We start from the raw sequence: 57671 nt of genomic DNA, 5'->3' as shown, positions 1-57671 counted from the left end.
CGGGCCAGGAGCAGGCCAACTTCAAGAAGGTGCTGGCCGAGTTCGAGAAGCGCACGGGCGCGAAGGTCACCTTCGTACCGGCGCAGGACCCGATCATCAACTTCCTGGGTTCGAAGATCGCGGGCGGTGCGCCGCCGGACGTCGCGATGCTCCCGCAGGTCGGCGCGATCAAGCAGGCCGTCGACAAGAAGTGGGCCACGCCCGTCGGGCCGGACGCGCAGGCGCAGTTGGCGAAGAACTACGCGCAGGGCTGGCAGGACCTCGGCAAGGTCGACGGCAAGCAGTACGGCGTGTACTACAAGGCGGCCAACAAGTCGCTGGTCTGGTACAACGACCAGGTCTTCGAGAACGCGGGGGCCAAGGAGCCCAAGACCTGGAAGGACTTCCTGGCGACCGCGCGGACCGTCTACGACTCCGGAGTCACCCCCGTCTCCGTCGGCGGCGCCGACGGCTGGACGCTCACCGACTGGTTCGAGAACGTCTACCTCTCCCAGGCCGGACCCGAGAAGTACGACCAGCTCGCGCGGCACGAGATCAAGTGGACGGATCCGTCCGTGAAGGACGCGCTGACCACGCTCGCCCAGCTGTGGGGCGACAAGAACTACCTCGCGGGCGGCCCGGACGGCGCGCTCCAGACGGAGTTCCCGGCGTCGGTGACGCAGACGTTCACCGGCGGCGACCAGCCGAAGGCGGGCATGGTCTTCGAGGGCGACTTCGTGGCCGTCAACATCGCGGAGACCAAGGCGGAGATCGGCACGGACGCGAAGGTGTTCCCGTTCCCGGCGGTCGGCGACAAGGCGCCGGTGGTCAGCGGCGGTGACGCGGCCGTGATCCTGAAGGACTCCAAGGCGGCCCAGGCGCTGGTCACGTTCCTGGCGTCGCCCGACGCGGCGACCATCCAGGCGAAGCTCGGCGGCTATCTCTCGCCCAACAAGCGCGTCGAGCCGTCCGCGTACCCCAACGCGGTGCAGCGGAAGATGGCCGAGGCCCTGATCGCGGCCGGCGACGACTTCCGCTTCGACATGTCCGACCAGGCGCCGCAGGCCTTCGGCGGGACCCCCGGCAAGGGCGAGTGGAAGGCTCTCCAGGACTTCCTGAAGAACCCGAAGGACGTGGCGGGGACGCAGGCGAAGCTCGAAGCGGACGCCGCAGCGGCCTACAAGGGCTGATCCGGCGATGAAGTCGGCGACGGCGGGAGGCACCGCACCGGTGCCTCCGCCCCGTACGCGCAAGAGCGTGACCGGCACCCGCAAGTCCGTGGCGGCGCTGTTCCTGCTGCCCGCCCTGGTGCTGCTCGGCGCGCTCGTGGTCTACCCGATCGGGTACTCGGTCGTCCGCAGCTTCTACGACCAGTCCGGCGACGGCTTCGCCGGGATCGACAACTACAAGACCCTGTTCAGCGACGACGGCATCCGTGCCGCGCTGAAGAACAACGTCATCTGGGTGGTGTTCGCCCCGACGGTCGCGACCGCGCTGGGCCTGATCTTCGCGGTGCTCACCGAACGGGTGCGCTGGGGAACGGCGTTCAAGCTGGTCGTCTTCATGCCGATGGCGATCTCGATGCTCGCGGCGGGCATCATCTTCCGGCTGGTGTACGACCAGGACCCGGACAAGGGCGTCGCGAACGCCGTCTGGGTGGGCGTGCACGACACCTTCGCCCAGGCGTCGGCGTTCCCGAAGGCCCACCCGGGCAGGCAGTCGCCCTTGAAGGCCGAGCAGGGCGGTTTCATCACCCGGGAGGCCGTGCGCGCCGGGCAGTCCGTCACCGTCCCGCTCGTCGGCGTCGCCCCGGACAAGATGCCGGACGGGGCGGGGAAGGCGGTGCGGGCCGAGCCCGAGCCCGGCAAGGTCACCGGCACGGCCTGGCAGGACTTCACCCGCGGCAGGGGTGTCGGGAGACTCGGCCAGGTGGACCCGGGTGAGCTGGGCTACTCCGGGATGCGGATCGAGGCGGTGAAGGACGGCCGGGTCGTCGACTCGACGAGCGTCGCGGCCGACGGCACGTTCACGCTGTCGGACAAGGCGGACGGGGCCCGGCTGCGGCTCCCGGCGAGCAACTTCTCGGAGCCCTACAACGGCCTCGACTGGCTCGGCCCGTCGCTGGTCACACCCGCCATCATCGGCAGTTACGTCTGGATGTGGGCGGGGTTCGCGATGGTGCTGATCGCGGCGGGGCTGGCGGGTGTGCCGCGCGAGCTCCTCGAGGCGGCCCGGGTCGACGGGGCGAACGAGTGGCAGGTGTTCCGCCGGGTCACCGTGCCGCTGCTCGCGCCGGTCCTCGCGGTGGTCGCCGTGACCCTGATGATCAACGTGCTGAAGGTCTTCGACCTGGTCTTCATCATCGCGCCGGGCTCCTCCCAGGACGACGCGAACGTGCTGGCCCTGGAGCTGTACCGCAAGGGCTTCTCGGAGGACCAGCCGGGCGTCGCGAGCGCCATCTCGGTGTTCCTGCTCCTGCTCGTGATCCCGGTGATGGCCTTCAATGTGCGCAGACTGCGGCGGGAGGTGCGGCGATGACCACGCAGGCCGAGAGCCTGACGAAGACGGCATCCGCCCCGGTGGTGAGCAGGGTGAGGCCCTCGCTGGGTTCGCGGATCGCGAGCGGGGTCGGCGGCGGTGCCGTCCGGGTGTTCCTGCTGCTCGTCGGTCTGTTCTGGCTGGTGCCGACGATCGGGCTGCTGCTGTCCTCGCTGCGCGCCCCCGAGGACATGAGCGCGAGCGGCTGGTGGAAGGTGTTCAGCGAGCCCTCGCAGCTCACGGTGGACAGCTACCAGAAGCTCCTGGAGAACGGCGACATCACCGGCTCGCTGCTCAACACGGTGCTGATCACGGTGCCGGCGACGCTGCTGGTCGTGGGTATCGGCTCGCTCGCGGGCTACGCCTTCGCCTGGATGGAGTTCCCGGGCCGGGACTGGTGGTTCCTCGCGGTGGTCGGGCTGCTGGTCGTGCCGGTGCAGGTGGCACTGATCCCGATCGCCGAACTCTTCGGAAAGATCGGCATCTTCGGGTCGATCGTCGGCGTGGTCCTCTTCCACGTCGGGTTCGGCCTGCCGTTCGCGGTGTTCCTGCTGAGGAACTTCTTCGCCGAGATCCCGCGGGAGCTCCTGGAGGCCGCCCGGCTGGACGGCGCGAGCGAACTGCGCCTGTTCGCACGGGTCGTGATGCCGCTCGGCGCTCCGGCGATCGCCTCGCTGGCCATCTTCCAGTTCCTGTGGGTGTGGAACGACATGCTGGTCGCGCTGGTCTTCTCCGACTCGGGGAGCCAGCCCATCACGGTCGCGCTCCAGACGCAGGTGCGGCAGTTCGGCAACAACATCGACGTGCTGGCGCCGGGCGCCTTCATCTCGATGGTGATCCCGCTGGCCGTGTTCTTCGCGTTCCAGCGGCAGTTCGTCTCCGGGGTGATGGCGGGCGCGGTCAAATAACCTGATTCCCCCAGCACTTGAAGGGCCGTCCGGACACCGGGCGGCCCTTCGATGTTCACCGGATGTCCCCCGTATGCCACATCTGGCGTAACCAAGTCACCCCTTCGGCCGTTCCCGGGCAGGTATGCCCGCGCCGACTCATGGATGTCCCTTGCCCAGGTTCAGTGTCATCGTCCCCGTGTACAAGGTCCAGGCGTACCTGCACGAGTGCCTCGAATCCGTGCTCGGACAGTCCTTCCCGGATCTCGAACTCATCGCGGTCGACGACTGCTCGCCCGACGGCTGCGGTTCGATCATCGAGGAGTTCGCGGCACGGGACGCCCGCGTGGTGCCCGTGCGCCTCCCGGAGAACGTGGGCCTCGGCCGCGCCCGCAACGCCGGTCTCGAACGCGCCACCGGTGACTACCTGGTCTTCCTGGACAGCGACGACACGCTCACCCCGGACGCGCTGCGCGCGATCGCCGGCCGGCTGGCGGAGACCGGCGAACCGGACGTCCTGGTCTACGACTACGCGCGCACGTTCTGGTCGGGGCGGACCGTGCGCAACAAGGTCTCGGCACAGCTGACCGAGGAGGGCCCGGCACCGTTCCGGCTCGACGAGCGGCCCGGTCTGCTGCGGCTGCTGATGGTGGTGTGGAACAAGGCGTACCGCCGGGAGTTCGTCGAGCGCGCGGGCCTCACCTTCCCGCCCGGGTACTACGAGGACACGCCCTGGACCTTTCCGGCGCTGATGTCGGCCGGGACGATCGCCACCCTCGACCGGATCTGCGTCCACTACCGCCAGCGGCGGCACGGCAGCATCCTCGGCACGAGCAGCCGGAAGCACTTCGACGTCTTCGGGCAGTACGACCGTGTCTTCGCGCATGTCGACGCGCACCCGGAACTGGACCGGTGGCGCCCGCTGCTGTTCCGGCGCATGATCGACCACTTCGCCGCGGTGTTCGTGAAACGGGGCCGGCTGCCGCGCTCGGCGCGGGCCGAGTTCCTGCGCAAGGCCCGCGCGTACCACCGCCGTTACCGCGTCCCGGGCGGTACTCCGGCCGTCCTCGGCGCGCGGCTGCGGCACGTGCTGGTCGGACTGGGCGCGCATCGCGCGTACCGTCTGCTCTCCGCGCTGTCGCGGACCCGCAGGAGAGTCCTGCGGCTGACCGCCGGGCTGCTGCGCGCGGCGCGCGGCGGCGCGCTGCGGGTCCACTACCGCGTGCAGCTCCTGCTACCGCTGCGCGCCGACCGGGCCGTCTTCTCCAGCCACCGGGGCCGGGGGCACGGCTGCAATCCGGGGGCTCTGGAGTCCGCGTTCCGCGCCTTCGCGCCGCACATCCGCACGGCCTGGATCGCGGAACCCGAGCACCACCACACCATCCCGGCCGTCACGCAGCGGCTGCGTCCCGGCACGGCCGGGTACTGGACGGCGCTCGCCCGTTCCAAGTACCTGGTGAACAACGTCGGCTTCGACCGTCGGCTGGTCAAGCGGCCCGGCCAGGTCCTGATCCAGACACAGCGCGGGACGCCGCTCAAGCACATGGGCCTCGACCTCCAGGACCGCCCGGCCGCCGCGCGGGACACCGACTTCGCCGAGCTGCTGCGGGACGCCGACACCTGGGACTACTGCCTGTCCGCCAACCGCCATTCCACACTGGTCTGGGAGCGCGTCTTCCCCTCCTCGTACACGACGCTGGAGTACGGGATGCCGCGCAACGACGTGTTCCAGGAGGCCACTTCGGCCGATGTCGCCCGGCTGCGCGAGGCACTCGGCATCCCCGCGGACGCCATCGCCGTGCTGTACGCGCCGACGTACCGGGACTACCGGCGCACCCAGCACCGGGCCCTGGACCTGGACCGCTTGGTGGACCGGCTGGGCCCGCGCTTCGTGGTGCTGGCCCGCGCCCACCACACGTACGGCGCGCCCCTCGCGGACGCGTCGAACGACCGGGTCATCGACGTCTCCGGCCATCCGAGCGTCGAGTCGCTGTGCCTCGCCTCCGACGCGCTGGTCACCGACTACTCGTCCCTGATGTTCGACTACGCGGGCCTGGACCGGCCGATCGTGATCCACATGGACGACCGGGACGCGTACGAGGCGGCCCGCGGCACCTACTTCGACCTGGGCGCCTTCCCGCCGGGCGCGGTGGCGCGCAGTGAGGACGAGCTGATCGACATCTTCGCGACCGGGCACTGGCACGGCTCGCGTTCCTCGCAGCTGCGGGCCGCGTTCCGTGAGCGGTTCTGCCCGTACGACGACGGGCACGCCGCCGAGCGGGTCGTACGGCGTGTGGTCCTCGGCGAGAACGCCGGTCTGCCGCCGTTCGTCCCGTTCGCCGAGCGTCACCCGGCCGCGTCGGCGGCGGCCCTCCTCCGCCCCCTCGGCTCCGGCCCGCCGCAGGACGCCCCGGCCGCCGTCCCGGTCCCGGGTGGTGCCGTTCCCCTGACCGAGACCCTCTGAACCGGAGCCCGTGTGCCCTCCAGCCCCTCGCGGCCCATGCCCACCCGGCCCACCACCTGGCGGCCGACCGGGCGCCCCGGGCGATGAACCCCCCGTTCGGCGCCCCTTGAGAGAAAGAGCAGAATGCCCCGCTTCAGCGTCATCGTGCCCACCTTCGGAGTCGCCGGGCACCTGGCCCGCGCGCTGGACTCGGTCCTGGCCCAGTCCTTCGGCGACTTCGAACTGATCCCGGTCTGCGACGCGCCGGACTCCCCGGCCGCGGCGGTCGCCGCCGCGTACGCCGCGCGGGACCCCCGGGTGACCCCGGTCCATTCGCCGTCCTCGGACGGGCTCGGCGGGGCGCGCAACACCGGGATCGCGGCGGCGACCGGCGCGTACCTGCTCTTCCTCGACGGCGACGACGACCTGGCGCCGGGCGCGCTGGGTGCCCTGGACGCGGGGCTGCCGGCCGACGTGGACGTCCTCTACTTCGGGCATCAGCGGATCCACTGGTGGGAGGGCGAGCCGAGCACCCCGCCGCTCGACAAGGCCCCGGAGGTGCTCGGCGCGCATGTTCCGGCCTGGAGCGCCGCGTACCGCCGCGGGTTCCTCGCCGAACACGGACTCGCCTTTCCCGAGGGGCACTTCACGGACGTGGGCTGGGGCGGCCTGGTCACGGTGGCGGCCGAGCGGTCGGCCGTGCTGCGCACGGTCTGCGTGCGCCATCACGCGCGCCGCCAGGGCAGCCGGCTCAACGCCCCGGGCGAGCACCACTTCGAGCTCCTCGACCAGGTCGAGCGGGTCCTCACCCGGGTGTCCGAGCGGACCCTGCCCGCCGCCCGTTCGAAGGCGCTGTTCGGTCAGCTCTTCTCCCAGGTGCTGAAGACGGCGGCCCACCCCACCCGGGTGCCCGCGCGTCGCCGCCGGGCCTTCTTCCGCCGGGCGGGCAAGCTCTACCGGCGTCACCGTCCGGCCGGTTTCCGGGTGCCCGGCGGCAGTCTCGGTGTGCAGCACCGGCTGCTCGCGACCGGCGCGTACAGCGCCTTCCGCGCGCTGCGCGGCGCGAACCGGGCGACCGCCGGGCTGCTCCGGCGGGTGCCGCGGCCCAGGGCGCTGCGCACCCGCGCGCGCTACGCGGCCCAGCTGCGCCGCCCCCTCGACGAGAACCTCGCGGTGTACTGCGCCTACTGGGGCCGGGGTTACGCCTGCAACCCGGCCGCGATCCACGCCAAGGCCCGTGAACTCGCCCCGCACATCCGCTCGGTGTTCCTGGTCGAACCGGACGCGGTGGACGCGCTGCCGAAGGACGTCGAGCACGCGGTGATCGGCAGCCGGCGTGCCTGGGAGGTCCTGGCCCGTGCCAAGTACCTGGTCAACAACGCCAACTTCGCGGACTCCGTGGTCAAACGGCCCGGCAGCGTGCACGTCCAGACCCAGCACGGCACGCCGCTGAAGAAGATGGGCGTCGACCAGTCGACGTATCCGGTGGTGGCCGCCGCGAGCGGCAGTTTCACCAAGCTGCTGTCCCGGGTGGACCGCTGGGACTACAACCTCTCCTCCAACCGGCACTCCACCCAGATGTGGGAGCGGGCCTTCCCCGGCGGCTACGAGGCCCTGGAGTACGGCTATCCGCGCAACGACGTCTTCTGCACGGCCGGCGAGCGTGACGTGGCGCGGGTCCGCGAGCGGCTCGGGGTTCCCGAGGGCAGGACGGCGCTGCTGTACGCGCCGACGCACCGGGACTACAGCACCGGCTTCGAGTCCCGGCTCGACCTGGAGGCCTTCTGCGAGGAGATCGGCGGGGACTTCGTCGTCCTGCTGCGCGCGCACTACTTCTACGACGAGGGCCGCGGGCGCGGCAGCGGCCGGATCATCGACGTGACCGGGCACCGGTCCTCCGAGGACGTGTGCCTGGCCGCCGACGCGCTGATCACGGACTACTCGTCGATCATGTTCGACTACGCCAACCTCGACCGTCCGATCGTCGTGTACGCGGACGACTGGGAGGTCTACCGGGAGACGCGCGGCGTCTACTTCGACCTGCCGGCGGAGCCGCCCGGCCGGGTGGCCCGCACCCCGGGCGAACTGGCCGCCCTCTTCCAGGACGGTTCGTACGCGGACCCGGCCGCGACGGCCCTGCGGGCCCGGTTCCGGGAGCGCTTCTGCCAGTTCGACGACGGGCGGGCCGCCGAGCGGGTCGTGCGCAGGGTGCTGCTGGGCGAACCGCCCGAGGCGATCCCGCCCGTCCTGCCGCTCGCCGAACGCGTCCCGGCTCCCGCCGCGTCCACCCTCGTAAGGAGCTGACGTGCCCCGCTTCAGCATCATCGTCCCCGTGTTCAAGGTCCAGGGATTCCTCCGCGAGTGTCTCGACTCGGTCCTGGAGCAGTCGTACACGGACCTCGAGGTCATCGCCGTCGACGACTGCTCCCCGGACGGCTGCGGCGCGATCCTCGACGAGTTCGCGGGCCGTGACCCGCGGGTGCGGGTGCTGCACCTGCCGGAGAACGTGGGGCTCGGGCGGGCCCGCAACGCCGGGATGCCGCTCGCCACCGGGGACTACCTGTTCTTCCTCGACAGCGACGACACCCTCACCCCGGGCGCGCTGCGCGCGGTCGCCGACCGGCTGGACGAGACCGCCGACCCGGACGTGCTGGTCTTCGACTACGCGCGCACCTACTGGTGGGGCGGCACCCGCAGGAACGTGCTCGCGCGGGTGCTCGCGGAGGCGGGTTCCGACACCTTCTCGGTGGCCGAACACCCGGAGATCCTGGACCTGTTGATGGTGGTGTGGAACAAGGTCTACCGCCGCGCGTTCGTCGAGGCGGAGGGCTTCGCCTTCCCGCCCGGGTACTACGAGGACACGCCCTGGACGTTCCCGGTGATGCTCAGCGCGGAGCGGATCGCGACGCTGGACCGGATCTGTCTGGCCTACCGCCAGCGCCGCCAGGGCAACATCCTGTCCACCACCAGCCGCAAGCACTTCGACATCCACGACCAGTACGAGCGGGTCTTCGCGTTCGTCGACTCCCGTCCGGAGCTGTCGGGCTGGCGCCCGTACCTGCATCGCAAGATGGGCGAGCACTGTCTCGACATCCTCTCCAAGCAGGACCGGCTGCCCGAGGAGGACAAGGCCGAGTTCTTCCGGCTGACGGCGGCCCTCTTCCGCAGGCACAAGAGCGGTCCCGTGCCGCCCGAACTGCGCGTCCTGGAAGGCGGTTTCACCCGCTACCGGCTGCGGCGGCAGGCGGTCCGCGCGGGCCGGGAGCTCGCCCGGCGCGGCCGGGGGACCCGCCGGGCGGCCGCCGCGCGGGTCAGGCGCGGCTGGTCGGCGGTGCACGAGAACCGTTCGCTGGAACCGAACTTGGCGGTGTACTCGGCGTTCTCGCACCGGGGGGTCCTGGGCGACCCGGCCGCGGTGTACGCGGCGGCCCGGGAACTCGCCCCGCACATCCGTGGCGTGTGGGTGGTGCGCGACGCGGAACAGGCGGCGCTGCTGCCGCCGGAGATCGAGCACGTCCTCCTCGACTCGCCGGGCTACCGGCGCCTCACCGCGCGCGCCACGTACTTCGTGAACAACGTCAACTGGCCCGGGTCCCTGGTCAAGCGGCCCGGCAGCGTCCACATCCACACCCATCAGGGCACCCCGCTGAAGTTCATGGCCGCGGACCTGCTGCACAAGCCGGGTGCCCGGCACGGCTTCGACGTGCCGGGGATGCTGCGCCGCGCGGACCGCTGGGACTACAGCCTGGTCGCCAACCGCCATTCGGAGCTGGTCTGGGACCGCGCCTACCCGTGCCACTTCACCTCGCTGCGCACCGGCAGTCCGCGCAACGACGTCCTCGTGCGGGCCAGGCCCGAGGACGGGGCGGCGGTCCGGGACCGGCTCGGCGTCCCGGCCGGGAACCGGGTGGTGCTGTACGCGCCGACGCGCCGCGACTACGTACGCGGCGGCCATCTCGACCGTCTCGACCTGGCCCGGTTCGCGGACGACCTGGGCGCGGACCACACCCTCGTCGTCCGGCTGCATCCCTCGCTCGCGGACGGTCCGGCGCGCGGGATGGGCCTGTCCGAGCTGCACCGGCGGGGTGTCGTGGTGGACGCGACCGACGAGCCGCGCGTGGAGGACGTGCTGCTCGCGTCCGACGTCCTGGTCACCGACTACTCGGCCCTGATGTTCGACTACGCCAACCTGGACCGGCCGATCGTGCTCCTCGCGGACGACTGGGGCGCGTACACGGCGAGCCGGGGTGCCTACTTCGACGTCACGGCCGACGCTCCGGGCCATGTGGCCTGCTCCCAGAGGGAGTTGACGTGGCTGTTCGCTTCGGGGGCCTGGCGGGACGGTGAGTCGGCGCGGCTGCGGGCCGGATTCCGGGCGCGGTTCTGCGAGTTCGACGACGGCCGGGCCGCCGAGCGGGTCGTGCGGACGCTGATGCTGGGCGAGCGGACCGGGCTCCCGGCCGCAGCGGCCGCCCCGGTGCCCGCGCAGGCGGGACACGACGTCCTCGCGTCGTCATGAGCGCCCCCGCGTACGCGCGTTTCCCCCGGGTTCGGGCCCCGCGCAGGCTCCGGTCGCCCCGTGCCCGGGTGATCCTGATCGCCGTCGTCTTCGCCGTCCTCCAGCTCGCCGGCATCACCGGCCGGGACACGCCCGACACCAAGAACTACCTCTCGTACGCGCTGAGTCTGCGCGGCGAGAGCAAGCACGAGGCGGCCGCGCTGACGATCGACTACGCGTGCGCGGGACGGGCGTCCATCGCGCGCCGCAACCAGGCGGTCCACGCGGTGCACTTCCACCGCGGGAGTCCGACCCGGAAGGTCATGGCGGAGTGCCGGCGCGACGAGTGGCGCGGGGTGTCCGCCCGGCTCGCGGCCGGGGAGACGGCGGGACACACCGTGCCGTTCATGCCGTCGCGGTTCATGCGGATCTTCGAGGTGCGGCCGGGCTATCCGGTGCTGCTGGTGCCGTTCATCACGGTGTTCGGGGTGACGTGGGGGCTGTGGGCGTCGAGCGTCGTGGTCGCCGCGGCGGGGGGTGTGCTCGTCTTCCTCGTCCTGCGCACCCTGCGCGCCTCCACCGGGGCGGCCCTGACCGGACAGGCGCTGTTCTACGTCCTGCCGTGCGGGACCACGGCCATGCGCCCCATGACCGAGGGGCTGCTGCTGACGCTGACGCTGGCGGCGCTGTGGGGCTGCGCCCTGGTGCTCCAGGGGCGCGCGCGGGCCGGGACCTGGCTGGTCGGCGCCGCTCTGGCGGTCCTCTTCACCGTGAAGCACGCGCAGGCGCTCTTCCTCGGGCTGACCCTGGCCGGTGCCTGCGCGGTGCTCCTGCTGCGGCGGCGCCGGTGGGACGGGCCGCTGCGCACGCTCGGGGTGGTGGCGGGCGGCGGCGCGGTCGCCACGGTGCTGCTCGCGAGGGCGCTGCGCTACCCGTCCGAGTCGGAGAGTCTCCAGGACCTGCTCACGGGGCATTTCGCGCGCCCCGACCGCGCCCGGCCGTGGTCGGAGTTCCTCCATCTGGAGACCGCCTTCTGGGTGGAGTGGCTGCGCCGCCAGTTCTGGCAGCCGCTGTTCCCGGCGGTGCTGCTGGCGGCCGGCTGGGGGGCGCTGCGCCGGCGTCCCGCCTTCGCCGGATTCCTGCTGGCGGCGGCGGGCACCGGAGTGCTCAACCAGGCCGCCCACCCCGACATCAACATCTGGGGCGACCGGTTGATCGTGCTGCTGTGGCTGTTGCCGGTGGTGGGCCTCCCGCTGCTGCTGGACGAGGTCGTCCGGCCGGGCGCGCGGGCCCTGGACGGCCTGCTCCCGGGGCCTTCGCGCAGGGACGCCGGGGTCGCCCGATGAGGTGATCCCGGCTAGGCGGCCGACCGCGCGGGGAATGAACGGCAAATGCCGCACACCGCCGATCCCGCCTCCCCGACCGCCCGATGAGCGCCGACGTCCTCGCCCGGCGGGGAGCCGTCCGGGGTTCGACCGCGCTGCGCGGCGGGGGTGCCTGGCGGCCGACGCCGTACCAGCTCCTCGGCGCCCTGTTCTGGCTGGTGGTGACGCTCGCGTACTGGCGGGTCCCGCTGTGCTGCGACGCGGGACAGCACGCGGCGGTCGTCGAACGCCTGCGGGTGGACCTGCTCCACCCGCGGCACCCGATGGCGGACCTGCCGGGCGCGGGCAGCCCGTACTACTCGCCGTACGCGGTGGCGCAGGGCGCCTTCGCCCGGCTGACCGGTCTCGGCGGCTGGGAGGTGGTGCGGCTGTCCGGGCCCGTCAACCTGCTGGTGCTGCTGACCGGCGTCGGCCGCTTCGTCCGGGCGCTGACGCCCCGCCCCTGGGCGCCGGTGCTGTGCCTCGGCGCGATGGTGCTGCTGTGGGGCACCGAGCGGGCCTGGTGGAGCGGCTACCTCGGGCTGATGTCGATGACCGGCAACCTCGGCTATCCCTCGACGTTCGCCATCGGACTGGCGTTCTGGGCCTGGGCGTTCACGGCCGCGCGGGCGGCGAACGCCGGTGGCGTCCGGTACGTGGGTCCGAGCGGCCTGGGGAGCCTGTGGGGGTACGCGGCCCTCGGCGCGCTGTACGGCCTGATCCTGCTGGTCCATCCGATCACGTCGATCGCGGCCGTGCTCGGGGCCGTGGCGCTGGTGGCGGGCGGGCAGCGCGGATGGCGGCCGGCCGTGGCGGCCCGGTGGCTGCTGGCGGGCGCGGTGGCGCTCCTCGTCGCCTCCCGCTGGCCGTACTTCGACGTCTTCGGCCTGACCGGGGACCGCAGCGTGGACGCCATGCACGAGCGGCTGTACGACGGGATGCCCGGACACTTCTGGCTGGCGCTGACCGGGGTTCCGGCGCTGTGGCTGCGGGCCCGGCGCGCCCAGCGGAGCGAGGGGCACGGGTGGCGTGATCCCCTGGTGCTGATGTTCGCTCTGGAGTGCGCGGTGGTGGCGTACGGCTGGGTGAGCGGGCACTACACGTACGGCAGGATCCTCGGGCTCACGCTGGTGCCGCTCCAGTTCGCGCTCGGGGTGGAACTGGCCGCGCCGCGGCCGTGGGGACCTCGGCGGCGGCTGCTCGGGGCGGCCGCGGCCGGCTGCGCCCTGGCCGGTTTCCTGACCGTGCAGGCCGGGGCGGTGGTGCCGCGCTCGCTCGACCCGGTCGGTTTCGACCAGCCGCCGCGCTGGCCGACGTACGCCTGGGCGGCCCGGCACATCCGGCCCGGGGAGGCGGTCGTCACGGACGGGTACTGGTCCGTCCATCTGATCGCGGGGTACGGCCCGGACCTGGCCGCGCCCGCCTGGCCCGACCCCGCCCTCGACGAGGGCGAGCGGCTGCGCCGGCTCGCGGCGGTGCGCGCCTATCTCGCCCCGTCGTCGACCCGGGCCGAACGCACCGCGGTCGCCCGCCGCTACCACGTCCGCTGGCTGCTGCTGACGCGCTGGCGGCGGGTGCCCGAGGAGGCGACGGTGGTGGCGTGGAGCCGGGAGACGGGAGAGGTGCTGGCCCGGGTCGGCACGGGGCCCGGCACCCGCACCGGTGCGCCGGCCGGTGCGAAAACCGGCGCGAAGGTCGATGCGGATGCCGGGCGAAGGCCGGTGCGGGGGTCCGTGCCGCTCGATGACGGACCGTCCGGCACCGGCCCGCTCGATGCCGTTACTCGATGACGAGCTCGACGGGGATGTTGCCGCGGGTGGCGTTGGAGTACGGGCAGACCTGGTGGGCCTGCTCGACGAGCTTGCGGCCGGTGGCCTCGTCCACGGTGTCGGGCAGCTCGACGCGGAGCGTGACCGTCAGGCCGAAGCCCTCGCCCTGCTTGAGGATGCCGACCTCGCCGGTCACGGCGGCCTGGGTGACGTCGACCTTCGCGGCGCGGCCGACGAGGCCGAGGGCGCTCGCGAAACAGGCGGCGTAGCCGGCGGCGAACAGCTGCTCGGGGTTGGTGCCCTGGCCGCTGCCGCCCATCTCCACCGGAATGCCCAGCTCGAGGTCGAGCTTGCCGTCGGAGCTGACGGCACGGCCCTCGCGGCCGTGGGTGGCGGTGGCGACAGCGGTGTAGATCGCGTCCATGGGAACCATCCCTCACATCGAATCGGAACGTCGGAGTCCTGCCGTGGGCCTCCGGTCCGGCGGCCCACGACCTGAATTAGAGCACGCAATTAAGTTGTGCACAACTCAATTGGCCGCAAGAGCTATTCTGGGAGGCATGACCGCGACACCCGCCCCGAACCCCCACGCCCCCTCGGCCGGGGACTTCCTCCGCCTCGACGAGCAGATCTGCTTCTCGCTGAACGCCGCCTCGCGCGCCTTCGGCGGCGTCTACCGGGTACTCCTCAAGGACCTCGGGCTCACCTACCCGCAGTACCTGGTGATGCTCGTGCTCTGGGAGCACGGCGAGCTGCCCGTGAAGAAGGTGGGCGAGCATCTGCGGCTGGACTCCGGGACGCTGTCGCCGCTCCTGAAGCGGCTGGAGGCGGCGGGGCTCGTCCTGCGGGAGCGCAGCGCGCGGGACGAGCGGTCCGTGCGGGTGCGGCTCACCGGGGAGGGGACCGCGCTGCGCGAGCGCGCACTGTCCGTACCGCGCCGGATCGCGGCGGCTACCGGCGCGGACCTGGAGGAGATCCGAGAGCTCCGGGCCCGGCTCGACCGGCTGACGGCCGCCCTGGACGAGGCGGCTCTGACGGAGTCACCGGGCTGTATGTGAGCCTGCGCACGTAGAGGCGCAGCGTCACCCCTCGCCGTACGACCTTCTCCCGGGGCACGAACTCCTCTTTCACCAGGGCGAGTTTGGCGCGCTCGGTCGCGTTGTCCGGCCGCCAGGCGCGGCGCGTCGCGAAGGGTTCGGCGAGCAGCCACACGTGATCGAGCCGGTCCAGCCTGCGGCGCAGTTCACCGGGTCCCGTCTCCTGGCCGTACAGCGTGCCGGAGGCGGGGGCCGGCACGCTCAGCGCGACGTCACGGATGCCGCGGAAGCCCTGGGGGTACGCCAGCGCCGATCGCCGCGCGAGCGACGGCAGGAACAACACCGGTTCACCGGGGCGCAGTTCGCGCCCGGCGAAGACGGAGACGGCGGCCAGGTCGTCGGGCCGCCGGTCGGGGCTGCGGTCCCGGCGCAGCAGCGGGAGCTGGACCGCGAGGACGAGGCTCACGGCGAGAACGCCGGTGAGGGCGGTGTGGGGCAGCAGCCTCGGCAGCCGCACCGCCAGGCGATCGGCTCCGGCGGCGGCGAGCAGCGGGGCACCGGCCAGGGCGTACAGGACGTAACGCTCGTCGTAGAGCGGCCACCAGCGCGACACCGTCAGCAGCACCACGGGCGGCACCACGGCCAGGGGCAGGGCGACGGCGGGGAGCGAGAGCGCGCCGGGCCGGGTCCGGGCCGGCCGGACCCCGGGCGGCACGAGGGCGAGGTAGGCGAGGAGGAGGTAGGGCACGACCACGATCCGCGCCGGTCCGGTGAACGACCCGAGCAGGCGCTTCAGGCTCGGCACGCCGGTCGGCGACAGCCAGGCGACCTGCGCGGACTGCGCCCGGGAGGCCAGGACGAGGGGCAGCAGCACCAGGGCGGCCACCGTCGCGGCCGCGGCCCAGGCCCGCCACACCCGCGTGGGCACCCGGGCGAGTCCCAGCGTCACGGCGTGGGCGAGGAGCAGGAGCAGGGCCATCTCGTGCAGCAGGCAGGTGACGGCGACGGTCGCTCCGTACGCGCACCAGGGTCCCGGCCGGGCGGACCCGGCGGCCCGCACCAGCAGCAGCGTCGCCCCCGCCGCCCCGGCCGCGACGAGCGCGTAGGAGCGGCCCTCCTGGGCGAAGTGCCCGGCCATGGGCGTGACGGCGTACAGCAGCCCCGCCCACAGGCCGACGCGCGGACGGCACAGGCGGACGCCGAGGGCGGCCACCAGCCCGGCGGTCGCCGCGGCGCCGCAGACGGAGGGCAGGCGAAGGGCGACCTCGCCGGGGTGCGGGGCGAGGACGGCGTGCATCAGGAGGTAGTACAGGCCGTGCACGGCGTCCACGGAGTGCAGCAGGTGCCAGATCTGGGGCACCGAGCGCCGCGCGACCTGGAAGGTCACCGCCTCGTCGCGCCACATGCCGCCGCGGTCGAGCCCCCAGAGCCCGATCACGAGCATGACGAGCATGGGCAGGAGAACGGCCACCGTCTCCGGACGCCGACCCGCCGACCACCTCATCCGCGCATACACCATGAGCCAGATTTTTTGCTATTAAACAACCTTTGATCGGTATTGACGCGTATCGACCGCTATAGCCCATCCATGCGGCTTACGATCCAGGCTTCATGAGCGTCCTCAGGAACCACCGCCCGTTTGCCCTCGCCGCCGCCTGGGCCGCCACCCGCGCGCTGATGCTGTGGCTCCTCGCCCACGACCACCTCGCCCCGCTCGGCCGGGGCGGGGTGTCGCGCGAGGTGCGCCAGCTGTACTTCCACTGGTCCGAGACCCTGGCGCGGGGCGCTTTCCCGGTGGGCGACCGGCTGTGGCAGTACCCGCCGGGCGCCGGTCCCGTGCTGCTGGCGCCCACGTTGGTGCCGTCCCTGGCGTACTTCACGGCGTTCGTGGCCTGCGCGCTCGCCGCCGACGCGGTGATCACCGTCGCCCTCACGCACGCGGGCCGCCACCCCGGCCACAGCCTGCGCGGCGCACGGCTCTGGGTGCTCGGCCTGCCGCTCCTGCTGCACATCCCGCTGGCCCGGTACGACGTGCAGGCCACCGCCTTCGCGGTCGTCTCCCTGCTGGCGCTCTCGCGCTCCCGGCGCGCGTGCGGCGCGGTCGCCGCGCTGGGGGCCCTGGTGAAGGTCTGGCCGGCGCTGGCGCTGATCGGCACGCCCCGGGGCCACACCACCCGGCAGGTGTGGGCGTCGGCGGCGGTCACCGCGGCCGCGCTGCTCGCCGTCCTGGTGGCCGTCTTCGACGGCCCGCTCGACTTCCTGCGCCAGCAGCGCGGCAGGGGCGTGCAGATCGAGTCCCTCGGCGGCACCGTCCTGGGCTTCGCGCGCCACGCCGGTTGGCGGGGGACGGTCCGCTACCGGTACGGCGCGATGGAGTTCGTCGGGCCGCACGTCGGCCTGGTCGCGGCGGGCTCGCTCGCCCTGACGGTCGCCGCGTTCGGGCTCGTCCTGCTGTGGCGGGTGCGGGCCCGGCGCTGGACCACGGCCACCCCGTACGATGCGGCGCTCACGGCCGTGCTGCTGTTCACCGTGACCAGCCGGGTGATCAGCCCCCAGTACATGGTGTGGCTGCTGGGCCTCGCCGCCGTCTGCCTGACCTCGCGGCACACGACACAACGTCCCGTCGCCGCGCTGATCGTGGCGGCGACGGCGGTCAGCACGGTCGTGTACCCGACGCTGTACGGCCAGGTGGTGCACAGCACCTGGACGGGCTGTCTGCTGATGCTGCTGCGCAACGGCCTGCTGGCGACGGCCGCGGTGGTGGCGTTCGTACGGCTGTGGCGCTCGGGCCTGCCCGCGGCCGGGAAGGACCGGCGCGAACCGGACCGCGCCGGACGGGCAGGACGTGCCGACACGCGGCCACACCGGATTCCCACCGTTCTCCGGACAGGACATTGACCGGCTCTTGACGGAGAATTACCCGCAATATCTACGATTCCGCCCTGTGGATCCCATGCCTCCCCATTCCGCGAAGGTCAGCGTCGTCGTCATCGGGTACGACGACGCCTCCCATGTGACGGACGCCGTGCGCTCGGCGCTCGCGCAGGGCACCTCGGTGCGCGAGGTGATCGCCGTCGACGACCGCTCGACGGACGGCAGTGCGGCCCTCCTCGACGCGCTCGCCGCCGGGGAGCCGCGCCTGCGGGTGATCCACCGCGCGTCCAACAGCGGCGGCTGCGGCACCCCGCGCAACGACGGCGTCGACGCGGCCACCGCCCCGTACGTGATGTTCCTCGACAGCGACGACGTCCTGCCGCCCGGCGCGGTGGACGCGCTGCTCGGCGCGGCCGAGGAACACGACGCCCAGGTAGCGGCCGGACTGTGCGTGCGCCGCGAACTGCCCTCAGGCCGCGAAGTCCCCTGGGAACGGGCCCTCTACGCGCGAGCCGCCCTGGTCCCCCGCCCCTCGCGCCGCCCGCGCCTCGCGCACGACACCCTCTGCGTCAACAAGCTGTACCGCACCGGCTTCCTGCGCGAGCACGGCATCCGCTTCCCCGAAGGCCACTACCCCTACGAAGACTTCGTGTTCACCGCGCGCGTGCTGGCCGCCGCGCCGCGCATCGCCCTGACCCCCGACAGGGTGTACGTCTGGAACGTCCGGCGCACCGCGGAGCGGCTGTCCATCTCGCTCGACCGGGCCGGCATCGACAACTGGCGGGCCCGCACCGAGGCGAACCGGGCAGCGTACGAGATCCTGCTGGGCGCCGGGCAGAAGCGGCTCGCGCGGGCCGCGCACACCAAGTTCCTCGACCACGAACTGCGGATGTACACGCGCGAGCTGGAACTGCGCACTCCCGAGTACCGGCGCGCCTGGTGGGACCTCACGCGCGCGTACCTGTCGACGTTCGACGCGAGCGACCTCACGGTCAGCCCGACCGCCCCCGGCCGCCTCGTCGCCCGCGTGATCCTCGCCTCCCCCGACCCGCGCGACCTGCCCCGCCTGCGCGAGCTCGCGGCCCGCCCCGCACGGCTGCTCCCGCCGTACCCGCGCACCTCCGACGGCACCCCCGTGTGGGCCCCCGACCTCCCCCGGGTCACCCTCGACCACCTCCTGGACCGCCCGGCCCACCTCCTGCCCCTCGCCGTCGACGCGGAACTGCGGCCCCGCGCGCGGGGCACCGTGCTGCGCCTTCGCCTGCACGAGCTGTACGGGCGGATCGCGGCGGCCGGTCCCGTCGCGGTGGACGTGGAGTTCACCCACCGGGACGACGGCCGGGTGGGCCTGCGCGGCACCGCGCCCCTGCTGGCCGACCGCTACGGCGACCTCTGGTCGGCGAGTCCACCGGTGGAGCTGCCGGCGCTGGGCGCGGGCACCTGGGACGTACGCCTGACCGTGCGCTTTCGCGACGGCACGAGCCGGAACGCGACGGCGCACGCCCTCGGCGGCCCCGGTCTGCTGCGCCGCCGCGCCGTTCCGGCCGCCCACCACGGCGTTCTCGGTCTTCCGGGCCTCCTGCTCGTCCAGCCGTACCGGACGCACGCGGGAGCGCTGGCCCTGCGCACCGCGTCCGGTTGGCGAGGAACGACCGAGGCGGTGTCCCGCAGGCTCGGCCGCCTGCTTCACTGAGAAGCGGCCGCGGAGACGCGACGCCCGGACGCCGTACGCGCGCCCGTCCCCGGCCGCACGGACCACGGACCACCACGGGTTCACTGACGAGGGGAACGGCCGCACATGACCTGGCTGATCACCGGCGGCGCCGGCTACATCGGGGCGCACGTCGTCCGCGCCCTGCGCGAGGCGGGCGAACAGGCCGTGGTGTACGACGACCTGTCCACGGGGATCGCGGAGCGGGTGCCGCCCGGGGTCCCGCTGGTGACCGGTTCGACCCTGGACGGCGACCTGCTGGCCCGGACCCTCACCGAGCACTCCGTCACCGGTGTCGTGCACCTGGCGGCGAAGAAGCAGGTCGGCGAGTCCGTGGACCTGCCCCTGCACTACTACCGGGAGAACGTCGAGGGCCTGCGCGTCCTGCTGGAAGCCGTGACCGCGTCGTCCGTGACCGCGTTCGTCTTCTCGTCCTCGGCCGCGGTGTACGGGATGCCGGACGTGGACCTGGTGACGGAGGAGACCCCCTGCGCGCCGATGAGCCCGTACGGCGAGACGAAGCTGGCGGGCGAGTGGCTGGTGCGCGCGACCGGCCGTGCCACGGGCCTGTCCACGGCCTGCCTGCGCTACTTCAACGTGGCCGGCGCGGCGAGTCCCGAACTGGCCGACGTGGGCGTCTTCAACCTCGTCCCCATGATCTTCGAGAGGCTGACGGAGAACGCTCCGCCCCGCATCTTCGGCGACGACTACCCGACCCCCGACGGCACGTGCGTGCGCGACTACATCCACGTGGTCGACCTGGCCGAGGCCCATGTGGTCACGGCCCGCGCCCTCCGGTCCTCCCCCGGCACCGGCCTGACCCTCAACATCGGCCGCGGCGAGGGGGTCTCGGTCCGCGAGATGATCGACCGGGTCAACGCCGTCACCGGCTACGACCGCCCCCCGCTCACCACCCCGCGCCGCCCCGGCGACCCGGCCCGCGTCGTCGCCTCCGCCGACCGCATCGCCACCGAGCTGGGCTGGAAGGCCCGTTACGACGTCGAGGACATGATCACCTCAGCCTGGGCGGGCTGGGTACGCCACCACCCGGGCGCGAGCCTGACCTGACAGGGTCACGGACCCGGAAGACAGCACCCAGGCCGCGGAACCCCGCGTCACAGCGCGCGCAGCGCCGCCGCCGTGGCGCGGGCCAGGCTCGCCAGATAGCCCTTCGGCACCTTGGGACCGCGGACCACCACCGCGCGCCAGTACAGCGGACCCGACATCAGGTCGAGCGCGAGTTCGAGGTCGGCCTCCTCGCGCACCTCGCCCCGGGCGACCGCCGCCGCGACAATCCCGCTCGCGACCGACTGCTGCCCCTCCCGCAGGGCCTTCTGCATCGCCTCCGCGATCTCGGGATTGCGGGCCGCCTCGGCCTGGAGGTCGGGGATGATCTGGCCGGCGACCGGGTGCCGCAGGGCCCGCGAGGTGACCTCGTACAGCAGCCGCAGATCGCCCTCCAGCGAGCCCGTGTCGGGCGCCGGCAGCCCCTGCACCGCGACCGCCGAGACCAGGTCGAGCACGAGATGCAGCTTGGAGCGCCAGCGCCGGTACACGGCGGTCTTGCCGACCCCCGCGCGGCGCGCGATGCCCTCGATGGACATCCGGGCGTAGCCGACGGACGCCAGTTCCTCGAAGACCGCGGCACGGATCGCCTCGGTCACATCCTCACGAAGGACCGCCGCACCGGCGGGAGCCCGGCGACGCGGGGCCTTCCCGGCGGCAGGCGCGGGCGTGGCGGCACTCGCGGTATCGGCGTTCGTCGTCATACACACCAGCATAGGCCGTTACGACGAAACGGTTGCGTTCCGACGTCGACAAGGCCTACTCTCGCGTTGCGACGATACGGTCCCGTCCCGACGTGAGAAAACGGCAAGAACGACGTCGGAAGAACTCGGGACGGACCGCGCGCTCCCCACCCCCCGAGCGAAAGCAACGGATGTGAGCCAGGTCCTCCACACCCCGCCCCAGCGGGCGACGCCGGTCTCCCCCGCCGACGACGCCGCGGCCCTAGCCGCCCGGTACGGCCTCACCGTCAGCGGCGCCCGCCCGAGCCTGCCCGCCTACGTCCGCCAGTTGTGGGCGCGGCGCCACTTCATCACCGCCTTCGCCACCGCCAAACTCACCTCGCAGTACAGCCAGGCCAAGCTCGGCCAGGTGTGGCAGGTGATGACCCCGCTGCTGAACGCGGCGGTCTACTACTTCATCTTCGGCATCCTGCTCGGCACCAAGCACGGGGTCCCGGACTACGTCCCGTTCCTGGTCACCGGCGTCTTCGTCTGGACCTTCACGCAGAGTTCGATCATGGCGGGCACCCGGGCGATCTCCGGCAGCCTCGGCCTGGTCCGCGCCCTGCACTTCCCCCGCGCCGCGCTCCCGGTGTCGTACGCCCTCCAGCAGCTCCAGCAACTGCTGTTCTCGATGGCCGCGCTGGCCGTCATCCTGCTGGGCTTCGGCGTCCCGCCGAGCCTCTCGTGGCTGCTCGCGGTGCCCGTGCTGGTGCTCCAGTTCACGTTCAACGCCGGTGTCGCGATGGTCATGGCGCGGATGGGCGCGAGGACACCCGACATCGCCCAGCTCATGCCCTTCCTGCTGCGCACCTGGATGTACGTGTCCGGCGTGATGTGGAGCATCGACAAGGTGCTCAGCAACAACCACCTGCCGCACTGGGCGATGGTCCTGCTGGAGTGCAACCCGGCGGCCGTATACATCGACCTGATGCGCTTCGCGCTGATCGACAGCTTCCACGCCGGCCAACTGCCGCCCCACGTCTGGGCCCTGGCGGTCGGCTGGGCACTGGTCGCCGGAGTCGGCGGCTTCATCTACTTCTGGAAGGCTGAGGAGACCTACGGCCGTGGCTGACATCATCACGCGGGACATCCGGCCGGTGAGCGGGAAGGCGGCCCCGGCCCAGGACACCGTCGCGCCCGGCGCCGAGCGCGTCCCGACCGTGGTCGCGGACCGCGTCGACATCGTCTACCGCGTCAACGGAACCGGCGCCGGCCGGGGCAGCGCCACCGCCGCCCTCAACCGCATCCTGCGCCGCGAGCGGAGCGAGAAGGCGTCGGGCGTCCGCAAGGTGCACGCCGTCAAGGGCGTGTCCTTCACCGCCTACCGGGGCGAGGCCATCGGCCTGATCGGCACCAACGGCTCCGGCAAGTCCACGCTGCTCAAGGCAGTCGCGGGCCTGCTCCCCGTGGAGAACGGCAGGATCTACACCGACGGCCAGCCCTCGCTGCTCGGCGTGAACGCGGCCCTGATGAACGACCTGACGGGCGAGCGGAACGTCTACCTCGGCGGTCTCGCCATGGGCATGTCCCGCGAGGAGGTCAGGGAGCGCTACCAGGAGATCGTCGACTTCTCCGGCATCAACGAGAAGGGCGACTTCATCACCCTTCCCATGCGGACCTACTCCTCCGGCATGGCGGCGCGGCTGCGCTTCTCCATCGCGGCGGCCAAGGACCACGACGTCCTGATGATCGACGAGGCGCTCGCGACCGGCGACCGCTCCTTCCAGAAGCGGTCCGAGGCCCGTATCCGCGAGCTGCGCAAGACCGCGGGCACGGTGTTCCTGGTCAGCCACAACAACAAGTCGATCCGCGACACCTGCGACCGCGTCCTGTGGCTGGAACGCGGCGAGCTGCGCATGGACGGCCCGACCGGTGAAGTCCTCAAGGAGTACGAGAAGTTCACGGGCAAGTAGGGGCGGGAGCGGAGCCGGGGGACGGCTCCGCCCCCGCCGTCGGTCCGCCCCTTCCCGGGCGCCCCCGAAACGGCCCTCAGCGCTCCAGGAACGCGAAGAGTTCCTCCCACCTGCGGACGATCTCGTCCGTGGTGAACCGCTGGACGTTCGCCCTCGCCGCGTCGCCCATGGCGTCCCGCAGGGCCTTGTCGGACATCAACGTGTCCAGTCGGCGGGCCAGTTCACCGGTGTTGCCGAGGGTGGCCAGCAGGCCGTCCTCGCCGTCCCGGACGATCTCGTGGACGCCGGGCGCGCAGTCGAAGGCGGCACACGGCAGGCCGGTGGCCATGGCCTCCATGAGCGCGAGCGGGAAGCCCTCGCCCCGTGAGGAGAGCACGAACACCGAGCCGCTCCGCAGAGCGCCCGGTACGTCGCCGGTGCGCCCCATCCAGTCGACCGAGCCGTCGAGCCCGAGAGCCGTGCACTGCTTCCTCAGGATCTCCTCGTCCTCGCCGGAGCCGTAGATCCGCAGACGCCAGTCGGGGTGGCGCGGCGCGGTCTCGGACCAGGCGTCGAGGAGCATGTCGATGCCCTTCTGGTCGTGCAGCCGGCCGACGCTCACCACGACGTTCCCGGTACGCGGCGAAGGCTCCTCGGGCAGGAACGGAAGGGGGTTGGGCATGAAGGACGCGTTGTTCATGCCCTGGCCGATCCACAGGTCGGCGTCCTCCCGGGTGAGCGCCAGCATCCGGTCGACGTCCCTGTAGTGCTTCAGGACGCGCCGGAAGCGCGAGGTCCTCCGGGAGTAGGCGTAGGACTCGTGACTCATCCCGATGACCGTCAGCCCGCCGGTGTCGGCGAGCTCCACCCATTCCATGGCCCAGACCTGGGTGACGATCACGACGGCGCCGGGGCGCGCCGCACGGAACAGCGCGGTCAGTCCGGCGGCCCGCTCGACCATGCCCGCCGCCCGCTGGGCGCGCAGCCTGCGCTCGGCGACGTCGAGCCGTCCCTTGAGGCCGCGCGCCGGTCGCGGGCTCGGCGGGTGGACGTCGTACAGCGTCGTGGTGGGGTACGGGACTTCGCCCAGGTCCTGGGGGACGGCGGGCTCGGTGATGCCCACGACGTGCACCCGGTGACCGCGTTCGGTGAACAGGCGGGCCATCTGGTGCGACCAGCTGGTCACCCCGCCCAGTTCGTCGACGCTGTTGGAGACGAAGAAGACGTCCCGCCGCGGAAGGTCGGTCATGCACGCCTCCAGTGGGCGAAGAACTGGCCGACGATGTCGCGGGACGCGGTCCCCTGGTCGTACTCGCCGAACTCGGCCGTGAACTGCTCCCGTTTGGGCGCGTACTTGACGGCCTGCTCCTCCAGCGACCCGAGCGCCGCGTGCAGTTCGTCCTCGGTGCGCACGACGGGACCGGGCGCCCGCTCCAGCAGGTCGAAGTAGGTGCCGCGCCCCTCGTGGACGTACGCGTCGTAGTCGTACACGTAGAAGAACATGGGGCGGTCCAGCAGGGCGTAGTCGAACATCACGGACGAGTAGTCGGTGATCAGCCCGTCGGCGAGGGCGAGCAGCGGGGTCATGTCGTGGTGCGCGGTGACGTCGAGGACTCGGCCTCGGACGGAGGGCGGGAGCACCACGTGGTTGAGGTAGTGGGAGCGTACGAGGAGTACGTAGCGGTCGCCGAAGGTGTCGGCGAAGCGCTCCACGTCGAAGGGCAGCTCGAACCGTCGCTGCCCGCCGCGCTGCCGGAAGGTCGGGGCGTACAGGAGGATCCGCTTGTCGTCGGGGATGCCCAACTCTGCCGCCAGGGGGCCGCGTTCGCGCAGCCCGTCGGCCTCCTCCCGCCGCCTCGCCCGCACGAGGGCGTCGTTGCGCGGGTAGCCGACCCGCAGCAGGGTCCGCTCCTGGAGCCGGAACGCCCGGGCGAGGGTCCGCACATCGTGCTCGGAGCGGATCAGGAACCGGTCGAAGCGGTCCAGGGTGCGCTGCTGTTCGGCCTGCTCCTCGCGGGACCTGAGCTTCCACTCGGACTCGTCGAACCCCATCCGCTTGAGCGCGGAGCCGTGCCAGGTCTGGAGGTACGTCGTCCGCGGCCGCTTGGTCAGCTTCAGCGGGTAGCTCTGGTTGTCGACCCAGAACTCGGCCTGCGCGAGCGCCCTGAGGTAAGGCAGCGACCAGCGGCGCACGAGGGTGGCGTCGTCCGGGAAGCCGACCGGGGTGCCGGTGTACGACCAGACCGGGTGGAAGTCGAGGCCCTGGCGGCGCATCTCCTCGTAGATCGCTCTGGGGCTGTCGCTGTACTGGCGGCCCAGGTGGCTCTCGAACACGACGAGCCCCTTCCTGACCGGCAGCCTGCTGAACACCTCGTGGTAAAGGCGGATTTTGGCCGCCCCCGACGTGAGGTCCTTGCGCAGTGAACGAGCCCTGCGATAGCCGGACTTGGCGAACGTGCCCGCCCTGCCGCGCACCCCGCGCCGCACGAGGGCGTTCACCCTCCTGTCGGGTACCAGCCGGAAGGACAGATGGCCGCGCGAGGAGACGACCGGCTCGATCCGGTCGGCGACCAGCCGGGTGAGCCGGGGCCGGACGGGCAACTGTCCGACGGCCAGGCCGGGTTCGGCGGCGGTGAGCCGGGTGGTGGTGCGCACGTCGTCGACGCCGAGGTGGAGCCGTACGTCCCACATCTCGTCCACGATGCCCAGCGGGCGCACGGCGGCGAGGTCCGCCGAGCCCTCCCATCCGACAAAATCGCCCGCGTGCCACACGTTCGCCACGGGGAACCGGAAGGTCTGGAAGCGCACCCCGCGGCGGCGGGCGTAGAACTCCAGTTGTCCGGTGAGCCGGGCGCCGGGCGGGATCACTCCGAGCGGGTTGGTGATGCGCCCGGCGAGCCGGACGGTGCCCCCGGTGCTCGCGTACGAGGTCAGCACGTTGCGCAGGAACATCCGCTCGACCGGCCTGGCGTGGTGGCCGAGGCCGGTGACGTCCAGGACGTGCCGGCCGAAGGGGTCGTCGAGATGCTCGGCGCACCAGTACACGCGGCCGTCGCGCTCGACGAGCGGCGAGGAGATCTTGTCGCGGTTGGTGAGCGTGTCCACGGCGGGGAGCAGGTTGGCCCAGTCGCCCACCTGGAGGAGGTAGGCGCAGACGGCGTGGACGGGCCCGACCTCGTCGAAGGCGGCCCGGTCGATCGACTCCAGGTACCGCCGGGCGATCGCCGCGAACTCCTCGCGGTAGGCCGCGTCCCGGAAGGGCAGTTCGCGCAGGTGCAGGACGAGGTCGTGCTTGAGGAACTTGACGTCCTTGGCGAACTTCAGGTCCAGGAGCCCCTTCTCCGCTAGGAGTTGGTCGACCCGTCGGTGGATCTCCATGCGGTGGGCGAAGTTGGCGATCTCGTCACGCCGGTTGCTGATGGACTTCGCCACCGCCTTGTCCTCGACCCTCCAGTCGTACACCCGGTTGGGGATGAGGGTGATGCGGCGGGCGCCGGCGTAGGCCTGGGCGGAGAAGAGCAGGTCCTCGTAGTGGATGCCGACCGGGAAGCGCAGGCCCGTCTCCAGCAGGAACCGCCGCCGGTAGCACTTGTTGGTCGACAGGGTGTCGAAGACCAGCAGGTCGGGCAGTTCGGAGATCGACTCCAGGGTGCGGGTGCGCTCGTACAGCCAGGGGTACCACTTGACCTCCTTGGCGGTGCGCGAGTCGACGTGCACGCGCACGCACAGGCCGGAGACGAGGTCGGCGCCGGTGGCCTCGGCGGCCTCCAGCATGTTGCGGCAGGCGTTGCGCTCCAGGACGTCGTCGCTGTCGAGGAACAGGACGTACCGGCCGCGGGCCTCGGTGATGCCGCGGTTGCGGGGGGCGCCGCAGCCGCCGCTGTTCTCGCTGAGCCGGTAGGCGCGGACGCGGTCGGGGTGCGCGGCCGCCAGACCCCGGGCCACCTCGTAGGAGCCGTCGGTGCTCCGGTCGTCGACGATGACGACCTCGACGTCGCGCAGCGTCTGTTCCAGGACGGAACGCACGGCCGTGGGCAGCCGGGCGGTGTCGTTGTAGACGATGACGACCACGGAGACGGAGGGTCGCCTCGCGTCGGACGGGTTCCCGTACGCGGCGGTCCGGGGCGCCGGCCCGGCGGACTCGGCCCCGGGCTCGGACTCGGCGAACGCGCGGTGTTGATCGACATTCATCCTATTAATCGTAGACACCACGATCCGTTTTGAGGGGCTATCGACCATTCTTCGCGTGTTGGAACACCCACGTCCGGTACGCGACGAAGCGGAACGCCGAGGCCAGCACGATCGACAGCACCTTGGCGATGTTCGACCCGAGCGAACCGCTCATCCCCAGCCCGTGGTGGCCGAGATAGAACAACGCGCTCTCCATGGCGACACCGAGCCCGCTGAACGCGAAGAAGAGGACGATCTGGCGGCGGGTGCGCGAGGCCCGGTCCCGGTAGGCGAAGAAGCGGAAGCCGAGGTAGTTCGACCCCATGGCGACACAGCTGGCGATCACCGTGGCGGCCATCGGAGCCCAGGCCAGGCCGTACATCGCCAGGTTGAAGACGAGGACGTTGACGGCGACCCCGCTGCCGCCGACGACCGAGAAGCGGGCCACCTCCATGGCGAGGCGGCGGACCCTCGGGGCCCTCGGGGCGTACCGGGGGCGGATGACGGGCAGGGCCGCCACGGGGGCCCGTCGCTCGGTGAGGTGCACTGTCACGGGTCCGGGTCCTCCACGCGTCGGTCCGTCGGTCGAGCCCACCTTAAGCTAAATGTCCTATTTACCAGGTATAGGTAAATAGCGAGCCGGGGTTTCGCCGGAGAACGACAAGAGGCCGGCAAGAAAGACGAGGTGCCCCGGACCGTGACGGTCCGGGGCACCTCGCGCGTACCGCCTAGGAATGCGTGCGCAGCAGCGTCCGCATCGTCCGCATCGCCACCGACAGGTTGGCGAGGTCGAACGAGTCCGAGCCCTGGATCTCCTCCAGGGTGGTGCGGGCCCGCCCGAGGATCGCCGCGTTCCTCTCCTGCCAGGCCTCGAAGCGCTGCTCGGGGGTGGAGGCCCCGTCGCCCACCGCGAGGACATCGGCGGTGAGCGCCGCGTGGGCCGCGTACAGGTCCTCGCGGATCGACGCGCGGGCCATGGACTGCCAGCGGTCGGCGCGCGGCAGCTCGATGATGCGGTCCATGAGCTGGGTGATGCCCAGACGGTCGGCGAGGTCGTAGTAGACCTCGGCGACGGCCATCGGGTCCCTGCCCACGCGGTCGGCCACCGAGACGATGTCCAGCGCCGGGAAGGCGGAGGAGAACCCGGCCACGCGCGTGGCGAGTTCGTCCGGCACCCCGGCGTCCGACAGCTCGTCGTAGATCTGCTGGTACCACTCCAGGTCCGCGCCGCGGACCAGCTTGGGCAGCTCCGACCACACCTGCTCGACACCCTCGACGAAGAAGGTGATCGTCTCGGCGAGCTGGAGCGGCTGCGGCCGGTTGTTGAGCAGCCAGCGCGTGCCGCGCTCGACGAGGCGGCGCGAGTGCAGCCGGATCCGGGTCTGGACGTCGGCGGCGACGACATTGTCGAGCGCCTCCACCGCGTCCCACACCGCGCTGGAATTGAAGATCGCGCGGGCCGCGGTCTGCGCCCGGACGATCTCCTCCAGCGAGGCGCCCGTCTCCTCGCGCAGACGGTGCAGGAAGCTCGTACCGCCCGTGTTGACCGTGTCGTTGACCAGGACGGTCGTCACGATCTCGCGGCTCAGCGCGTGCCCGTCGATCTGTTCGCGGAACTTGTCGCGCAGGGCCGTCGGGAAGTACGCGTGCAGGAGGTTCTGCAGGTACGGGTCGTCCGGCAGCGAGGTGGCGAGCAGGTCCACGGAGACCGTGATCTTCGTGTACGCGAGCAGGACCGCCGTCTCCGGACCGGTCAGACCCTGACCGGCGTTGAGCCGCTCCCGGATCTGCCGCTCGCTGGGCAGGAACTCCAGGGCCCGGTCGAGGTGCCCCTCGTGGACCAGGTGGCGCAGGAAGCGCTGCTGGGCGTGGAGCATGCTCGGGGACTGGGCCAGTGCGTTGGCGATCGCCGTGTTCTGCGCGTAGTTGTTGCGCAGTACCAGACCGCCGACCTCGTCGGTCATCTCGGCGAGCAGCTTGTTGCGCTGCTTGACCGTCAGATCGCCGTTGGCCACCACCGCGTTGAGCAGGATCTTGATGTTCACCTCGTGGTCGGAGGTGTCCACGCCCGCGCTGTTGTCGATGGCATCGGTGTTGATCTTGCCGCCGGCCTGCGCGAACTCGATCCGGCCGAGCTGGGTGAGACCCAGGTTGCCGCCCTCGCCGACGACCTTGGCGCGCACGTCGGCGCCGTCGACGCGGATCGCGTCGTTGGCCTTGTCGCCGACGTCCGCGTGCGACTCGACGGCCGACTTCACGTAGGTGCCGATGCCGCCGTTCCACAGCAGGTCGACGGGGGCCTGGAGGATCGCCTTCATCAGTTCGGCCGGCGTCATCTTCCCGGTGCCGGGCTCGATGCCGAGGGCCTCACGGATGTGCGCGTTGACCGGGATGGCCTTGGCCGTGCGCGGGAAGACGCCGCCGCCGGCCGAGATCAGCGTGGTGTCGTAGTCCGCCCACGAGGAACGCGGCAGCTCGAAGAGGCGGCGGCGCTCGGCGTAGGAGGTCTCCGAGTCCGGGGTCGGGTCGATGAAGATGTGCCGGTGGTCGAACGCGGCGACGAGCCGGATGTGCTCGGAGAGCAGCATGCCGTTGCCGAACACGTCGCCGGACATGTCGCCGACGCCGACCACGGTGAAGTCCTGCGTCTGGGTGTTGACGCCCAGCTCCCGGAAGTGCCGCTTCACGGACTCCCAGGCACCGCGGGCGGTGATGCCCATCTTCTTGTGGTCGTACCCGGCGGAACCGCCGGAGGCGAAGGCGTCGCCGAGCCAGAAGTCGTAGCTCTGCGCGACCTCGTTGGCGATGTCCGAGAACGTCGCCGTGCCCTTGTCGGCGGCGACCACGAGGTACGTGTCGTCCTCGTCGTGCCGGACGACGTCGGCGGGCGGGACGATCTCGCCGGCCACCATGTTGTCGGTGATGTCGAGCAGGGCGGAGATGAAGGTCCGGTAGCTGCGGATGCCCTCGGCCATCCACGCGTCGCGGTCCACCGACGGGTCGGGCAGCTGCTTGGCGACGAAGCCGCCCTTGGCGCCGACCGGCACGATGACGGTGTTCTTCACCATCTGCGCCTTGACCAGACCGAGGATCTCCGTGCGGAAGTCCTCGCGCCGGTCGGACCAGCGCAGACCACCGCGCGCGACCTTGCCGAAGCGCAGGTGCACGCCCTCGACGCGCGGCGAGTACACCCAGATCTCGTACGCCGGGCGCGGCGCCGGGAGGTCCGGGATGGCCGTCGGGTCGAACTTCATGGAGACGTACTCGTGGGGCGTGCCGGCGGCCGTCTTCTGGAAGAAGTTCGTACGCAGGGTCGCCTTGATCAGGTTGAGGAAGGACCGCAGGATCCGGTCCTCGTCGAGCGAGGCGACCTGGTCGAGCGCGGCGTCCAGCTCCTCCATCAGGGCGTCGGTCAGCTCGACACCGGCGCGCTGGCGCTCCGGCGACATCCGCGCCTCGAAGAGCGAGACGAGCAGCCGGGTGGTGTGGACGTTGTTGCGGAGGGTGTCCTCCATGTAGTCCTGGCTGAAGGTGGAACCGGCCTGACGCAGGTACTTCGCGTAGGCGCGCAGCACCATCGACTGCCGCCAGCTCAGCCCGGCGCTCAGCACGAGGGCGTTGAACCCGTCGATCTCGGCCTGTCCGGTCCAGGTGGCCGCGAAGGACTCCTGGAACCGCTCGCGGCCGTCGTCGCCGAGGTAGTCGCCGTTGCCGTTCAGGGACTTGGGCAGGCGCAGCCCGAAGTCGTAGATCCACGCGGTCGTACGGTCCGAGCAGCGCAGTTCGTACGGACGCTCGTCGGTGACCTCGACGCCCATGCGGTTCAGGGCCGGCAGGACCGCCGACAGCGAGACCTGCTCGCCGGTGCGGTAGATCTTGAAGCGGCGCTCGCCGGGTGCCGCGCCCACGGGCTCGTACAGGCTGAGCGCGAAGTCCTTGCTCGGTTCCTGGCCGAGTGCCTGGAGGTGGACCAGGTCGGCGACGGCGGAGCGCGGGGAGTGGTCGGCCTTGTAGCCCTCGGGGAAGGCGTTGCCGTACCGGCGCAGCAGTGCGGCGGCGCGCTCCTCGCCGCACTCGGCGGTCAGCGCCTCCGCGAAACCGTCGGCCCAGGAGCGGGCGGCCTCGACGAGACGGGCCTCGATGCGCTCCTTGTCGGCGTCGGAGAGCTGCGGCAGCTCGGTGCCCGGCTCGACGCGGACCACGAAGTGCAGCCGGGACAGGATCGACTCGGTGTTCCAGGCCGTGAAGTCGACGCTGGTGCCGTTGAGCTCTTCCTTGAGGATGTCGATGATCCGCAGGCGCACACCGGTGGTGTAGCGGTCGCGCGGGAGGTAGACGAGGGCGGAGTAGTAGCGGCCGTACTCGTCCTGGCGCAGGTAGAGCCGCAGCCGGCGCCGCTCCTGGAGGTACAGGACGGACGTGACGATCGCCCGGAGCTCGTCGGCGGGGGTCTGGAACAGCTCGTCGCGCGGGTAGGTCTCCAGGATCTGGAGCAGGTCGCGCCCGTCGTGGCTGTTGGGCGAGAACCCGGCGCCGCGCAGGACTTCCTCGACCTTGCGGCGCACGACGGGCACCCGGCGCACGGACTCGGTGTACGCGGCGGAGGAGAACAGGCCCAGGAAGCGGCGCTCCCCGATGACCTCGCCGTTCTCGTCGAACTTCTTGACGCCGACGTAGTCCAGGTACGACGGCCGGTGCACGGTGGACCGGCTGTTCGCCTTGGTCAGGATCAGCAGCTTGTGCTCACGGGCCTTGGCGCGGGCGTCGGCCGGCAGCCGCTCGAAGGACGGGCTGACCGGGTGGCTGTCCTCGCCGTGCTGCGGGTCGGAGCGCAGGATGCCGAGCCCGGTGCCGGGGACGGCGGCCAGCGAGTCGTCGTCGCGCAGCTGGTACTCGCGGTACCCGAGGAAGGTGAAGTGGTCCCCGGCGAGCCAGCGCAGCAGCTCACGGGCCTCCTCGACCTCCTGGTCGCGCAGATCGTCGGCGGTCGGCTCCTTGGGGAGCTCCTCCGCGATCCGCAGCGCCGCGTCGCGCATCTTCTCCCAGTCCTCGACGGCCTCACGGGCGTCGGACAGGACGCGCAGCAGGTCGGCGGTGATCTGCTTCAGGTCGGCGCGGTCGGTCTCCCGGTCGATCTCGACGTGGATCCACGACTCGACGTGCGCGTCGTGCGGCAGGTCCTCGGCGGAGGGCCGCGTGGGCAGCACCTCGATGAGCTTGCCGGTGAGGTCGCGCCGTACGACGAACTGCGGGTGGATGACGACGTGGATGCCGCGCCCCTGGCGGGACAGCTCGTTCGTCACCGAGTCCACGAGGAAGGGCATGTCGTCGGTGACCACCTCGACGACGGAGTGGCTGCAGGTCCAGCCGTTCTCCTCGACGGTGGGCGTGTGCACGCGCACGTTGGCCGTGCCCTGAGGGCGGTTCTCGGCCAGTCTGTAGTGGGAGAAGGCCGCTCCGAAGACGTCGACCGGGTCTCGGTCGGTGAGGTCCTCCGGGGCCGTGTGCAGGTAGTAGCGCTGGAGGAACGCGAGCACGGTGTCCCGGTCGGGGGTGCCCTCGCCCGTCGTCCCAGTCGGTAGGTGCCCCCCGACCGGGCTGTTCTCAGCTACCCGGGCGGCCCGTTCGAGCAGCTCGGCCTTGGCTTCGTCCAGCTTGGTCTGCATTGTCCTCTGGCTCCTGTCGCGCGCCGTTGCGTGACGTTGAAGGAAGTACGGTCTCGTCGCTTCCGACGCAACGCCTCGACGCGGGGTGTCCGGTCTGCTTCGACGCTATGCCGCAAGGTGAGATGAGCGGGGGGTTATCGGCCATTCTCGACGCCCGCGGAGACTGTGACGCCGCTCGCGGCGACGTCCGTTCCCGGGGTGCCGTCGACGTACGGGGTGTGCTGCCGTCGGCGCTCGCCGCGTTTCCGCGTCCACGCACGGCGGCCGCCGTCGTCCCGTCCCGCCCGCGAAGGTCAGCGACTGCCGCCCGGTCACGGATGTGGTCCGTGCGCTCCGGGCGCGGGGCAGGGGCGACGATGCCCCCGCGAGATATCGCGCTGATCACGCCACCAGGCTATCGCCCCCGACCCGGGCCCCGTCATGAGCCGTATGTGTACAAAACCGGGGGTGGAACTTTGACACTATGCACAGGGACGAATGGGGCGAGGACATGCAGTGCGGGCCGATCGCGGGCTACCGTCGTCCTGCGGGCGGTGTTCCGCGGCGGCCCCGGGTGCGCGGAACGGCCCCGCCGAACCGGCCACCCCACCCGCCGGGGCCCCTGCCGTGTCCCGATGAGCGCGCGGCCCCTTGGCAGGCGCCTCGCGCGGAGGCAGGTTGACCGGGACGACCAACGGAACGCGCACACGGCCGACGGGAGCGCAGCACCATGGCAGCGAAGATCCTGATAGTCACCGGCGACGCGGCGGAGTCGCTGGAGGTCCTGTACCCCTACCAGCGCCTGCGCGAGGAGGGCTACGACGTCGACATCGCCGCCCCCACCCGCAAGACGCTCCGGTTCGTCGTCCACGACTTCGAACCCGGCTTCGACACCTACACCGAGAAGCCCGGCTACACCTGGCCGGCGGACCTCGCGTTCGCGGAGGTCGACCCCGGCGCGTACGTCGCCCTCGTCATCCCCGGCGGGCGTGCCCCGGAGTACCTCCGCAACGACCCCGAGCTCCGCAAGATCCTCAAGTCGTTCTTCGACGCGGACAAGCCGGTGGCGCAGATCTGCCACGGCCCCCTGCTGACCGCCGCCGTCGACAGCCTGCGGGGCCGCCGCGTCACGGCGTACCCCGCGCTGGAACTCGACATGCAGGCGGCGGGCGCGACCTTCCAGGACGCGGAGGCGGTCGTCGACGGCACCCTGGTCTCCGCCCGCGCCTGGCCGGACCACTCCGCCTGGATGCGCGAGTTCCTCACCGTGCTGCGCGCGAAGGCCCCGGTGAGCTGACGGGACCCGGCCGCCCGGGGGAGGCGCCGAGGGGCGGACACCCGCGCTCCGGGGCTCCCCTGGCCGGTCTCAGGCCGCCAGCCGCTCGGCCTCCTCGACCGCCTCCTCCAGGCTGTCCACCACGGGCACGCCGACCCGCTCCAGGCTGGCGCGGCTGTGGGAACCCCCGGTGTAGAGGACCGCCCCGGCCCCGACGTGCCGTGCGGCGACCGCGTCGTCCGCCGCGTCGCCGATCACCACGACGCGGGAGGGCTCGACACCCGCGAGCGCTCCGAGATGCCGCACCATGTGCTCGGCCTTGCTGCCGCCGGAGGGCCCCGACCGCCCGTCGACACGGACGAAGTGGGGCTCTATGCCGAAGCCCCGCACCAGCGGGACCAGCTCCTCGTGCACGTACATGCTCAGGATGGACTGGCTGCGGCCCCCCGCCTCCCACCCGGCGAGCAGCGCGGGCACGCCCGTGGTGAGCCCGCACGCCCTGCGGTGCTCGGCGTAGTACCGGTGGAAGGTGTCGTCCATGACCCGCCACTCAGCGTCCGTGGGCAGCCGTCCCATCAGCCGCTCGTAGAACTTCGGCACGGGCACGCAGTACAGCGCCCGGTACCGCTCCAGCGTGAGCGGCTCGAGCCCCAGTTCGGCGAAGGCCGCGTTCGTCGCCCCGATGATCGCGGCATTGTCGTGGAACAGCGTGCCGTTCCAGTCCCACACGATGTGAGCGTTTCCTTGCTTCCCCATACCAAGAAAATACCCGCCACCACCGACAGCGCCTCGTCACGCCGGGGAACAGGCGGTCACTCCCCGAGCCCGACCAGGTGGGGGATCTCCTGCGTCGCGAACCACAGCAGTACGTGGTCCTCGGCCCCGTCGACGACGAACTGGGCGTCGTCGTCCCCGGCGTCGGCCGCGCCCAGCGCCGCGGCGGCGGCGGTCACGTCGGCCTCCGCGTCGTCCGCGTCGACGTGCACGGCGGCCGCCTTGGCCAGCGGCACCGCCTGGGAGACCCGCACCTCGCCGAGGGACGCGGGGTCGAGCCCGCGGTCCGGATCGGCGACCGCGGCCCGGTCCGGAACGTCCACCGCCACGACGACCCGGCGCCGTACGGCCTCCGGATCGACCGCCAGGAGCCGCAGCGAGGCCAGCGCGGCGCGGCTCAGCGCCGCGTACTCCAGCTCCTCGATGTCGTCGGAGAGGTACCACTCGCGCAGGGCGGGCGTCACCGCGTACGCGACGAACGGTCCCGCCTCCAGCTCTCCCGTCTTGTACGCCTCGGCGAGACCGGAGAGGGTCAGGGGGACGTAGACGCGCATGGCTGGCCGCTTTCGTAGTCGGGGCTCCGAGGGTTCGTGGTCCGAGCGCTCCGGGGAGGGCGGTCCCGCGCCTCCGGGGAGGGCCTTCAGGATACGTGCGGGCGTCCCCTTTCGAGTCCCCGGCCGCGCCCTCCGCGGCGTCCACCCCGGGCCCCCGATTCACCCGGTACGCCCCTTCCCCCGCAAGGGCTCCGCCCCTCCCGGCAACCCTGATAGGTGAACTCTCCGGCTCCCGCGGCGCGCTCCCGGCGTCCTTGCGGGGGCCCGCCCGCGCCTCGTACAAGATCCCCGACACGAAAGTTACCGAGCGGTATCGATCGGCCCGACGAAGACGAGTGGGGACTGCGCATGAACAAGGTGATGACCAGGACGAGGCGCCACCCCGGCACCCGTCCGCCCGGCCGCCAGGACTCCCGCCGCCCCGGTGGCACGCCACCCCGCACACCGGGCCCGGGCACCCCCGTCAGGTCCCCGGGCGGCAGTCCCCCGCGGGGCGGCACGACCGCGTCGCCGCAGGCCCCCGCACCGGGCCGCCCGGCCCCCGCACCGGCATCGGGCCGGCCCGCGTCGGGAACCGCACCCGCACCGAGCGCGGGCCGTCCGTCGACGGCGGGAAGCCCGTCGCCCGCGGCACCGGTCACCGGCGGCACGGCGCCCGCACGGACCTCCGGTCTCGGGTCCCCGGGACGCCCGTCCCGGGGACCCGAGACCGCGGCGCCGGACGCGAGCCGGCTCCGGGCCGCCGCGCGCGGCGGCTCCCTGCCCTCGGGGCGGGCCTCGGAGGCGCCTCGGAGGCCCGCTCCCCAGCCCCGGCCCACCGACGTCTTCGCCGAACGTCTGCTGGCCGTCCTGAGCGGCGCGCGTCCCGTCCACTGCATGCTGCGCCACACGGCGGGCCGCGCGTACGACGAGCTGGCCTGGCTCGCCGAACGGGGCCCCCTCCGTGCCCGCGGGACCCGTCCCGTCATCCGGGACATCGGCTACTACGTGGCCCGCCCCGGCGCCGTCGAGGCCTTCGCCCGCATCGGTGCCGGCGACCAGGTCCGCGCCATGGCCTTCCGGCTGGAGCAAGGGCCCGACCTCCGCTGGCGCTGCACCGCCGTCGAACTCGGCGGCCCCCGCATGCCCCAGGCGGTCAGCTGACCGCCGGCTGGATCCCACGCCCGTGATGCCACGCCCGTGATGCCACAGCCGTGATGCCACAGCCGTGACCGTCGCCCGTCGGCGAACGCGAAGGGGCCGGACACCACCAGGTGTCCGGCCCCTTCAGCGTGTGTCACCGGTCGCGCGCGGCGGCGGTCACCGACCGCCCGCGACCTCACGCACTACTTCTTGCGCCGACGCACGCCCTTCTGCTGCTTGCGGCGCTCCGCGCGGGTGAGGCCGTCCGCCTCGGAGCGGTAGGGCTCGTCGTCGTTGGCGAAGTCGCCCTCGACGATGCCGCCCTCACCGTCGACGGTCGGCGCGGAGAAGTGCAGCCGGTCCGGGCGCTGCGGGGCGTCGAGCCCCTTGGCACGGATCTCGGGCCGCACACCGCCCGCGGGAACGGCGTCCCGCTTGGTGAGGGACGGCGCGGAGTCCTCGACCGGGACCTCCTCGACCTGCTGCTCGACCTGGACCTCCAGGTTGAACAGGTAGCCGACGGACTCCTCCTTGATGCCGTCCATCATGGCGCTGAACATGTCGAAGCCCTCGCGCTGGTACTCCACGAGCGGGTCCTTCTGGGCCATCGCGCGCAGGCCGATGCCCTCCTGGAGGTAGTCCATCTCGTAGAGGTGCTCGCGCCACTTGCGGTCCAGGACCGACAGCACGACGCGGCGCTCCAGCTCGCGCATGATCTCGGAGCCGAGCTGCTCCTCGCGGGCCGCGTACTGGTCGTGGATGTCGTCCTTGATGGACTCGGAGATGAACTCGGCGGTCAGACCCGCACGGTCGCCGACGGCCTCCTCCATCTCGTCGACGGTGACCTTCACCGGGTAGAGCTGCTTGAACGCGCCCCACAGCCGGTCGAGGTCCCACTCCTCGGCGAAGCCCTCGGCGGTCTCGGCCGCGATGTAGGCGTCGATGGTGTCGTCCATGAAGTGCTGGATCTGCTCCTGGAGGTCCTCGCCCTCCAGGACGCGGCGGCGCTCGCCGTAGATGACCTCGCGCTGCCGGTTGAGCACCTCGTCGTACTTCAGGACGTTCTTGCGGGTCTCGAAGTTCTGCTGCTCGACCTGCGACTGGGCGGAGGCGATGGCACGCGTGACCATCTTGTTCTCGATCGGCACGTCGTCCGGCACGTTCGCCATCGACATGACGCGCTCGACCATCTGCGCCTTGAAGAGGCGCATCAGGTCGTCGCCCAGGGAGAGGTAGAAGCGGGACTCGCCCGGGTCTCCCTGACGGCCGCTGCGCCCGCGCAGCTGGTTGTCGATGCGGCGCGACTCGTGGCGCTCGGTGCCGAGGACGTAGAGCCCGCCGAGATCCTTGACCTCCTCGAACTCCGCCTTGACCGACCGCTCGGCCCTCTCGAGGGCGGCGGGCAGCGCGGCCGCCCATTCCTCGATGTGCTCCTCGGGGTCGAGGCCGCGCTGACGCAGCTCCGCCTCCGCGAGGTCGTCCGGGTTCCCGCCGAGCTTGATGTCGGTACCGCGGCCGGCCATGTTGGTGGCGACGGTGACGGCGCCCCTGCGACCGGCCTGCGCGATGATCGGCGCCTCCCGGTCGTGCTGCTTGGCGTTCAGCACCTCGTGCTGGACACCGCGCTTGGAGAGCTGCTGCGAGAGGTACTCGGACTTCTCGACCGACGTCGTACCGACGAGGATCGGCTGGCCCTTCTCGTGCTTCTCGACGATGTCGTCGACGACCGCCTCGAACTTCGCGACCTCGGTGCGGTAGATGAGGTCGGACTGGTCCTTGCGGACCATCGGCCGGTTGGTCGGGATCGGGACGACGCCGAGCTTGTAGATCTGGTGGAACTCGGCGGCCTCGGTCATCGCCGTACCGGTCATGCCGGAGAGGCCCGGCCTCTCCTTGCCCTGCTGGTCGTGACGCTTGTAGAGGCGGAAGAAGTTCTGCAGGGTGATCGTGGCGAGCGTCTGGTTCTCGTCCTTGATGTCCACCCCTTCCTTCGCCTCGATCGCCTGGTGCATGCCCTCGTTGTAGCGGCGGCCGGCGAGGATACGGCCGGTGTGCTCGTCGACGATCATGACTTCGCCGTCGATGACGACGTAGTCCTTGTCCTTCTTGAACAGTTCCTTGGCCTTGATGGCGTTGTTCAGGTAACCGACGAGCGGGGTGTTCACCGACTCGTAGAGGTTGTCGATGCCCAGCCAGTCCTCGACCTTGGCGACGCCGGGCTCGTGGATGGCGACGGTGCGCTTCTTCTCGTCGACCTCGTAGTCGCCGGTCTCCTCGATGCCCTTCAAGGGGTTGCCGGGCTCGCCCTGCTTGAGGCGGGTGACCAGCTTCGCGAAGTCGCCGTACCACTTGGTGGCCTGGTCGGCCGGACCCGAGATGATCAGCGGCGTACGGGCCTCGTCGACGAGGATGGAGTCGACCTCGTCGACGATCGCGAAGTTGTGGCCGCGCTGGACGAGCTCGTCCTGGGACCACGCCATGTTGTCGCGCAGATAGTCGAAGCCGAACTCGTTGTTCGTGCCGTAGGTGATGTCGCACGCGTACATCTCGCGGCGCTGGGCCGGAGTCATGTTCGCGAGGATGCAGCCGACCTCGAGCCCGAGGAACTTGTGGACGCGGCCCATCATTTCGGAGTCGCGCTCGGCCAGGTAGTCGTTGACCGTGATGAGGTGGACGCCGGCTCCGGAGAGGGCGTTCAGATAAGCGGGCAGGGTTCCGACGAGGGTCTTGCCCTCACCGGTCTTCATCTCCGCGACATAGCCGAGGTGCAGCGCGGCACCACCCATGATCTGCACGTCGTAGTGACGCTGGCCAAGGGCGCGCTTGGCCCCCTCGCGGACGGTGGCGAAAGCCTCGGGCAGCAGGTCGTCGAGGCTCTCGCCGTCGGCGTACCGCTGCTTGTACTCATCGGTGAGGGCCCTCAGCTCGGCGTCGGAGAGGTCGACGAAGTCCTCTTCGATGGAGTTGACCTGGTCCGCGATGCGGTGCAGTTTGCGCAGGATCTTGCCTTCGCCTGCACGCATGATCTTCGAGAGGACGGACACGGGGGTTTGTCTCCTTGCCGGTCGGGCCTGGGACGGTCGGTTTCAAATGGCAGTTTCAAATCACAGCTTGAGCAACGGCCATCGTAAGCGAGGACCACACCGCGCCGGGAGGTCTGCCCGTGACAGCCACTAGGACAACGGACCGGGGATGCCGAAGGTGCCGCGCCCGCACTGCGAAAAGTAGCGAACCCCTCACTCACGGCAAAGGAATGGCGTCCTTCCCCGTGCCCGAGCAGAATCGGCCGATGGACCCCGTCACGCTGACCACCGAACGTCTCGTCCTGCGCGTAGTGGGGGCGGACGACACCGACGCCGTCCACGAGGCCGCCCAGGACCCCGAGATCCAGCGCTGGACCACGATCCCGTCGCCCTATCTGCGGGAGCACGCCACCGGCTTCACCCACCAGATCGTGCCCGAGGGCTGGGCGGACGGTTCGGCCTTCGCCTTCGGCGTCTTCCTGCCCTCCGGGGCGCTGGTGGGCATGCTGTCGATCACCATGCGTTCCCTGGGCGTGGGCGAGGTCGGCTTCTGGGCGACGAAGGAGCACCGCGGCAACGGCTACATCGCCGAGGCCACCGTCGCGGCCTCACGCTGGGCCTTCATCGACTTGGCCGTCGACCGGGTGGAATGGCGTGCCGAAGTCGGCAACGCCGGTTCCCGCGCGGTCGCGGAACGCGCCGGCTTCACCATGGAGGGGACGCTCCGCGCCGCCATCAACAACAAGGGCGTACGCAGGGACTGCTGGGTGGGTTCGCTGCTCCCGTCGGACCTGGGCCTGCCGTCCACGGCGCCGTACCTGCCGGCCAGGTGAGGCGACGGGCACGGCCACCGGACACGGCCATCGGGCAGCGTCGAGGCGGCCGATCCCCGGACCCCGCCGCCAGGCTCGACCGTCGGACTCGTCGCCGGCCCGTCGTCGAACCCGTCGCAGGACTCGCTCACCGCGTCCGGTAGTCCCGCCCGGTCACGCGCCAGGCCGCCCCGCCCCCTCACGCACCCGGCCGGTCGGCCCGGTCGCCGGGCGGGCCCCGCTGTCAGTGGCACCGCCTAACGTGTGGGCATGACGAGTCTCCCGCGTCCCACCACCGAACTCTCCTCGGACGAAGCCCGCCGCATCGCCCTGCGGGCCCAGGGGTTCCTGGGCGCCCCGGACCGCAAGGGCGGCGTCCGCGGAGTCCTGCGACACCTCGGCGCGGTCCAGCTCGACACCATCTCCGTCCTCGCCCGGTCGCACGAACTCATTCCGTACGCCCGCCTCGGCGCCGTCGGCCGCAAGGCGGTCGAGCAGGCGTACTGGACCCCGGCACCGTCCGCCGACGCTCCTCCGGCTCCGCACGCCTTCGAGTACTGGTCCCACGCGGCCTGCATCCTGCCCGTGGAGGAGTGGCCCCACTTCGCGTTCCGCCGCCGCGCCTACCGCGCCCGGCCGCACTGGAACCACGAGCTGCCCGACGGCGCCTACGACCAGGTCGTCAAGCAGCTGCGCGCCGAAGGCCCCCTCACGGCCACGGACTTGGGCGGGGCGAAGAAGACCAGCGAGTGGTGGGACTGGTCTGGCACCAAGGTCGCCGTCGAGCGCGCGCTGATGTACGGCGAGGTGGTGTGCGTGGAACGGCGCGGCTGGAAGCGGGTCTACGACCTCGCGGAGCGCGCCGTCCCGAAGCCGTTGCTGCACGACGACCTGGACGACGCGGAGTGCCTGCGCCGTCTCGTCCGCCTCGCCGGCCGGTCCCTCGGGGTCGGCACCCGCGCGGACATCGCCGACTACCACCGCCTGAGGGGCGAGCAGGTCGACGCGGTGATCGCGGACTCGGGCCTGGTCCCGGTGACGGTGGAGGGCTGGGGCAGGCCGGCCGTCGGGAAGGGCGGGGCGCGGAGCCTCGGCGGAAGACCGGCGGGGGACGCGTGGGCCGACCCGGCGGCCCTGGAGACGGTTCCGCGCGGCCGTCACCGCACGACACTCCTGTCGCCCTTCGACTCCCTCATCTGGGAGCGGGCACGCACGGAGCGGATCTTCGGTTTCACCCACCGCCTGGAGGCGTACACACCCAAGCCGAAGCGGATCCACGGCTACTTCGCGATGCCGGTCCTCGCCGGCGGCCGGCTCGTCGGCCGGGTGGACCCGGCCCGGGAGGGCCGCACGCTGGTCGCCAAGCAGGTCACCCTGGACGGCGCGAAGGCGGTCCCGGCGGTGGCTCAGGCCCTGGCGGAGGCCGCGAGCTGGGTGGACTGCACGGAGGTGCGGGTCGAGCGGGTGGACGCCCCGGAACTGCGCGCGCCGCTCGTGGGCGAACTCCTCCGCGTCCTCGGGTGACGCCTAGCGAATCTCGAGGATCTTCTCCCGCATCGCGTACACCACGGCCTCCATCCGGGAGTGCAGCTGCAATTTCTCCAGGATGTTGCGGACGTGGTTCTTCACGGTGTTCTCGGAGATGAACAGTTCCTTGGCGATATCGCGGTTGTTCATCCCCGTGGCCACGAGTTTGAGGACCTCCAGCTCACGCTCGGTGAGCCGGGGCGCGGGTACCAGCCGACGCTCGTCCGTCCGCTGGATCATCGATTTGAACTCGGTGAGGAGTTTCGACGCCATCGAGGGGCTGATCTGGGACTGTCCGTCGGCGACCGCGCGAATGGCCGTGGCCACCTCGTCCGTGGAGATCTCCTTGAGGAGATATCCGGTCGCCCCCGCCTTGATCGCGTCGTAGAGGTCGGCCTCCTCGTCGCTGATCGTCAGCATGATGATCTTCGCGCTGGGGGCCACCTCCTTGATGGAGGTGCACGCCTCGATACCGCCGCGCTTGGGCATCCTTACGTCCATCAGCACGATGTCGGGCAGCAGGTCGGCGGCCTTGTCGACCGCCTCCGCCCCGTCCCCCGCCTCGCCGACGACCTGGATGTCCTCCTCGGCCGCGAGTACGATCTCCAGCCCCCGGCGGAAGAGCGCGTGGTCGTCCACGACCAGGACCCTGATGGGTTCCTCACGCGCAGAGTCCGCGTCCGGGCCGGTGGCGACGACGCCGTCGTCGGCGTCACCGCGACGCATCGGTCCGAAGCTGTCCGCCATCGTTCCTCCCCCTGAAGGCCGTGGCCTGTCTTTCCGTGCCATCGCCAACCCAAGTCAACGGCCCGCCGGTTGGCCGGTGCGGCCATGATTCCATGCCGGGACCGCAGCGCGCTGACATCGCGGGGCGTGAAGTGGTCGCACACCGGTGCCCCTGGGGGCGCACTCGCGCTCCAGGGGCACCGGCTCAGCTGTCACCGGGGACGGTCAACCGCCGAGCGCGCCGCCCGGCGCGTCCGCTCCGCCCTGGGTGACCATCGGGTCCGTGTTGAGGTGGATGACGCCGTAGTCGTAGGCGTGCCGCCGGTAGACGACACTGGGTTCCTTCGTCTCGGAGTCGACGAAGAGGTAGAAGTCGTGCCCGACCAGCTCCATTTCGTAGAGCGCCTGGTCGAGCGTCATCGGTGCCGCCACATGGGTCTTCTCGCGGACGACGCAGGGGCCTTCGCCCATGATCTCCAGAGAGCCGATCTTCTTGGTGGGGACGGCGTCCGGCTCTTCGTCGTGGACGACGCTGCCGTCGCCGTTCAGGGTCGCGGCACCCGGGACCCGGTCGGCGACCTCCGCCGCCGAGATCCTGCCGTTGCCACGGCGGGTGTAACGCTTGTCGTGCTGCTTGCGCAGCCGGGCCTCGAGCTTGTCGGCGGCCAGGTCGAGTGCTGCATACGCGTCGCTTGCCGCTGCCTCCGCCCGGATCACCGGTCCGCGGGAGTGGAGCGTGATCTCCACTCGGTCACTGCGGTCGGCCTGCCGGGGGTTGGGCTCCTTGGACACCTCGACGTCGAGGCTGATCACCTTGCCATCGAGCTTCTGGATCTTCTCCAGCTTCAGCTTCTCGGCCACGTGCTTGCGGAACCGCTCGGGCACCTCGGTCTTGCGGCCCTTGACGACGATGTCCACGCAGAACTCCGTTCCCGGATAGCCCCGCTCCACTGGCGGAGCATCTCCCTTTTGCACCAGGTCCCGGTGAGCACCGGAACCTCGGACTCGGTGACTTTCACCTCCTCCTGCCCCAAGGACAAGATCTCCACCCCACCGATGCGGGTGATTGCTGAAACCCGCGGACCGGCAGTCGGATGTGAGAGACACGGCCTGCGCCATTGCCTCACAACCGAACATATCTCGCCCGGACGGATGGCGTCACCCTCTACTGAGTCGTACCTCCGTTCAGGTGAATTGACCCACTCATTACCTGCAACGATGCAAGTCATCGGTCAGTTCCGGTTTATTTCGAAAGCATTCGAAGGTGCCGCGACCACGGCCGAGCAGACCGCGTCGCCGCTTGTTCCTCCGGCCTCGTCCCTACCCACGATTCGCCACTCCACCTCCTCCCGTTCCGTCCTCTCACCCGTCCACCACATCGCGGACGCGCCCGACCGGGCTGCCCGCACGGCCCGCGCCGCCTCCGTCAACGACGCACCCGTCGTCATCAGGTCGTCGACCAGCACGACCCGGCCCCCTTCGGCCAGCAGCCGCCCGCCCCCGGCGACGACCTCCAGGGCACCCGCCATGTTGTCCAGCCGCTGCCGGGAGTTCAGCCCGGACTGGTCGGCGACGGCACGCCGCTGCCGCAGGACGCCCAGCACCCGGGCCGGCGTTCCGGTGCGCCTCAGTTCGCCCGCCGCCGCGAGCGCGATCCGCCGCGCCGGATCGTGGCCGCGCGCCCTCACCGCCCACCGCGCCGACGGCACGGGGACGAGCAGCACGGGCCCGTACGGTCCGACCGGTCCCCCGACCCCGGTACCCCCGCCGTCCGACCCCCATCGGTCGCCCCGCGTTTCCCCCTTCCCGAGCCTCAGCGGCCCCCGCGAAGCCACGGGCCGCCCCGTCGGTGCGGGACGTCGCACCGGTGCCAGAGCCGCTCGTACAGCCCCCGCGAGGGCCGTTCCCAGGGGTGTCGCCAGTGCCAGCGCACCCCGTTCCTTGTGGGCGAGGAGCGCGGCCCGCACCTCGTCCGCGTAGGGAGCCGCCGCGTGCACCGCTGGCAGCCCCGTCGGCTCGGGCACCGGTCGCACGCGGCACGGAGCGGCCCCGCTCAGGGCGGCACGGCACTCCGGGCAGAGCACCGCGCGAGGCCTTCCGCAGCCTCCGCACTCGGCCGGCAGCACCAGATCCGTGAGGTCCCGCCACCACCCCCGCATGGCCACCACTGTGCCCACCCGATGGCGGCGCGGCCACCCCTGTGGAAAACCCCCTGTGGACAACTCCGGAGCGGCTGGACGCGGGCGGCGAGAAGGCCCGGCGGCAGAACCGTGGCAGCAGGGACGGGGCGGCCGGGGAGGGGCGACGCCGGCGGGTGGGCGCGCGGGCCGGCCACGGTCCTCGCCCTGGACGCGTGTCCGGCCGTGTCCGGCCCTACCGCGCGGGACCCCGGACACGTCGGCGGGCCCCTCCGGAATCCGGAGGGGCCCGCCGACGGAGGAACACGCCGCGCTAACCGGCGTAGACCGGCGCCGTCCCGTCCTGGACCACCTTCTGCCACTGCTCGCCCGCCGACAGCCGCACGATCCCGTCCGTCTCGGAGTGCGCCACCAGCGGCAGCTGCTCGTCCTCGGCCGCGGCGATCTCCTTGACGTTGGCCAGCGCGGAGGGCGAGGAGCCCAGCGGGGTGGACCCGTCGACCTGGACGTACCGCATCTGCTGCACGCCGCCCTTCTCGCTGCCGACGACCACGAGCCGGTTGTCCCCGGCCCAGGACATGGCCGTGACCTCCTCCAACTGGGGTGCCACTGATCGCGGTTCCACGATGGCCGCGCCGTACGGCTCGTCGGAGCGGGACCGCTCGATGCGCCCGATCTGCAGCGAGCTGTGGCCGTCCTTCTCGACGATCAGCGCGATCCGCACCCCGTCGGCGGCCACCCGCACCGCCTCGACCCGCCCGTCGATCTGCGGCGCCTCGACGACGACGGGCTCGCCCGCGCCCTTCCGCAGCAGAAGCAGCCGGGGCTGCTTCGGGTCGCGGTCGGCCACCCAGAGATCCCCGCGCGCGTCCCAGCTGGGCGTGGTCAGCCGGTCGTCGGCCGTCCCGCCCTCGCTCCGCACCACCGGCTCGCCCAGCGAACCGCCCGACACCAGGGACCCGACGTACAGGTTCCGGCCGTCGGCCGAGACCCCCGCCGCACTGTCCTCGTCGCGCGACACCGCGGCCGCCCGCAGTTTCTTGGCGCCCTCGCCCAGCGCGCCGGGCACCGGCTCGGGATTCTTGTCCCCGGCGCCGCCGGTCAGCCGTACGAGCCGCTGGTCATGATCGATGAAGTACTGGTTCCCCGGCGGCCGGCCCGTACCCTGCCCGGCGACGCCCTCGGCCTGGTCCTTGTCCAGGACGCACAGCTGCGAACCGTCCGACTTCTGGAGCTCCACCTCGTCGACGCCGGTCGGGGTCAGGTCCTGAAGGGTGAGCAGGAGCTGGGCCGCCATCTGCGTGCACTTGGTGTGCCCGACACGGTCGGCCTTCGCGTTCAGCGGCACCGTCACCCGGTTGCGGTCGTCCGGCGACAACGACACGTCGCTGCTCTTCAGGTCGGTGCCCGAGGGGAAGCTCGACCTGACCACCGGGCCCAGCCAGCTCGTGGGCCCCTTCAGGAGCGCGCGCACGATCTGCGTCATCGGATCCACCTGCGCGCGGACGAACACCGGGTCGGCGACGGTGCTCAGCGGGCGGCCGGTGCCGGCCTCCCCGTTCGACGCGTAGAAGTACTTGTTGACGGACACGTAGTTGCGCCGGAAGTCGGACGTGCCCATCACCACGCCCTGCGGCAGTCCGTCGATGCGCCACTGCTTGTTGCTCTTGAGCCTGGTGAGGTGCACCGACCCGCTGTACGCGCCGGAGCCCGGATCGTACGCGTGCCGGCCGTCCACCGTGGCGACCTTGCTGCCGCTCAGCCGGAACAGCACGTCCCGGCCGCCGTCCTTCTCGGAGGACATCGGGACGGAGTTCGGCGCGTCCGCGAGGACGGTCGTGGAACGGTACGGGTCCCACACCTTGCGGGCGTTGTCGGTGAGGTACTTGCCGGCCGTCTCGTACTTCGCGTCGTCACTGGTCAGGGCCTCGAGGAAGCCCTGCACGATCTCCGCCGCCGAGGCGCCTTGAGGCGGCGGCACGGCGTAGACGCGGACGTGCGAGTCCTGGCGCGGCGTGGATTCGACGCCCCGCAGATCCCCGCTGTCCGGCATCGAGGCGCACCCCGCCAGCAGCAGGACCGAGCAGCCCGCATAGGCCGTGAGGCGCACCGTGCGGCGTCCGCGGACGCCGTTCCCCCCGCGGTCAGCGCCCACGAAATGCCTCCCCATGTCCGAGCTCCTCCGGCGTGTCGCCGTCCTGCCCCCGCGCAGTCTGTTCCCGGCCGCTGCCGGATGTCTCCTCCTGGCGGCGCAACGTCCCGGCGGGCCGGGGCACCACACGCGCGCCGTTGCCCGGCAACGCCGTCGGATCGGCCGTGGGGGACGCCCCGGCCAGTCGCGGGGTCATCTGCCCGGGCGGCGGTATAGAACCCGACGCCGCCCCGGACTGCACGGGCACCGTGGCGAGCTTGGCACCGCCGGCGTGCGGCAGACCGGCGTCGTCGAGTCCGCGGTTGCGCCGGGAGTCCCTGGGTTCCAGCGGTATCGGCGATCCCCTGAGCGGCTCGTCGGCCGTCCGCGGCAGGGTCAGCCGGAACTGCGAACCGCCGCCCGGCTCGCCCCAGGCCTGGAGCCAGCCGCCGTGCAGCCGCGCGTCCTCCAGGGCGATGGACAGGCCGAGGCCCGTGCCGCCCGTGGTGCGCGCCCGCGCCGGGTCGGCCCGCCAGAAGCGGCTGAACACCCGGGTCGCCTCGCCGGGCTTGAGCCCGACGCCGTAGTCGCGGACCGCGATGGCGACGGCTCCGCCCGCCGCGGCGAGCTTGACGACGACGTCCCTGCCCTCGCCGTGCTCGACGGCGTTGACGACGAGGTTGCGCAGCACCCGTTCGACGCGCCGGCCGTCCGCCTCGGCGATCAACGGCTGCTGGTCGCCCATGACGCGTATGCGCGTGCCCTTGCGCTCGGCGAGCGGCTCGGCTCCGCCGACCACCCGTCGTACGACTTCCCTGAGGTCGATGGCGTCGGCCTCCAGCGCCGCCGCGCCCGCGTCGAACCGGCTGATCTCCAGCAGGTCGGCGAGCAGTGTCTCGAACCGGTCGAGCTGATCGGCGAGGAGTTCGGCCGACCGCGCGGTCACCGGGTCGAAGTCGACGCGCGCGTCGTGGATGACATCGGCCGCCATCCGCACGGTCGTCAACGGGGTACGCAGCTCGTGCGACACGTCCGACACGAACCGGCGCTGCATCCGCGACAGGTCCTCCAACTGCTGGATCTTCAGCTGGAGGTTCTGCGCCATCTTGTTGAAGGCCTCCCCGAGACGGGCGATGTCGTCCTCGCCGGTGACCTTCATGCGTTCCTGGAGACGCCCGGCGGAGAGCCGCTCGGCGATGCCGGCCGCCATCCGTACCGGCGTCACGACCTGGCGCACCACGAGCCAGGCGATCGCCCCGAGGAGCACCACGACGAACAGTCCGGCCGTCGCGAGCGTGCCCTTGACCAGGCTCAGCGACTTCTCCTCCTGCGTGAGCGGGAAGAGGTAGTAGAGCTGGTACGCGTCCCCGTTGGGGTCGCTGACCTGTTTGCCGATGACGAGCGCCGGCTGGGACTCCTTGCCGTCCTTGTAGACGACACGGGTGTAGCTCTGCGCCGCCGCCGTGCTCCTGTCGACGCGGGCGCGAAGGTTCTCGGGGACGCTCGCCGCCGGGTCGACCTGGTTCGACCCCCGCGGCGCGAGACCGCCGCTGCCGGCGCCCGAGGCGCTGAGCGTCGCCACGTCGAACGCGCCCTGCCCACCACTGGACAGGGACACGACGAGGTCCGTCATCCACTGGCTGACGTTCTTCGACGACCGGCTGTCGACGGCCGGACCGTTGTCGCCGTGATCCGCCGCGTACGAGTCGGCGTTCGTCTTGGCCACCCCGAAGCCTCCGGTGGCCTGGCTCTGCGAGGCCTTCACCTTGGCGTCGAGCAGACCGTTGCGCACCTGTCCGATGACGACGAAGCCGAGCAGCAGCACGACACCGAGCGACATCAGCAGGGTGGTCACGACGATCTTGAGCTGGATGTTGCGCCGCCACAGCCGCATCACCGGCAGCAGCGGACGGCGCACCCAGCGTATGAGCAGCCGGAACACCGGGCTGCCCTGGACTCCGCCCTGGAACAGCCCTCCCTCGAAGAACTGTTCCCAGCGAGAGCCCGTCATCTTCCGGCCGACAGGCCGCCCCGGACGTTCCCCCTGCTCAGCGGGCGCCGAAGCGGCACTGTCCCGTGACATGTCAGCTCGGCCCTGCCTTGTACCCGACGCCTCGGACGGTCACCACGATCTCCGGACGCTCCGGGTCCTTCTCGACCTTGGAGCGCAGCCGCTGGACGTGGACGTTGACCAGCCGCGTGTCCGCCGCGTGCCGGTAGCCCCACACCTGCTCCAGCAGGACCTCACGCGTGAACACCTGCCAGGGCTTGCGCGCGAGCGCGACCAGCAGGTCGAACTCGAGCGGCGTCAGCGCGATCGACATGCCCTCCCGTTTCACAGAGTGACCGGCGACGTCGATGACGAGGTCCCCGATCGACAGCTGTTCGGGCGCCGGCTCCTCCGAACGGCGCAGCCGCGCCCTGATCCGAGCCACCAGCTCCTTTGGCTTGAACGGCTTCACGATGTAGTCGTCGGCGCCCGACTCGAGGCCGACCACGACATCGACGGTGTCGCTCTTCGCCGTGAGCATCACGATCGGCACCCCGGACTCCGCCCTGATCAGGCGGCATACCTCGATGCCGTCCCGTCCGGGCAGCATCAGGTCCAGGAGCACCAGATCGGGCTTGGCATCGCGGAAAGCGGCCAGCGCCTTGTCGCCGTCGGCTACGAAAGACGGCTCAAAACCTTCACCACGCAGCACAATGCCGAGCATCTCGGCCAGTGCGGTGTCGTCATCGACGACAAGGACTCGTCCCTTCATAAACGACATCATCCCATTAACTAAATCGTTACCTGGCGTGACAAGTCACACAGCTCGGCGAGAGCCTCAGCCGTCACGGGCGAAACAACGCCCTCTTCGGTGACGATCGCCGTGATCAACTCCGGCGGCGTCACATCGAACGCCGGGTTGTACGCCTGGGTCCCCAGGGGTGCCACAGGTATACCGCCTCCCGCCTCGACCCCCACCACCGGCACCTGCGGTGCTGTGATCTCCGTCACTTCATGACTCGCGCGTTGCTCGACCTCGATGGATGCGGCGTCGGGCGTGTCCAGGTCGATCGTCGTCACCGGCGCCACGACGACGAACGGCACGTGGTGGTACCTGGCCAGCACCGCGAGCGGATAGCTCCCCACCTTGTTCGCCACCGAACCGTCGGCCGCGATGCGGTCGGCCCCGATCAGCACCGCGTCCACCTCGCCCGCGGCGAACAGCGAGCCCGCCGCGTTGTCGGTGAGCAGGGTGTAGGCCATCCCGTTGCGGGCCGCCTCGTACGCCGTCAGGCGGGCGCCCTGGAGCAATGGCCGCGTCTCGTCCACCCACAGCCGCCTCAGCTGCCCCGCCCGATGCGCCGCGAGCGCCACGGCGAACGCCGTGCCCTCTCCCCCGGAGACCAGCGCCCCGGTGTTGCAGTGCGTGAGCACCCGGTGTCCGCCGCCCGGCAGCAGCTCGTCGAGCAGCGCCAGCCCGTGCACGGCCATCCGCGCGCTGGCCTCGGCGTCCTCCCGGTGCAGCTCGCGTGCCGCGGCGAGCGCCGCCGCGGCGGCCGCCTCCTGATCGCCGCTCACGGAGAGCACCGCCCGGTAGGCCGCCTGAGCCCTGCGCACCCCGACCCCGAGGTTCACGGCGGTCGGCCGGGCACCGGCCAGCGCGAGGGCGGCCTCGTCCACGTCGAAGCCGCGTACGGCGGCGAGCGCGACGCCGTACGCCCCCGCGATCCCGAGCAGCGGCGCGCCTCGTACGGCGAGGGTGCGGATCGCCTCCACCAGGGCGGGCGCGTCGGTGCACACCAGCTCGACCTCCTCGGCCGGAAGCCGCGTCTGATCGAGAAGGACCAGCACGGGGCCTTCCGGAGGCTCGTGCCAGCGGATCGCGGGTATCTCCGTCGGCCCGCTGTCCTCGCGGGTTTGCGCGTAGTGATCAGCCATCCGCCCAGTCTGCCCCTTACCCGGCGGACAATTGAAGGTGTGCAGCCCATGCGGGGGCCGGGACCCCGCCGCGCACACCGTGGCACGATGGCGTCCAACCTGCCGCCGCGACCGCGGAACGGGCACCGTGAAGGAGCGACGATGAACGACACTCCGGGCTGGGCCTCGCCCGGATCCGCCCCCTCCGACGGACAGGAGCCGGGCTCCTCCGTCCCTCCGCAGCCCGCCGGCCCGGACGGATCGGACCAACCCGGACAGATCTCGAAGTGGTCCAAGGAGCAGCCTCCGCCCCGCCAGTGGTCCGCCCCGGGCACCCAGGCTCCCGACCAGGCCCCACCACCCGCGCCCCCGGCGCCGCCCGGCCCGGGCTGGGGCGGTCCACCCGGCGGCTGGGGAGGCCCCGGCTACGGCGGCCCTGGTCACGGCGGACCCGCGGGTTGGGGCGGCCACTGGGGCGGACCGCCGCCCGCGGCCAAGCCAGGCGTCATCCCGCTGCGCCCGCTCGGCGTCGGCGAGATCCTCGACGGCGCGGTCTCGACCATGCGCGTCTACTGGCGCACGGTCCTCGGCATCTCGCTGGCCGTCGCCGTCGTCACGGAGATCGCCGTCGTCCTGCTCCAGGGCTTCGTCCTGAACGACCACACCGACACCGAGGCCCTCAACGACCCGAGCGCGACCGTCGGCGAGCTGAGCCGGGCCCTCGGTGACTCGTTGCTGAGCTCCGGTGTCGTCCTGCTGATCACCCTGCTCGGCACCATCGTCGCCACGGCCCTGCTCACGTCGGTGACCAGCCGCGCGGTGCTCGGCAAGCCGGTGGCCACGCGCGAGGCATGGCGGGACGCCCGCCCCCAGCTGGCGAAGCTGTTCGGCCTGACGTTCCTGCTGCCCCTCATCGCCCTCGTGGTCATCGGCATCGGCACCCTCCCCGGTCTGCTCGTGGCGGTCTCCGGCTCGGGTGAGGCCGGTTTCGCGCTCTCCGTCCTCGGCGGACTCGTCGGCTTCGTCGCCACCGTGTGGCTGCTGGTCCGCTTCTCGCTCGCCTCCCCCGCCCTGATGCTGGAGAAGCAGAGCATCCTGAAGTCGATGAGCCGCTCCGCGAAGCTCGTGCGCGGGTCCTGGTGGCGGGTGGCCGGCATCCAGGGGCTCGCCGCGATCATCACCTACATCGTGGCCGCGATCATCGTGATCCCCTTCGCCGTCATCGCCGCGGCACTGAGCGGCGACGGCCTCACCGGCATGCTCGACGGCACCGGCGACGTCGGCTGGGCCTTCCTGATCGTCAGCGGTGTCGGCTCGGTGATCGGATCCACGATCACGTTCCCGATCACCGCGGGCGTCACCGTGCTCCTGTACATCGACCAGCGCATCCGACGCGAGGCGCTCGACCTCGACCTGGCCCGGGCCGCGGGCCTGCAGAGCCACGGCACCGGGGCCTCCGGCACCACACCGGGGAGCTGATGCGGTGAACGGGGCGGGGGGAGTCCTCACGGCGGTGCTCGCGGGACCGCACACCGGCACCACACTCGTCGCGGCGCTGTCGCGCGGCGACGGACCACCGGTGACGGTTCCGCGCGACCCCGCGCGGGAGGCGGCCAGGCGCGAGCTGGCCAGACGGATGTACCACGAGAACGATCCCAGCCCGGTCCAGCGCGCCCTGAACGCCTTCTGGGACTGGGTCGACAGGCTGTTCGGCGCCGCCTCCGCCTCGACACCCGGCGGAACGCTCGGACTCCTCGTCGTCCTCCTCTTCGTGGTGGGCGTCGTGGCCGCCCTGTGGTGGCGTCTGGGCACTCCGCACCGCGCCCCGGCCTCGTCCGCCACCCTCTTCGACGACCGTCCGAAGAGCGCGGCCGAACACCGCGCCACCGCCGAGGCCCACGCGGCCCAGGGCCATTGGAACCAGGCCGTCCAGGAGCGGATGCGCGCCATCGTCCGTTCCCTGGAGGAACGCGCGCTGCTCGATCCGCGCCCCGGCCGCACAGCCGACGAGGCCGGCGCGGAGGCCGGCCGCACCCTGCCCTCCCACGCGGACCGACTGGTCGCCGCGGCACGGGACTTCGACGACGTCACGTACGGCGGCCGGCCCGGCGACCCGCGCGCGTACCAGCGCCTCACCGACCTCGACCGGGACCTCGAGCGCACCAGGCCCGTACTCGCGGGCAGCGCCCACGGCAGCCGCCGAGGGGCCGCCTCATGACCGGGGCCACCCTCACCTCCGCCTCCACCTCGGCCTCGCCCACCGCCCGCCAGTCGTGGACCCGAGCGCGCGGCCTCGTCCTCGCGCTCGTCCTCCTCCTGGTGGCCGCCGTCGTGATGGCCGCGGTCCGCTCGGACGCCCGGCACGGCCGCCTCGACCCCCGCTCCGCCGACCCCTACGGCAGCCGGGCCGTCGCCGAACTCCTCGCCGACCAGGGGGTCTCCACGCGCGTGGTCACCACGCTCGACCAGGCCCGCGACGCGGCCGGCCCCGACACCACCGTGCTGATCGCCGTCCCCGACCTGCTGACCGGCCGTCAGCAGACGCTCCTGAGGACAGCGACGCGGACCTCCGGCGGACGTACGGTCCTGGTCTCCCCCAAGGCGCCCTCCATCGGCACTCTGGCCCCCGGAGTCACCGCCGACCCGGCGGTCAGCTTCGACTCGACGCTCTCCCCCGACTGCACCCTGCCGGCCGCCCGTCGAGCGGGCAGCGCCGACACGGGCGGCATCCGCTACACCACCACCGTCCCTGGCACCGACGCCTGCTACCCCAGCGACGACCTCCCCACACTGCTTCGCATACCGGCGCCCTCCGGAAGCGGCGACACCGTCGTCCTCGGCGCCCCCGACATCCTCTACAACGACCGTCTCGACGAGCAGGGCAACGCCTCGCTCGCCCTCCAACTCCTCGGCTCCCGCTCCCACCTGGTCTGGTACCTCCCCTCGCTCTCCGACGACTCGGCCGCCGACGAGGGCGACCAGAGCTTCCTCGACCTGCTGCCCTCGGGCTGGCTCTGGGGCACACTGCAGCTCTTCATCGCGGCACTCGTGGCCGCCCTCTGGCGCGCGCGTCGCATGGGGCCCCTCGTACCCGAGCGCCTTCCCGTCGCGATCCGCGCCTCCGAGACCGCCGAGGGCCGAGCACGCCTCTACCGCAAGGCCAACGCCCGCGACCGCGCCGCCGCGGGTCTGCGCTCCACCACCCGCACCCGCCTCGCCCCCCTCATCGGTGTGCCCCCCACTCAGGCGCACGCGCCCGAAACCCTGCTCCCCGCCCTGGCCGCCCGCCTCGACGGCGACGGCCAGGCCCTGCTCCCGCTGCTCTTCGGGCCGCCGCCCCGCGACGACGCGGCCCTCGTCTCCCTCGCCGACCAACTCGACGCCCTCGAAAGAGAGGTACGCATTTCATGATGGACCCGACCACTGACAACACCGAGTACGCCGGGTACTCCGGGGATGAAGGCACCGCCCGCTCCTCCCTGGAAGCCCTGCGCACGGAGATCGCCAAAGCCGTGGTCGGCCAGGACCCCGCCGTGACCGGACTGGTCGTCGCCCTCCTCTGCCGTGGACACGTCCTCCTCGAAGGAGTCCCCGGAGTGGCCAAGACGCTGCTCGTCCGCGCGCTCGCGTCCGCGCTGGAACTCGACACCAAGCGTGTCCAGTTCACCCCCGACCTCATGCCGAGCGACATCACCGGCTCCCTCGTCTACGACGCCCGGACCGCCGAGTTCTCGTTCCAGCCCGGCCCGGTGTTCACCAACCTGCTGCTCGCCGACGAGATCAACCGCACGCCTCCCAAGACCCAGTCGTCGCTGCTGGAGGCGATGGAGGAACGTCAGGTCACGGTCGACGGCACACCCCGGCCGCTCCCCGAACCCTTCCTGGTCGCCGCGACCCAGAACCCGGTCGAGTACGAGGGCACGTACCCCCTGCCCGAGGCCCAACTGGACCGCTTCCTGCTCAAGCTGACGATCCCTCTGCCCTCCCGCCAGGACGAGATCGACGTCCTCACCCGGCACGCCGAGGGCTTCAACCCCCGCGACCTGCGCGCCGCCGGCCTGCGCCCCGTCGCCGGCCGCGCCGACCTCGAAGCCGCCCGCGCCGCGGTCGCCAAGACGGCGGTCTCCCCCGAGATCGCCGCCTACGTCGTCGACATCTGCCGCGCCACCCGCGAGTCGCCGTCCCTCAACCTCGGCGTCTCCCCGCGCGGCGCGACCGCCCTCCTCGCCACGGCCCGCGCCTGGGCCTGGCTGACCGGCCGTGACTACGTCATCCCCGACGACGTGAAGGCGCTCGCGCTGCCGGCCCTGCGCCACCGCGTCCAACTCCGCCCCGAAGCCGAGATGGAGGGCGTCACGGCCGACTCCGTCATCACCGCGATCCTCTCCCACGTCCCCGTCCCCCGCTGATGGCCCTCACCGGACGCGCCGCCCTGCTGGCGGCCCTGGGAGCCCTTCCCGTCGGCATCTGGGGACCGAGCTGGACGGGCATCCTCGCCGTGAACGCCCCCCTGGCCCTGGCCTGCGCCTGCGACGCCGCCCTGGCGGCTCCCGTACGGCGCCTCGGCCTGACCCGGTCCGGCGACACCTCGGTACGTCTCGGCGAGTCCGCGGACGTCACCCTCACCGTCACCAATCCCTCGGGCCGTCCTCTGCGCGCGCACCTTCGCGACGCCTGGCCACCGAGCAGTTGGGAACCCGGAACCGAGGTCACCGCCTCCCGGCAGCACCTGAGGGTCCCCGCCGGCGAACGCCGCCGTCTGACGATCCGTCTGCGCCCGACCCGCCGCGGCGACCGTCGGGCCGACCGCGTCACCATCCGCTCGTACGGCCCCCTCGGCCTGTTCTCCCGTCAGGGCGGCCACAAGGTCCCCTGGACCGTGCGTGTCCTGCCCCCCTTCACCAGCCGGAAGCACCTGCCGTCCAAACTGGCCCGGCTCCGCGAACTCGACGGCCGCACCAGCGTGCTGACACGCGGTGAGGGCACGGAGTTCGACAGCCTGCGCGAGTACGTCCCCGGCGACGACACCCGGTCCATCGACTGGCGCGCCACCGCCCGCCGGACGACGGTCGCCGTACGCACCTGGCGTCCCGAGCGCGACCGGCACATCCTTCTGGTCCTCGACACCGGCCGCACCTCCGCGGGCCGCGTCGGCGACGTCCCCCGTCTCGACGCCTCCATGGACGCGGCCCTGCTGCTCGCCGCCCTGGCCTCCCGCGCCGGTGACCGCGTGGACCTCCTCGCCTACGACCGCCGGGTACGCGCCCTCGTCCAGGGCCGCTCGGCAGGCGACGTCCTGCCGTCCCTGGTCAACGCGATGGCCGGCCTGGAACCGGAGCTCGTCGAGACGGACGCCCGTGGTCTGACCGCCACGGCCCGGCGTGCGGCCCCGAGGCGCTCCTTGATCGTGCTCCTGACGAGCCTCGACGCCGCCCCCGTCGAGGAGGGTCTGCTCCCCGTACTCTCCAGCCTCACCCAGCGCCATACGGTGCTGCTGGCATCGGTGTCGGACCCGCACATCGCGCGCATGGCCGCGGCCCGTGGAGACACCGACGCGGTGTACGAGGCGGCTTCGGCCGCCCAGGCCGAGACCGAGCGTCAACGCACAGCCGGACAACTGCGACGCCACGGAGTCACGGTCGTCGACGCGACCCCGGACGACCTGGCGCCGGCTCTCGCGGACGCCTACCTGGCCCTGAAATCAGCGGGCCGCCTGTAGGACAGAAGACGGACGCGCAAACAGAAACGCCCCGCTCTCCTCCGAAGAGGGAACGGGGCGTAAAAAAAGGGACCCTGGAACGCAGAAAACCCCCGTACCGGATTCCCGGTACGGGGGTTTTCTTCAAAATTTGTTCGGCGGCGTCCTACTCTCCCACAGGGTCCCCCCTGCAGTACCATCGGCGCTGTGAGGCTTAGCTTCCGGGTTCGGAATGTAACCGGGCGTTTCCCTCACGCTATGACCACCGAAACACTATGAAACTGTCAACCGGAGCCGTGGCATGGCTACGACGGTTGTTCGTGGTTTCAGAACCAACACAGTGGACGCGAGCAACTGAGGACAAGCCCTCGGCCTATTAGTACCAGTCACCTCCACCCGTTGCCGGGCTTCCAGATCTGGCCTATCAACCCAGTCGTCTACTGGGAGCCTTAACCCCTCAAAGGGGGTGGGAATACTCATCTCGAAGCAGGCTTCCCGCTTAGATGCTTTCAGCGGTTATCCCTCCCGAACGTAGCCAACCAGCCATGCCCTTGGCAGGACAACTGGCACACCAGAGGTTCGTCCGTCCCGGTCCTCTCGTACTAGGGACAGCCCTTCTCAATATTCCTACGCGCACAGCGGATAGGGACCGAACTGTCTCACGACGTTCTAAACCCAGCTCGCGTACCGCTTTAATGGGCGAACAGCCCAACCCTTGGGACCGACTCCAGCCCCAGGATGCGACGAGCCGACATCGAGGTGCCAAACCATCCCGTCGATATGGACTCTTGGGGAAGATCAGCCTGTTATCCCCGGGGTACCTTTTATCCGTTGAGCGACGGCGCTTCCACAAGCCACCGCCGGATCACTAGTCCCGACTTTCGTCCCTGCTCGACCCGTCGGTCTCACAGTCAAGCTCCCTTGTGCACTTACACTCAACACCTGATTACCAACCAGGCTGAGGGAACCTTTGGGCGCCTCCGTTACTCTTTAGGAGGCAACCGCCCCAGTTAAACTACCCATCAGACACTGTCCCTGATCCGGATCACGGACCCAGGTTAGACATCCAGCACGACCAGAGTGGTATTTCAACGACGACTCCACAACAGCTGGCGCTGCCGCTTCAAAGTCTCCCACCTATCCTACACAAGCCGAACCGAACACCAATATCAAACTGTAGTAAAGGTCCCGGGGTCTTTCCGTCCTGCTGCGCGAAACGAGCATCTTTACTCGTAGTGCAATTTCACCGGGCCTATGGTTGAGACAGTCGAGAAGTCGTTACGCCATTCGTGCAGGTCGGAACTTACCCGACAAGGAATTTCGCTACCTTAGGATGGTTATAGTTACCACCGCCGTTTACTGGCGCTTAAGTTCTCAGCTTCGCCA

At 71.5% G+C, this 57671-nt stretch carries 39 protein-coding genes, 2 rRNA genes and 1 pseudogene (1 of these 42 running past the window's edge); 23 read left to right on the top strand and 19 right to left on the bottom strand.

Annotated features, from left to right (window positions below; all coding sequences use genetic code 11):
- The 8 genes from ACFYW7_RS00210 to ACFYW7_RS00175 form a co-directional block, all read left to right on the top strand.
- Positions 1-1169: the 3' portion of an ABC transporter substrate-binding protein gene (locus ACFYW7_RS00210; RefSeq protein ID WP_389496715.1), read on the top strand. It extends 232 nt beyond the left edge of the window; only the last 1169 of its 1401 coding nucleotides appear in the window; its start codon lies beyond the left edge, outside the window; it ends in the stop codon at positions 1167-1169.
- 7 nt (positions 1170-1176) lie between these two features.
- Positions 1177-2517 carry a carbohydrate ABC transporter permease gene (locus ACFYW7_RS00205; RefSeq protein WP_389496713.1) on the top strand — a complete coding sequence of 447 codons (1341 nt, stop codon included), beginning with the start codon at positions 1177-1179 and terminating at the stop codon, positions 2515-2517.
- Complete coding sequence (locus ACFYW7_RS00200) at positions 2514-3425, top strand: carbohydrate ABC transporter permease (RefSeq protein WP_389496711.1); 912 nt, start codon at positions 2514-2516, stop codon at positions 3423-3425. Before ACFYW7_RS00205 ends, ACFYW7_RS00200 begins: the two co-directional genes overlap by 4 nt.
- A 151-nt stretch (positions 3426-3576) precedes the next feature.
- Positions 3577-5868, top strand: a complete 2292-nt coding sequence (locus ACFYW7_RS00195) for a CDP-glycerol glycerophosphotransferase family protein (protein WP_389496710.1) — start codon at positions 3577-3579, stop codon at positions 5866-5868.
- Between the two features lie 123 nt (positions 5869-5991).
- On the top strand, positions 5992-8151 hold the full coding sequence (locus ACFYW7_RS00190) for a CDP-glycerol:glycerophosphate glycerophosphotransferase (RefSeq protein WP_389496709.1): 2160 nt from the start codon (positions 5992-5994) through the stop codon (positions 8149-8151).
- Between the two features lies 1 nt (position 8152).
- Entirely contained in the window at positions 8153-10366 is a 2214-nt protein-coding gene (locus ACFYW7_RS00185; protein ID WP_389496707.1) for a CDP-glycerol glycerophosphotransferase family protein, read from the top strand.
- Positions 10367-10434: 68 nt separating this feature from the next.
- Positions 10435-11691 (top strand): hypothetical protein, encoded by a 1257-nt coding sequence (locus tag ACFYW7_RS00180; protein WP_389496705.1) that lies wholly within the window; start codon positions 10435-10437, stop codon positions 11689-11691.
- Between the two features lie 83 nt (positions 11692-11774).
- On the top strand, positions 11775-13499 hold the full coding sequence (locus ACFYW7_RS00175) for a hypothetical protein (RefSeq protein ID WP_389496704.1): 1725 nt from the start codon (positions 11775-11777) through the stop codon (positions 13497-13499).
- On the opposite strand, the gene ACFYW7_RS00170 is transcribed toward ACFYW7_RS00175, so the two are convergent.
- Positions 13489-13902, bottom strand: a complete 414-nt coding sequence (locus ACFYW7_RS00170; RefSeq protein WP_389496702.1) for an organic hydroperoxide resistance protein — start codon at positions 13900-13902, stop codon at positions 13489-13491. The genes ACFYW7_RS00175 and ACFYW7_RS00170 overlap by 11 nt on opposite strands.
- 136 nt (positions 13903-14038) lie before the next feature.
- Here ACFYW7_RS00170 and ACFYW7_RS00165 point away from each other — a divergent pair, with 136 nt between their 5' ends.
- Entirely contained in the window at positions 14039-14536 is a 498-nt protein-coding gene (locus ACFYW7_RS00165) for a MarR family winged helix-turn-helix transcriptional regulator (protein ID WP_389496700.1), read from the top strand.
- On the opposite strand, the gene ACFYW7_RS00160 is transcribed toward ACFYW7_RS00165, so the two are convergent.
- Positions 14430-16034: a hypothetical protein gene (locus ACFYW7_RS00160; RefSeq protein ID WP_389496698.1), complete on the bottom strand. Its 1605-nt coding sequence runs from the start codon at positions 16032-16034 to the stop codon at positions 14430-14432. The two genes, ACFYW7_RS00165 and ACFYW7_RS00160, sit on opposite strands and share 107 nt — an antisense overlap.
- A gap of 92 nt (positions 16035-16126) precedes the next feature.
- On the opposite strand from ACFYW7_RS00160, the gene ACFYW7_RS00155 reads away from it, so the two are divergent.
- The 3 genes from ACFYW7_RS00155 to galE all read left to right on the top strand — a co-directional run bounded on the left by ACFYW7_RS00155 (position 16127) and on the right by galE (position 20168).
- Entirely contained in the window at positions 16127-17413 is a 1287-nt protein-coding gene (locus ACFYW7_RS00155; RefSeq protein ID WP_389496696.1) for a glycosyltransferase 87 family protein, read from the top strand.
- 55 nt (positions 17414-17468) lie between these two features.
- On the top strand, positions 17469-19082 hold the full coding sequence (locus ACFYW7_RS00150) for a glycosyltransferase family 2 protein (RefSeq protein WP_389496694.1): 1614 nt from the start codon (positions 17469-17471) through the stop codon (positions 19080-19082).
- A gap of 105 nt (positions 19083-19187) precedes the next feature.
- Complete coding sequence (gene galE, locus ACFYW7_RS00145) at positions 19188-20168, top strand: UDP-glucose 4-epimerase GalE (RefSeq protein ID WP_389496692.1); 981 nt, start codon at positions 19188-19190, stop codon at positions 20166-20168.
- Between the two features lie 47 nt (positions 20169-20215).
- Here the strand turns inward: galE and ACFYW7_RS00140 are convergent, their stop codons facing one another.
- Positions 20216-20869, bottom strand: a complete 654-nt coding sequence (locus ACFYW7_RS00140; protein ID WP_389496690.1) for a TetR/AcrR family transcriptional regulator — start codon at positions 20867-20869, stop codon at positions 20216-20218.
- A 172-nt stretch (positions 20870-21041) separates the two neighbouring features.
- Between ACFYW7_RS00140 and ACFYW7_RS00135 the strand changes: the two genes are divergently transcribed.
- The gene (locus ACFYW7_RS00135; RefSeq protein ID WP_389496688.1) at positions 21042-21962 is read left to right on the top strand and encodes an ABC transporter permease; all 921 of its coding nucleotides are present in this window, start codon (positions 21042-21044) and stop codon (positions 21960-21962) included.
- Between the two features lie 16 nt (positions 21963-21978).
- Positions 21979-22803, top strand: a complete 825-nt coding sequence (locus tag ACFYW7_RS00130) for an ABC transporter ATP-binding protein (protein ID WP_389498464.1) — start codon at positions 21979-21981, stop codon at positions 22801-22803.
- Positions 22804-22879: 76 nt separating this feature from the next.
- Here ACFYW7_RS00130 and ACFYW7_RS00125 read toward each other — a convergent pair whose 3' ends face one another.
- From ACFYW7_RS00125 to ACFYW7_RS00110, 4 genes are all read right to left on the bottom strand, one after another.
- A complete protein-coding gene (locus ACFYW7_RS00125) occupies positions 22880-24031 on the bottom strand; it encodes a glycosyltransferase (RefSeq protein WP_389496687.1) in 1152 nt (383 codons plus the stop codon).
- A complete protein-coding gene (locus tag ACFYW7_RS00120) occupies positions 24028-26973 on the bottom strand; it encodes a CDP-glycerol glycerophosphotransferase family protein (protein ID WP_389496685.1) in 2946 nt (981 codons plus the stop codon). The genes ACFYW7_RS00125 and ACFYW7_RS00120 overlap by 4 nt, the downstream gene beginning before the upstream one ends.
- Before the next feature lie 37 nt (positions 26974-27010).
- Positions 27011-27505 (bottom strand): GtrA family protein, encoded by a 495-nt coding sequence (locus ACFYW7_RS00115; protein ID WP_389496683.1) that lies wholly within the window; start codon positions 27503-27505, stop codon positions 27011-27013.
- 175 nt (positions 27506-27680) lie between these two features.
- A complete protein-coding gene (locus ACFYW7_RS00110) occupies positions 27681-32618 on the bottom strand; it encodes an NAD-glutamate dehydrogenase (RefSeq protein ID WP_389496681.1) in 4938 nt (1645 codons plus the stop codon).
- Positions 32619-33327: 709 nt separating this feature from the next.
- On the opposite strand from ACFYW7_RS00110, the gene ACFYW7_RS00105 reads away from it, so the two are divergent.
- A complete protein-coding gene (locus tag ACFYW7_RS00105; protein WP_389496678.1) occupies positions 33328-33894 on the top strand; it encodes a DJ-1/PfpI family protein in 567 nt (188 codons plus the stop codon).
- 69 nt (positions 33895-33963) lie between these two features.
- Here the strand turns inward: ACFYW7_RS00105 and ACFYW7_RS00100 are convergent, their stop codons facing one another.
- Entirely contained in the window at positions 33964-34629 is a 666-nt protein-coding gene (locus ACFYW7_RS00100; protein ID WP_389496675.1) for an HAD family hydrolase, read from the bottom strand.
- A 56-nt stretch (positions 34630-34685) separates the two neighbouring features.
- Positions 34686-35201 (bottom strand): DUF6912 family protein, encoded by a 516-nt coding sequence (locus tag ACFYW7_RS00095; protein WP_389496673.1) that lies wholly within the window; start codon positions 35199-35201, stop codon positions 34686-34688.
- A gap of 876 nt (positions 35202-36077) precedes the next feature.
- Between ACFYW7_RS00095 and ACFYW7_RS00090 the strand changes: the two genes are divergently transcribed.
- A complete protein-coding gene (locus ACFYW7_RS00090) occupies positions 36078-36344 on the top strand; it encodes an Rv3235 family protein (RefSeq protein ID WP_389496671.1) in 267 nt (88 codons plus the stop codon).
- 182 nt (positions 36345-36526) lie between these two features.
- On the opposite strand, the gene secA is transcribed toward ACFYW7_RS00090, so the two are convergent.
- Positions 36527-39367, bottom strand: coding sequence for a preprotein translocase subunit SecA (gene secA, locus ACFYW7_RS00085; RefSeq protein WP_389496669.1), 2841 nt, complete (start codon positions 39365-39367; stop codon positions 36527-36529).
- 245 nt (positions 39368-39612) lie between these two features.
- On the opposite strand from secA, the gene ACFYW7_RS00080 reads away from it, so the two are divergent.
- Both ACFYW7_RS00080 and ACFYW7_RS00075 read left to right on the top strand, forming a co-directional pair.
- Positions 39613-40179 carry a GNAT family N-acetyltransferase gene (locus ACFYW7_RS00080; RefSeq protein ID WP_389496667.1) on the top strand — a complete coding sequence of 189 codons (567 nt, stop codon included), beginning with the start codon at positions 39613-39615 and terminating at the stop codon, positions 40177-40179.
- Positions 40180-40428: 249 nt separating this feature from the next.
- On the top strand, positions 40429-41682 hold the full coding sequence (locus ACFYW7_RS00075; protein ID WP_389496665.1) for a winged helix-turn-helix domain-containing protein: 1254 nt from the start codon (positions 40429-40431) through the stop codon (positions 41680-41682).
- 3 nt (positions 41683-41685) lie between these two features.
- On the opposite strand, the gene ACFYW7_RS00070 is transcribed toward ACFYW7_RS00075, so the two are convergent.
- The 7 genes and pseudogenes from ACFYW7_RS00070 to mtnA form a co-directional block, all read right to left on the bottom strand.
- Entirely contained in the window at positions 41686-42432 is a 747-nt protein-coding gene (locus ACFYW7_RS00070; RefSeq protein ID WP_389496663.1) for a response regulator, read from the bottom strand.
- 204 nt (positions 42433-42636) lie between these two features.
- Complete coding sequence (gene hpf / locus ACFYW7_RS00065; RefSeq protein ID WP_389496662.1) at positions 42637-43329, bottom strand: ribosome hibernation-promoting factor, HPF/YfiA family; 693 nt, start codon at positions 43327-43329, stop codon at positions 42637-42639.
- Between the two features lie 314 nt (positions 43330-43643).
- The gene (locus ACFYW7_RS00060) at positions 43644-44570 is read right to left on the bottom strand and encodes a ComF family protein (protein WP_389496661.1); all 927 of its coding nucleotides are present in this window, start codon (positions 44568-44570) and stop codon (positions 43644-43646) included.
- Positions 44571-44862: 292 nt separating this feature from the next.
- A complete protein-coding gene (locus tag ACFYW7_RS00055) occupies positions 44863-46719 on the bottom strand; it encodes an LpqB family beta-propeller domain-containing protein (RefSeq protein WP_389496659.1) in 1857 nt (618 codons plus the stop codon).
- Positions 46720-46822: 103 nt separating this feature from the next.
- Positions 46823-48763, bottom strand: a pseudogene (gene mtrB / locus ACFYW7_RS00050) (MtrAB system histidine kinase MtrB); the annotation flags it as partial.
- A 1-nt stretch (position 48764) separates the two neighbouring features.
- Positions 48765-49454 carry a two-component system response regulator MtrA gene (gene mtrA, locus ACFYW7_RS00045; RefSeq protein WP_192582811.1) on the bottom strand — a complete coding sequence of 230 codons (690 nt, stop codon included), beginning with the start codon at positions 49452-49454 and terminating at the stop codon, positions 48765-48767.
- An 8-nt stretch (positions 49455-49462) separates the two neighbouring features.
- Positions 49463-50608: an S-methyl-5-thioribose-1-phosphate isomerase gene (gene mtnA, locus ACFYW7_RS00040; RefSeq protein WP_389496657.1), complete on the bottom strand. Its 1146-nt coding sequence runs from the start codon at positions 50606-50608 to the stop codon at positions 49463-49465.
- 141 nt (positions 50609-50749) lie between these two features.
- Between mtnA and ACFYW7_RS00035 the strand changes: the two genes are divergently transcribed.
- The 5 genes from ACFYW7_RS00035 to ACFYW7_RS00015 are packed head-to-tail and all read left to right on the top strand — an operon-like array spanning position 50750 to position 56306.
- Positions 50750-52066, top strand: a complete 1317-nt coding sequence (locus ACFYW7_RS00035; protein WP_389496655.1) for a hypothetical protein — start codon at positions 50750-50752, stop codon at positions 52064-52066.
- Positions 52067-52070: 4 nt separating this feature from the next.
- Positions 52071-52805: a DUF4129 domain-containing protein gene (locus ACFYW7_RS00030; protein ID WP_389496653.1), complete on the top strand. Its 735-nt coding sequence runs from the start codon at positions 52071-52073 to the stop codon at positions 52803-52805.
- Entirely contained in the window at positions 52802-53998 is a 1197-nt protein-coding gene (locus ACFYW7_RS00025; protein WP_389496651.1) for a DUF4350 domain-containing protein, read from the top strand. The genes ACFYW7_RS00030 and ACFYW7_RS00025 overlap by 4 nt, the downstream gene beginning before the upstream one ends.
- Entirely contained in the window at positions 53998-54996 is a 999-nt protein-coding gene (locus tag ACFYW7_RS00020; protein ID WP_389496649.1) for an AAA family ATPase, read from the top strand. Before ACFYW7_RS00025 ends, ACFYW7_RS00020 begins: the two co-directional genes overlap by 1 nt.
- A complete protein-coding gene (locus ACFYW7_RS00015; protein ID WP_389496647.1) occupies positions 54996-56306 on the top strand; it encodes a DUF58 domain-containing protein in 1311 nt (436 codons plus the stop codon). Before ACFYW7_RS00020 ends, ACFYW7_RS00015 begins: the two co-directional genes overlap by 1 nt.
- A 132-nt stretch (positions 56307-56438) precedes the next feature.
- Here the strand turns inward: ACFYW7_RS00015 and rrf are convergent.
- Positions 56439-56555: ribosomal RNA gene (rrf, locus tag ACFYW7_RS00010) — 5S ribosomal RNA — on the bottom strand.
- Positions 56556-56641: 86 nt separating this feature from the next.
- Positions 56642-57671, bottom strand: a 23S ribosomal RNA gene (locus ACFYW7_RS00005); the annotation flags it as partial.

Origin of the sequence: Streptomyces sp. NPDC002580 (assembly GCF_042889485.1) — a bacterium.
Lineage (GTDB): Bacteria > Actinomycetota > Actinomycetes > Streptomycetales > Streptomycetaceae > Streptomyces.
Note: the sequence above shows the minus strand (reverse complement) of the source record. Positions and strands in the feature narration are given on the sequence as shown.

Excerpts from the sequence above, each read along its gene's own strand:
- ACFYW7_RS00015 (WP_389496647.1), top strand. The coding sequence starts at position 54,996 with ATGGCCCTCACCGGACGCGCCGCCCTGCTGGCGGCCCTGGGAGCCCTT.
- ACFYW7_RS00160 (WP_389496698.1), bottom strand. The coding sequence starts at position 16,034 with ATGGTGTATGCGCGGATGAGGTGGTCGGCGGGTCGGCGTCCGGAGACG.
- ACFYW7_RS00070 (WP_389496663.1), bottom strand. The coding sequence starts at position 42,432 with ATGGCGGACAGCTTCGGACCGATGCGTCGCGGTGACGCCGACGACGGC.
- ACFYW7_RS00140 (WP_389496690.1), bottom strand. The coding sequence starts at position 20,869 with ATGACGACGAACGCCGATACCGCGAGTGCCGCCACGCCCGCGCCTGCC.
- ACFYW7_RS00020 (WP_389496649.1), top strand. The coding sequence starts at position 53,998 with ATGGACCCGACCACTGACAACACCGAGTACGCCGGGTACTCCGGGGAT.
- ACFYW7_RS00200 (WP_389496711.1), top strand. The coding sequence starts at position 2,514 with ATGACCACGCAGGCCGAGAGCCTGACGAAGACGGCATCCGCCCCGGTG.
- mtrA (WP_192582811.1), bottom strand. The coding sequence starts at position 49,454 with ATGATGTCGTTTATGAAGGGACGAGTCCTTGTCGTCGATGACGACACC.
- ACFYW7_RS00110 (WP_389496681.1), bottom strand. The coding sequence starts at position 32,618 with ATGCAGACCAAGCTGGACGAAGCCAAGGCCGAGCTGCTCGAACGGGCC.
- ACFYW7_RS00080 (WP_389496667.1), top strand. The coding sequence starts at position 39,613 with ATGGACCCCGTCACGCTGACCACCGAACGTCTCGTCCTGCGCGTAGTG.
- ACFYW7_RS00100 (WP_389496675.1), bottom strand. The coding sequence starts at position 34,629 with ATGGGGAAGCAAGGAAACGCTCACATCGTGTGGGACTGGAACGGCACG.
- ACFYW7_RS00075 (WP_389496665.1), top strand. The coding sequence starts at position 40,429 with ATGACGAGTCTCCCGCGTCCCACCACCGAACTCTCCTCGGACGAAGCC.
- ACFYW7_RS00125 (WP_389496687.1), bottom strand. The coding sequence starts at position 24,031 with ATGACCGACCTTCCGCGGCGGGACGTCTTCTTCGTCTCCAACAGCGTC.
- ACFYW7_RS00035 (WP_389496655.1), top strand. The coding sequence starts at position 50,750 with ATGAACGACACTCCGGGCTGGGCCTCGCCCGGATCCGCCCCCTCCGAC.
- ACFYW7_RS00055 (WP_389496659.1), bottom strand. The coding sequence starts at position 46,719 with ATGGGGAGGCATTTCGTGGGCGCTGACCGCGGGGGGAACGGCGTCCGC.
- ACFYW7_RS00155 (WP_389496696.1), top strand. The coding sequence starts at position 16,127 with ATGAGCGTCCTCAGGAACCACCGCCCGTTTGCCCTCGCCGCCGCCTGG.
- ACFYW7_RS00165 (WP_389496700.1), top strand. The coding sequence starts at position 14,039 with ATGACCGCGACACCCGCCCCGAACCCCCACGCCCCCTCGGCCGGGGAC.
- ACFYW7_RS00095 (WP_389496673.1), bottom strand. The coding sequence starts at position 35,201 with ATGCGCGTCTACGTCCCCCTGACCCTCTCCGGTCTCGCCGAGGCGTAC.
- galE (WP_389496692.1), top strand. The coding sequence starts at position 19,188 with ATGACCTGGCTGATCACCGGCGGCGCCGGCTACATCGGGGCGCACGTC.
- mtnA (WP_389496657.1), bottom strand. The coding sequence starts at position 50,608 with ATGGCTGATCACTACGCGCAAACCCGCGAGGACAGCGGGCCGACGGAG.
- ACFYW7_RS00060 (WP_389496661.1), bottom strand. The coding sequence starts at position 44,570 with ATGCGGGGGTGGTGGCGGGACCTCACGGATCTGGTGCTGCCGGCCGAG.
- ACFYW7_RS00150 (WP_389496694.1), top strand. The coding sequence starts at position 17,469 with ATGCCTCCCCATTCCGCGAAGGTCAGCGTCGTCGTCATCGGGTACGAC.
- ACFYW7_RS00090 (WP_389496671.1), top strand. The coding sequence starts at position 36,078 with ATGCTGCGCCACACGGCGGGCCGCGCGTACGACGAGCTGGCCTGGCTC.
- ACFYW7_RS00120 (WP_389496685.1), bottom strand. The coding sequence starts at position 26,973 with ATGAATGTCGATCAACACCGCGCGTTCGCCGAGTCCGAGCCCGGGGCC.
- ACFYW7_RS00205 (WP_389496713.1), top strand. The coding sequence starts at position 1,177 with ATGAAGTCGGCGACGGCGGGAGGCACCGCACCGGTGCCTCCGCCCCGT.
- ACFYW7_RS00190 (WP_389496709.1), top strand. The coding sequence starts at position 5,992 with ATGCCCCGCTTCAGCGTCATCGTGCCCACCTTCGGAGTCGCCGGGCAC.
- ACFYW7_RS00025 (WP_389496651.1), top strand. The coding sequence starts at position 52,802 with ATGACCGGGGCCACCCTCACCTCCGCCTCCACCTCGGCCTCGCCCACC.
- ACFYW7_RS00105 (WP_389496678.1), top strand. The coding sequence starts at position 33,328 with ATGGCAGCGAAGATCCTGATAGTCACCGGCGACGCGGCGGAGTCGCTG.
- ACFYW7_RS00175 (WP_389496704.1), top strand. The coding sequence starts at position 11,775 with ATGAGCGCCGACGTCCTCGCCCGGCGGGGAGCCGTCCGGGGTTCGACC.
- ACFYW7_RS00170 (WP_389496702.1), bottom strand. The coding sequence starts at position 13,902 with ATGGACGCGATCTACACCGCTGTCGCCACCGCCACCCACGGCCGCGAG.